Here is a 53145-nt window from a genome sequence, read left to right as displayed (position 1 = left end):
CAGCGCAGCGCCTCTCAGCGGTTGCTGCAGAGCCGGGGCCCATGCTGCCGCGGAGACAAAGGCCGATACCCGCGGCATCTCGTGCCGCACCTGGGGACGGCGTAGCCGGAGACACCGACGATGCGGTCCTGCTCGCCGAGCAGGTACAGCGTTTCGACCGTCTCTTCGGTCAGGCAGACGATGCGGCGGGGCAGGAATGGCGCATGGGACGAGCGTATGCGCAAATGCGCGCTCCGATGTCACGGCAGCCATTATCTCTGACGTCATTGCTTTGCCGCGCGAAGCCATTCACCCTGAGACAACAAGACATTGGGAGGACTTTTGATGACGCCGCTCGAGAAACTCAAAGCGATGAAGATGCCGTTCGCCGAGCTCAAGGGCGTCGAATTCGTCGAGGCCGATAGGGATCGCGTGGTGGCGCGGATGATGGTCCGGCCCGATCTCTGCACGCTTCATCACACCATCCACGGCGGTGCGGTGATGGCGCTGGCCGACTCCGTCGGCGCGGCGGCGACCGTGATCAATTTGCCCGAGGACGCCAAGGGCACGACCACGCTGGAGAGCAAGACCAACTTCATCGGCGGCGCCAAGGAAGGCACCAGCGTTATCGCCACCGCGATCCCCGTGCACCGGGGTCGGCGAACCCAGGTCTGGACCACTCGGGTGGAGACCGAAGACGGCAAACTGGTCGCAATCGTAACCCAGACCCAACTGGTCCTGTAGGGATTACGGGACCTTGATTTTGTTAACGAATTAGGCGTTCCGGTGCCTCTAAGTTGGGCAGGTTCCTGTCTTGAAAAGCGTGTTGCGACGCACAATATTGGAGGCCTAGGGATTCGAACGCCTCCTCGAGGGACACCAAGAGGAGTTTTGACGTGGTACTTGAAGACACCGCCCGCACGACCTCCGTTCCGGGCTATGTGCGGACCCTGAGCCAGCAGGAAGAATTGCCGCTTCTGCGCGATCACCTGCTCAGGCTCGATGCCGCAAGCCGGCACGACCGCTTCAACGGTTTTCTCGACGACAGCTTCATCGAGCGCTATGCCGCCCGCTGCGCCGAGGACGGAACCGTGATCGTCGCCTACATCGTCGATGGCGTGGTGCGTGGCGCGGCCGAGCTGCATCCGCCGGAAGGTGATTCGCTGCCCGAAGTGGCCTTCAGCGTGGAGGCATCACTACGCCGCCAGAACGTCGGCACCATCCTGTTCAGCCGCCTGATCGCTGAGGCGCGCTGGAAGGGATTCAAGCGCCTGCGCATCACCACCGGCGCCGAGAATCACGCGATGCGGGCGCTCGCCCGTAAGTTCGGCGCGCATCTGCAATTCCGCCATGGCGAATCGACCGGCACGATCGATCTCACCAAGACGACTGAAGACGAGCTCGCCGATCTTGCCGCCGCGCCGTTCAAGGCCGGGCGCGCACTTCTCAGCTTCAACTCGACCTGCTGGAAGATCATCTCCAGCATGTACGGCAATCGCGCCGCCTGAGTTCAAAAGCGGATTGGAATCAGAAAGCGGACCGGCAAAACCGGCCCGCTTTTTGTTTGGAGCTGTGAAGTGAGCGTCAGGTGCCCGTGCGCTTGTCGTTGCCGAAACGGCGGACGACGCGGCGTTCGACCACGACGGAGCGCTGCGCACCCTGTTCACCGGCGATCACGCGAGTGGCGGTGATGCGGCTGTTGGTGCGAGCCTGCTTCTTCACTTCGGCCTGAACGACGTCGAGCGGCATGCCCATCAGCGCGGCAGCGATCTCGGCCTGCTGCTCCTGGTCGTCGGTGATGCCGACGGCGGCGAAGATCGCCTCGTCCAGGGTGGGCGGATCGTGGCGCACGCGCCGCGTGCCATATTTGGTATTCCAGTCTGCGCTCATAACGGCCTCATTTTGATGCCGGGATACCTAGTGCCACCGATGTTGCATTGCAATATGGAATCGGTGTGACATCACAGCTATGCGCCCGTCGGGTGTCAGGGCGGTGACGCGGCACCGGCGTCGACCCCGACACGCTGCTGTGGCCAGCGTTTCAGCGCTGCGTGCCCGGCCTCGGTCAGCCCGTAGATTCCCCGGTCGGCACGTTCGAACCAGCCATACACATTGTTAAGCAAGATCTTGCCGGCATCGGGACAGCGCTCGCGCAATTCGCGCACGCGCCGCGGACCATCGGCGAGCGCTGACGCGCAGGCCAGCGCCTGCTGGCGATACGCCGTCATGATCGGCGCGCGCGTGCTGCCGCCGAGCACGGGATCGCCCTGGCGGCGCTGATGCTCGGCGACGAGGCGCGAGCGCACCTTCGGCTCGCGGCGCAGCGCCGCGGTCGGCGGCTTCACCAGCACCTCGACCTGACCGCGCTCGGTGACCCCGAGCATGCCGAAGCCGAGCCGGCGGCAGAGATTGCGATAACGCGAATCGCTCTCGCGTCCCTTGCCGCGGGCCGACATCTTTGCCGCGATCCAGACCTCGTCACCTGCAGGCGCGCGATCGACCGCCTGCAGGATCAGCTCGAGATTGAAGGCGAGCTTGAGCTCGCCGATCACGACGACCGGCGGGTCGCCGGCGCTGAGGCCGACGAGATCGCAGCCGCCGATCTCCCCCTTCACGGTGAAGCCGAGCTCTTCGAGGAAGCGTTTTACGGGAAGATAGAGCGCGGTTTCCACTGGACGTCCGATCGGAGAATCAGTTGTGGGCAGTCTAGCCCGGATCGGACTCGGACTCCGTGTGATTTGATCGGGAACACATGGTGCGATTATGCTGCGGACGGGGACAGGTGGGGCGGCTTGCGACATGACGATCAGGAACGGGCTCTATCACATCCGGATCAAGTTTCTCGATAGCGTCCAAGGCGGCAATCAGGGCGTCATGGTGCTGCGCGACGGCACCATGCGCGGCGGCGATTCATTCTTCTTCGCGTATGGCAGCTACACCTCGGCGAATGGCAAGTGGAAAGGCGAGCTGACCAACGAGGAGCATTCGCCCTCGTTCGACGAGCGTCCGGTCTGGGGACGCAAGGTCGTGACGATCGGTTTCAGCGGCACCTATACCGACGAGACCGCCTATGGCGAGGGCATCGCGCTCGCCGGCAAGCAGAGCATCCGCTTCAAGGGTGATCTGCGGCTCCTGGTGCCGGATTGATCAGACCCGACCGCCAACCGGGATCAGCGCACCCGTGACGCCGCTCGCGGCGTCGCTGGCGAGGAACAGGATCACCTCGGCGAGTTCCTGCGGCGTCACCCATTTCGAAAAGTCCGCTTTGGGCATGTCGGCGCGGTTCGCCTGGGTGTCGATGATCGAGGGCAGCACGGCGTTCACAGTGACCTTGCCTTTCCACTCGTTCGCCAGCGCCTCGGTCAGGCGATGCACGCCGGCCTTCGACGCGGCGTAGGGGCCCATGCCGGAGCCTGCCTGAAGCGCGCCCATCGCGCCGATGTTGACGATGCGGCCGGCTTTCGAGGCGGCAAGATGCGGCAGTGCGGCCTGTGAGGCGTTGAGCGCCGTCAGTACGTTGAGCGCGTGCATGCGCTGCCAGGTCTTGATGTCGCCATCGCCGACCGTCTCGAACGCGAAGCCGCCGGCGATGTTGATGAGCGCGTCGAGCCGGCCGAAATGCTTCGCAGCGGCCTCGATCGCCGCCTTCGCCTGTGCCGCATCCGACAGATCGACGCCGCCGATCTCGATGCGCTCAGGCGTTGCCGGAAATTGCGAGGGCGCATAGTCGATACCGGCAATGCGCGCACCGCGCGACTGCGCGATCTCGGCGACCACCTTGCCGAGCGCGCCGAGCGCACCGGTCACGACAATGACTTTTCCCTGCACGATACTCTCCGTTGTCTCACTTTGCGCCGACTATTGCTCCGCTCGAATTGGAGTTGCAATGGCGGCGGTTTCCAAACTGGGCTAAAGATGCAACTTTAGATCGTAGAGGAGGTTGTTCCATGCCTGACAATTTTCCTAGCCTCGAATTTCCCGCTTCGATCGTTGATCTCGAACTTCCGCTGGATAATTTCTGAACCGCGCTGGCCGGAACGGGGCCTGTACGCATCGTGGCGATGGGATCGTCCTCGACGGCCGGACTCGACAATGTCGTTGCCTATCCCGCACGGCTCGAACTGTATTTGAGAAGACATTTCAAGGACCACGATCAGCGTCCGAACATCCGGATAGACGTATTCAACCGGGGCAGGGGCGGCGAAGAAGCGAACCTGGAAGTAGTTCGGTTCAACGACGACATCTTTGCTGACAAGCCATCTCTGGTGCTTTGGCAAGTTGGAACCAACGCCGTTTTCCGCCAGAAGGAGTTCAACTTCGATGAGGTGATCGGCAAGCTCGCGGAGGGATTGAAACTCCTGCACGAGCATCCGACCATCGATGTCGTGCTGATCGATCCGCAATACACGACGGCCATGCTGTACGACGACAACGCCGAGCTGGCCGAAAAGATGGTTGCGGCGATCCGAACCGCTGCGCAGGAGGCCAAGGTCAATCTCTTCCAGCGCTGGGCGCTGATGCGGCACTGGCACGTCTGCAACAAGGCGTCGTTCGAGCAGCTCGTTGCCCCGGACGATGATCTGCGGCTGCACCAGAGCGACTGGAGTACAATGCACGTCGCCCGTGCCCTTCGTTCGGCGATCCTCAAGGCCACCGGAGCCACGCAGAAATGCGGGTGCTTGATTACGACTGCAGATACCGCGCCCGCAGCGCCTCCCGCTCCGGTGGGCCAATCCTGAGCCCATCGCGCAAATAGGTTTCGAGATCGCCATACTCCTTGCCGACGGCTTCGAAAGCCGCGGCAAGGTATGACGCCTCGACGCTGCCGATGGCATTGCGCACGTCCTCGGGCAGGTCGGTGGCAGCCAGCGCATCGCGCTTGTAGTGCTGATTGGTCAGCAAATAATCCTCGACAATGATGTCGTCTGGCACGCCCAGAGCATGCAGGATCAGCGCGCTGGCAAAGCCGGTGCGATCCTTGCCGGCGGTGCAATGGATCACGAGCGGCGCGCAGTCTTCCAGCAGATGGCCGAACAGCGTGCGGAAGCTGTGTGTGTTGTGGCGGACATAGTTGCGGTAGGAGTCGCGCATGATCTCGCTCGCCACCGGCGCGGTCAGTCTGCCCGCGACGAACTCGGCGCGGAGCGCGGCGACCACCGTGGGCTCGATCGGCAGCGAATGCACAGCGATCTCCTCCACCACACAGATGCCGGCCGCGCGCTCCTCGACACCGCGAAAGTCGAACGCGCTGCGCACGCCGAGCGCGCGGACGATCTCGACGTCGGCGGCCGTGAGCTGGCCGAGATGGTTGGAGCGGAAAATGTGCCGCCAGCGCGTGGTGCGGCCGTCGGTGGTCGGATAGCCGCCGAGATCGCGGAAATTGCTCGCGCCCTGCAAGGCGAGGTGACGGGCAGGGGAGTCCTTCAAGGAAGAGTCTTGCATCAGATCAGCTTGGGTTATGGTTCCACCGGGCGCACGGCTGGCGTCCTTGAAGTCTATCACGGGGGCGATCATGGATTGGCACAAGGCCATTGTTTTGGCGATCACCATGCTGGCGGGCGGAATTTCCGGCGCGCGGCAGGCCGAGGCGCAGACGTTCCGGACCTACCGCTGCGCTGATGGTACGCAATTCATCGTGGGGTTTTACGACTACGACAAGCGCGCCTTCCTCCAGATCGACGGCGAGCCCATCACGCTGGCGAAGCGGCTGACTCTGTCTGGCGCGCGCTATTCGGGGGCGGGAGTCACGCTGAGGATTGCCAAGACCGGAGTGACCACGGTCAAGCATTTGAAGCGACCAACCACAGCCTGCGTGGTCGTCGAACAGCCCGCGCTCTAGCCGGGAGTTCGGCAAGAATCAAAAAGGGCCGAAACACCGTTGTTTCGACCCTTTTCAAACTGCCGCCGGTCGCTCGAGAGTGCGCGGCGGTATTGACCGAGCCACAGGCATTAGCGGTCCCATTTCGGCTTGGCTTCGTCGACCGCGTCCTGGTGATACCAGCTGTCGCTGCAGATCGAGACGTTCGCGGGAAGCGAAGCCTGATCGGCGGGAAGGCGGGCTTCGCCATAGCGGCGTCCGGCGAGAGCTGCACGGCCCCCGACGGGAAATTGGTAGATCTTCGCAGATCCCTGACTCAGACCATTGTTCATCATTGCGATTTCTCCTTGGTCAAAGCGCCTTGGCCTCCATGGTGCGCCCGACTCGTTCGATTGTGGTTACTGCAATCCCCATATCGGCCGCGCCCCTCGAATTGAAAAGTGCTCAAGAGGAAATCAGTTGTCGCCTAATTTGTGGGCATGCAGCCCTCTGCACCCTCTAAGGCATCGTCTCGGTGACTAACGCCTGGGCCATTCCAAAGGTTGCTGAGCAGGGGTCGGTCGCTTTGCGAAAATTGCCGGACATTGATGCGCGTTTGATCGGCAAGCTCCGGCGACAGCCGGCATGCTTCAAAATCGGGCGTTTTCCGCGGGATTTTTGCAGTGCAGCTTCACGCGAAGGTGCGCGGCTATGACGCACGCCGCTGTGGACGATCCGCTACCAGCCGGCCGAGCCCGACGGTGGTGGATAACCTTCCGCGCTGCGGCTTTTTGGCACGCAACGTGCTTGTGGAGGGCCGGCCGATGATGGCCGGGTACAAACGTGCGGGGCTCTCAACCCCACCTTTCGCATCATCTACAGAGAGGCTCAATGACCAAGTATAAGCTCGAGTACATCTGGCTCGACGGATATACGCCGACTCCGAACTTGCGCGGCAAAACCCAGATCAAGGAATTTGCGTCGTTCCCGACGCTCGAGCAGCTTCCGCTCTGGGGCTTCGATGGCTCCTCCACCCAGCAGGCCGAAGGCCACAGCTCCGATTGCGTGCTGAAGCCGGTTGCCGTGTTCCCGGACGCCGCCCGCACCAACGGCGTGCTCGTGATGTGCGAAGTCATGATGCCGGACGGCAAGACCCCGCATCCGTCCAACAAGCGCGCCACCATCCTCGATGACGCCGGCGCCTGGTTCGGCTTCGAGCAGGAATACTTCTTCTACAAGAACGGCCGTCCGCTCGGCTTCCCCGAGTCCGGCTATCCGGCGCCGCAGGGCCCGTACTACACCGGCGTCGGCTATTCGAACGTCGGCGACGTCGCCCGCAAGATCGTCGAGGAGCATCTCGACCTCTGCTTGGCTGCCGGCATCAACCACGAAGGCATCAACGCGGAAGTCGCCAAAGGCCAGTGGGAATTCCAGATCTTCGGCAAGGGCTCCAAGACGGCTGCCGACCAGATGTGGATGGCCCGCTACCTGATGCTGCGCCTCACCGAGAAGTACGGCATCGACATCGAGTTCCACTGCAAGCCGCTCGGCGACACCGACTGGAACGGCTCGGGCATGCACGCCAACTTCTCGACCGCCTATATGCGCGAAGTCGGCGGCAAGGAGTATTTCGAGGCGCTGATGGCCGCGTTCGAGAAGAACCTGATGGACCACATCGCCGTCTACGGCCCGGACAACGACAAGCGTCTGACCGGTAAGCACGAGACCGCGCCCTGGAACAAGTTCAGCTACGGCGTGGCCGATCGCGGCGCTTCGATCCGCGTTCCGCATTCCTTCATCAACAACGGCTACAAGGGCTATCTGGAAGACCGCCGTCCGAACTCGCAAGGCGACCCCTACCAGATCGCTTCGCAGATCCTGAAGACGATCTCGTCCGTGCCGACCGACAAGAAGGCCGTGGCCTAAGATCCTCCCCGCCTGGGCTGGGGCTGGCCCGGGTTGGTCTTCAATCCGCCGGAGCAGACAAGCTCCGGCGGATTTTTCATTTTGATGACGTCCATCATTTGCGGGCTGCCGGCCGACTTGAAATCTGTCCACCGGCGCCGAAACCGGGATAGAGTGCCGGGGGGATGCGGGCCGGGGACACGGCTGGTGTTTGAAGGCTTCTACAAGGTGCGGTTTCAGCTCGGCGACGCGGTCGGCCGCAGCGTGATGTATGCCGGCAACGGCAAGATGCTCGGCGGCAATTCGGCTTTTGCCCATATCGGCACCTACGAGAAGACCGAAGGCGGCGTCGATGTCGTGATCAAGACCGTTCGCCACAACCCCGACCCGAACTACCGCGCCATGGCCGGCACCGATGACGCGACCTTGCTTGCGAGCGGCTGGGCCGATGGCGATCTCTATCGCTTCAAGGGCGAGATCAAGGAGCTGCCGGGCGTACCGTTCCAGTCGGTGATGACGCCGATCACCGAAGACGAGATGCGGATCGTCGGCAGTGTCGGAGAGGGCGGCATCGTCGACGGGCTCTATTCGGTCCATGTCCGCATGCTCGACGGCGTCGACGGCGGCCTCACCGGCGTGATGCTGCTCAAAGGAGGCCGCATCCTCGGCGGCGATGCAGCGTTCTACTATCTCGGCAGCTACACCGCCGCGAACGGTCGCTGGAAAGGCCAGATCCTCAATCAGGAGCACACGCCCGCGAAAGACGATCCGGTCTTTGGCGGCCACGAGGTCGGCATCGGCTTCTCAGGCCGCTATGACGGCGAAGAAGCGGTGCTGGAGGCGACCGCCTTTGCCGGCAAGCGCAGCCTGCGCCTCACCGCCGCGCTCAAGCTGATGCACCGCGCCTGATCGCACCCCTAGGAATTGCCCATGGAAAAAGTTCGTGTGCTCTCGACGCTCGGCCTGATGGGCGCGATGCGCAGCCTGTCCTCCGCCTTCGAGGCAGCTCACGGCATGCGTGTCGATGCCGATTTTGCGCCGACGCTGGCGCTGCTCGAGCGCCTGCGCGGCGGTGAGGCCGCCGATCTCGTCATCCTCACCCGCGAAGGGCTCGACGAGATGATCGGCGAGGGCCGCGTGATAGTCGACGGCATCGAGGTGATCGGTCCCATCCCGCATGAGCTGCAAACGCCGACCGTGTTTTGCGCCGGCCGCATGGCCAGCGCGAAGCATGCCGAGGCCGCCGATCGTCTGCTCCGCTATCTATCATCGCCTGAGGTCGTGCCAGTGCTGCGCCAATCCGGACTTGAGCCTTGAATTTGCCGGGACGGGGACGCAACGTGGCGTTCATGCGAACTTGTCTTTTTGCCATCCTCCTCGCGCTCGCCGCGCCGCTGGCGGCGCATGCGCAATCGGCTGACCTCGTCTTGTGCGACCGGGTGGCCGCCGATCCCAGCGATCCCGACAAGCCGGCCGACGTGAAGGGCGTGAGCGAGATCGCAGCTTCCGACATCGCGACCGCGATCAGGTTCTGCAAGCAGGCCGCGTCGTCCTCGCGGCGGGCGATGTTTGCGCTCGGCCGTGCCTATGCGGCCAACCGGCAGACGAACGAGGCGATCGCCGCCTGGCGCAAGGCGGCGGAGAAAGGATCGAGCGCGGCGATGGTCGAGCTCGGCGTCGCCTATGGCACCGGCGCCGGCGTCGCCAAGGACGAGGCGCAAGCGCGAAAGCTGTTCGAGAAGGCGGCGCAATCGGGCAATCCCCGCGGCGTCTCCAATCTCGCCGCGCTCGGCAGCTCCGGCGGCGGCACGCCGGCTGATCCCGTGCAGGCCCGCGCGCTGCTCGGCAAGGCGGCCGAGACCAACGCGGAGGCGCAGTACCAGCTCGGCCTGATGCTGGCGAGCGGCAACGGCGGTGAGAAGGACGATGCCGCGGCGCGCGCGCTGTTCGAGAAGGCGGCGGCGCAAAACCATCCCGGCGCGCTCGAGCGGATGGGCGCCTTTGCGGAAGGCGGCCGCGGCGGTCCGAAGGACAAGGACGCCGCGAAGGCCTATTACGAGCGCGCCGCCGCGCTCGGTGACGAGGACGCCAAGAAGGCGCTGGAGCGGCTGCGCTGTCCCTATGCGATCAAGAACAAGCAGGGCCAGCTCGTCACCACCCTGTGCTTCTGACTCACTTCATGTAGTGGGCGAGATTGTTGCGGGCGTCGCGATAGGTGGTCTCGAGCTAATCGGGATACTCCGCGGCGGCATGCGCCACCGCGCGCCAGCGGGTTCGATCAGCTTCGAGCACAAGGAACCGGCGGCGGTGCGGGCCGTTGACGTCACGACAAGCGGGAGGTGCAGCCATGATCCGCAAACTCGCATCCGGCGAATATCGCCTCTATTCACGCAAGGTGAATCCCAAGACCGGCAAGCGCCGCAACCTCGGCACGTTCAAGAGCCGCGCGGCGGCCGAGAAGCACGAGCGCGAGGTGCAATACTTCAAGCGTCACTGAGGCGCGATCAGCCGCGCCCACCAAAAATCGAAACAACCCCATGCACAGTAGCCAAGTGGTTGAAACCGCGTTATTCTGTTTTTCCGAAATGGAGCTTGACCCGTCGGGCAAAACAGGGGCATGGTGGCACCATGCCCAAACGGGTTCCGCGAGCGGGTCTGCGCGGAAAAGCCGGATGGCCTTGGTCGTGCGCCGGTGCTAGGTAGCCCGCGATTCTTTTTGCGATTTTGCGGGGCGATGACGTTGCTGGAGGGGCTCTACAAGGTTGAATACGGCATCGGCGGTGCCTTCGGCCGCAGCATCATGTGCATGCACAGGGGCAAGCTGCTCGGCGGCAATTCCGCTTTCGCCCATCTCGGTACCTACGAGGTCAGGGACGGCGTGATCGAAGCCGAGGTGATCACCGAGCGCCACAACGACGATCCCAATTACAAGCCGCTGATGGGCACCGATATTGCGGCCATCAAGGTGCGCGGCCGGACGGAAGGATCGACGATCCTGTTCGAGGGCACGGCCGAACCCATGCCGGGCAACGTGTTCTGGGCCAATCTCGCGCCGCTCGACGACGAGGCGCTGCCGCCGCGCGGCACCGTCGGTCCCGACGGCATCGTCAACGGGCTCTATGCCATCCACATTCGCGCGCTCGACGGCGTCGATGCGGGGCTCTCCGGCGTGATGCTGCTGATGGACGGCCGCATCCTCGGCGGCGATGCGTTCTTCTACTATCTCGGGTCCTATTCCTCGGCGGACGGTCGCTGGAAAGGCGAGATGCTGAACCAGGAGCACACGCCGGCGAAAGACGAAAATCCGGTGTTTGGCGGGCTCGAGGTCGGGATCGGCTTCTCCGGCACCTGCACCGCCGACAGCGGCGAGCTCGAAGGCATCGCACTCGCCGGCAAGCGCAGCCTGCGCCTGGCCGCATCGCTCAAGCTGATGCGGCGGGCGTAGACGCGGCTCACGAACGTCGGATGTCCGTTTCGTGAGCTGATGCAGGCCTACGGGCATATGCGCGGAGATTCCGCCGGGCATATCCGCCATGATTGTGTCAGCCGCGCTTAAAGCGCGATGAGATTGGGATGAATCGTCATCGCGCTTTAGGTTGTTGTTTACGCATGACCTTTCCGGAAAACTGCTTCGCACTTTTCCGGATCGTGCTTTAGGCAGCCTGCCGCATGCGTTCGAGGCTCTCGGTTATATGGTTTCGAGCATCGTCAGCCATCTTCAGAGACAGGTCCGCCATCCGGCGGCTGGTATCCAGCGCGCTGCTGATCGTGTCGCGCACCAGATCGGTCTGCACAGCCGCCAAATCGTGAGGAGTTCGGCAGCGCCAGAGTTCATTTACGCGGTCCATGGTCCGCTCAGTTTGCTGTCGAACGAAATCGAGGTACTCGCGCGATGCCCCGTTCATTCCTTTGGCGACTGCGGTCGTCGAGTACATGATTGCTTCGGCATTGCGGACCGAGCGTTCCGCTGCCTGCTGTGCTTCATTGCCCGTCAAGCCGAACGTGCGACCAAGCTCATCAGCCGAGCGGCCCATCATTGCCGTGGCCATGTCGACGCCGAAACGCCAAGTGTTTTGCAACATCTCAGCATTTTGTCGCAGCAGATGGCCGCTGGCTTGCGCCACCTCTTCTCCGGCCTCGACGGTAGCTAAGCCAATCCGTCTGGTCTGCTCGGTGGTCCTCTCGGCGGCGCGGCGGATTGTGTCCTCAGGGTTTTGGGTAGACTTTTCCTCCTGGCGTGGATTGGCCATTTCGTTGCTCCATCGTTGTTGTTGGTGAGGTCGGACCCTATGCCCTCCGTCACAGGTGCGATCCTAAGCGAGCAAACGTGAGCTTTTCTGAACCGTTCCCGGGCACGGAAATTTTTTAATCAATCCTCCGCCATTGCGCGCAGGAACGAGCACTTCAACTTCCAATTATTCCTTGGTTGGCTCTTCCGCTGCACGCTGCGTGGTCAATGTTCTTAGCTCTCGATCATCAAGGCCCAGTCATGACCACCGCTGAAACCGTATTGCTCATCGGTGCCTTGTCATTGGCACTTCTCGCCATCGGCAACATCGGCTTCTCAAAACTGGCCGAGCGGAGAAATCCGCCGATTGGCACGTTTCTCGAGTGCGACGGCGTAGTACTCCACTATATCGATCGGGGCGATCCCGCGGCCCCTTGCGTTGTGCTGCTTCATGGCAACGGATCCATGATCCAGGACTTCACGATCAGTGGGCTGGTCGATCTTCTGGCTCGCACCAACCGCGTGGTGTGCTTCGACCGCCCGGGCTTTGGCTATAGTCAGCGGCCGCGGCTTCGAATATGGAGCGCAGCGGCTCAAGCAGCTCTGTTGGTGAAGGCGCTCGACCAACTCGGGATCCGCGCTCCCGTGGTGCTGGGCCATTCCTGGGGCGCCTTCGTCGCTATCGCTCTCGGCGTGCGGAAGGATTATCGGGTCCGGGGTCTCGTGCTTGCGTCCGGGTACTACTTCCCGACCGGCCGATTGGACGTGTGGCTGATGTCAGGTCCAGCCATACCGGTCCTGGGCGACTTGGTCAGTTACACTGTCGCGCCTATCATCTCGTTGGCCATCTTGCCGGGAGCTCTCCGTAAGATCTTCGCGCCCCGGTCCGTCCCGCAGACATTCAAGAATGAATTTCCAGCGTCTCTCGTTCTCAGGCCCACACAATTGAGGGCGGCTGCGGAGGAAAGCGCACTCCTCATTCCGATGGCAGCCCAATTCCAAGCCCATTATTCGAGCATGGGCCACCAGGTGAAAATATTCCACGGAGTAGAGGACCAGGTCATCGAACACAAACAGGCGCGAGATTTACATCAAGCGCTGCCTCGGTCCGATCTTCATCTGGTTCCGAATGCCGGACATATGGTCACCCACGCAGACCCCGCTGCCATCGTGGAGGCTGTCAATTCAATAACCAGTTCTTAAGGCCGGGTGTCCGCATCGAGTTCCACCTCGCCTTGAAGTCGGGGGCAATCAGATCGGCAATAGAAACCGCCAGTCGATCAGAGGGTTGGGAAAAGTGATACTCGATGACGAGATGCTGCGTCGAATGCGGCGCGTGGCGCCGGACGGTTATGGGTCGAGAACGTCGATCTCGCGCTCGGCACCAAGCTTCCGCTTTGGCTATTCAATTGCGCAGACCTGCATTTGCTCGACGGACTACAGTTTATCACGAAACATGGGACCACCTAACCGTGCAGCGAGCGCTGGAATTTGGAAATGAAATGAGAGACAAATTTGCGCTAACACCGCCAAGCGATCCGTACACAGAATAAATTCGCCATCGCCAGTATAGTGCGCAATCAAACATCGTGGAAAATGATCCGATAAAGGCGGCGGGCAGAATCGCCGACATCACACTCTCCTGCGGGCAATCTCCCAGACCAAAGAAGCGGCCCCGACAGACGACACGGTACAAGCCGCGATGTCCCCAAAACGCGGACATCATGACGTGGCTCGTTGAGCAAACGAGAGCCGCCATGCAAAAGAGCGCCGGGACAGCACAAGCGTGTGTCGCGATATACCGACGCCTCAGCGCCAATGGCGTGCGGCCATCCCAGATAGATGGATCAACCTGAAACTTGCGGGAAATTGCGTCCACCGATTGGGAGCACGACCAATCGACGCAAACGCGCGTCAGTCCGTTCATGGCGGCAGATAGGCTCGCGCTATTGATCCGATGACTTCGCTGCTAGCTGCCGGTTGATAGGATCGGGCGAAAATGAAACGAGATGTCACGGGTATACCCGCTTCGGATCGACCATCCTGGCCGATGAGGATCAATCCGGCGCCGCCATTTGCGACATTCAGAATAATCGGCTCGCCGCTCCATGTCTTGATCGGGTCCATTCCCATGATGAGAAATTCGCCGATAGGCTGGTCGAAATATTGGATACGCAATTGCGGGCCGACTTCGGCCGCAGCAAGTTCAAGGCCGAGCTGCTTGGCGCGTGCGTAAACGTCAGCCAAAGTCACGGTATCGGACGTGAACCCAAGCTGTGCAGGCGATAGATCGACAAGCTCCACATTTGTCTTCCGAGAGCTAACGATGAACGTCGGCCGAGCAAGGATTTCGGCGGCCTGACCACCGACATTGCAGCCCTTCCTATAGAGCTCGTTGCGCAACGCAAGTGAGTCAGGAAAGGTACCTATTGTGATCGTCTTCCAAGTCGCAAGGTCGCGCCCGGACTTGATGGGCTGTTGGGACGCTGGGGCTGAGGGCGTCTTGAGCTTCAGCTGGTTCTGCAACACATCGCGGGCTGCGCATTGAGCGGACGCGGCGCTCGCAGATGGAATGACGGAGGCGGCCGAGAGTATGGAAGCCAAGACGTAGCGGCAAACTCGCCTTGAATGGTCATTGCCTGCCGCACGCGGGGCGCGGCTTCTGAAAATAGACATGGCGAATGGCTTTTCTAAAGGGTTGGTCAGAAAAAGCCCGCCTCCGAGTCAATGGGAAGAACGGAGGGAAATGACGTCCAATGAACATTTCCCCGGCCGACTTTGAAATACGTCCGGAGGCGGGGCCTATGGCTAAAATATTCCAATTTCCAAATGGCGGGCGGCAGTCCGTAAGCCTGATAATCAGCCCGTCCCATCAGCCCTAGCGGGAACGATGTCACTGAAAGATAGCACCCGGAGCAAATCGGCTCAACGCCAAAGTCGGCGGTGGGGCAAGCCGACGGTTGATGCAAAGGGCGTAGGACGGGCACTCGCAAAGACCCGCGTCCAGCCCGCCGCGGAAATAATTTGCCGGCATCCCCTGCGAATCTGGCGCAATCGTAATGGCCGGACGATTTGCACGGTTGCTCCTCCCGGGGGCGCGGCTAGCTCAAAAGCATCGACGATCTCGGCAACGTCGTCCTGAAGACGGACAAGGGCACGCCCGTGCCGTTGCGGGACGTCTCCAGGGGCGATCGGCCCCGACAAGCGGCGCGCCATCACCGAGTTGAACGGCGAGGGAGAAGTCGCCACCGGCATCGTGCTCCAACGCTTCGGCATGCATGCGCTCGACGGCACCGGCTCCGAGATCATGCAGCGCATCGCCGTTTCCATGATCGGCGGGATGGTCTCGTCGACCTTGCTCACCCTGATCGTGATCCCGACGGTCTTCGGGCTGGTGAAGGGATTCCGATTGCCGCGTGATCGTTCCCGGCGCGCTGCAATGATCGGGAAAAACTGGCATCAGCGGGAACGTTCGCGAAGATGATTGAGTTGAAAATCATGCGCGTCGAGGCACGGCTGATGCCTGACGGAAACTACTCTGCGGCGGATTCGCAGCACAGCCGCTCGAGGATCATCATGTACAAGACTGCGATATACGATGAACTGCAACAGATCGAGCGCGAAGTCGTCGAAGGGGAACGGCGGCTCGCCGAGCAAGAGGCGCTCGTTGTCGAGATGAAGCAGCAGAACGAGGAGACGGCCAAAGCAGAAGCCGAGCTTGAACGAATGCGGGCAGAGCAACGATGCCGCGATCAGGACCGGCAACGTCTGCTCTCGCTGCTGCAACCCTGAAACGACGCCCGCGACAAATCCCGTCGCCGTCCTGGCGGCAATGTCGCGCGATGATCGAGCAAGCTTCATTGCAGCGCTCGATGCCGATGTTTGCCGGTGACGAGGGCGGCACGCTTCAGGCCTGAAGCGGATGCCGGGCCGGCAGCCCGGACCGAGCCGCGCTTCGGCGCGTCGGGATCGATTGCAGGAGATTGACGTCCGGACGGAAATCCGGGTCTCGCCGGGCTTCCCCTGGGGGCCGGCATGGACTATCACGCTGCAACGCAAAAATCCCCCAAAAAGACCCCATGATCCGCCTCGACAACGTCAGCAAACAAGCCGGCCACCAGATCCTGTTCATCGAAGCCTCGGCGGCCCTCAACAAGGGCGAGAAGATCGGCCTCGTCGGGCCCAATGGCGCCGGCAAGACCACGCTGTTCCGGATGATCGCCGGCGAGGAACTGCCCGATGAGGGGCAGGTCTCGACCGATCGCGGCATCACCATCGGCTATTTCAACCAGGACGTCGGCGAGATGAGTGGCCGCAGCGCCGTGGCCGAGGTGATGAATGGCGCAGGTCCCGTCAGCGAGGTCGCGGCCGAGCTGCGCGAGCTCGAGGCTGACATGGCCGATCCTGACAAGGCCGATCAGATGGAGGAGATCATCGCGCGCTATGGCGAGGTGCAGCACCGCTTCGAGGAGCTCGACGGCTACGCGCTGGACGGCCGGGCGCGCGAGGCGCTGTCCGGCCTCGGCTTCAGCCAGGAGATGATGGACGGCGACGTCGGAAAACTCTCCGGCGGCTGGAAGATGCGCGTGGCGCTGGCGCGTATTCTCCTGATGCGCCCCGACGTCATGCTGCTCGACGAGCCGAGCAACCATCTCGACCTCGAAAGCCTGATCTGGCTGGAGAAATTCCTGCACGATTACGAAGGCACGCTGCTGATGACCTCGCACGACCGCGAGTTCATCAACCGCGTGATCTCCAAGGTGATCGAGATCGATTCCGGCTCGCTCACCACCTATACCGGCGACTACGAGTTCTACGAGCAGCAGCGGGCGCAGAACGAGAAGCAGCAGCAGGCGCAGTTCGAGCGCCAGCAGGCCATGCTCGCCAAGGAGATCAAGTTCATCGAGCGCTTCAAGGCGCGCGCATCGCATGCGGCGCAGGTGCAGAGCCGGGTGAAGAAGCTCGACAAGATCGAGCGGGTCGAGCCGCCGCGGCGCCGGCAGAGCGTCGTGTTCGACTTCCCGCCGGCGCCGCGCTCGGGCGAGGACGTCGTCGCCTTGAAGAACGTCCACAAGGGCTACGGTTCCAAGCGCATCTATGATGGGCTCGATTTCATGATCCGCCGCAGGGAGCGCTGGTGCGTGATGGGCGTCAACGGCGCCGGCAAGTCGACGCTGCTCAAGCTCGTTGCCGGGGCCAGCGAGCCTGACCAGGGCACGGTGACGCTCGGTGGCAGCGTCAAGATGGGCTATTTCGCCCAGCACGCGATGGATCTGCTCGATGGCGAGCGCACCGTGTTCCAGTCGCTGGAAGACCAGTTTCCGACCGCGGGGCAGGGGTCCTTGCGCGCGCTCGCCGGCTGCTTCGGCTTCTCCGGCGACGACGTCGAGAAGCGCTGCCGCGTGCTGTCGGGCGGCGAGAAGGCGCGGCTCGTGATGGCCAAGATGCTGTTCGACCCGCCCAACTTCCTGGTGCTGGACGAGCCGACCAACCATCTCGACCTCGCCACGAAGGAGATGCTGATCAGGGCGCTGTCTGATTTCGACGGCACCATGCTGTTCGTCTCGCACGATCGGCATTTTCTGGCGACGCTGTCGAACCGCGTGCTGGAACTGACGCCGGAAGGAATCCATCAATATGGCGGCGGCTACACCGAATATGTCGCACGCACCGGGCAGGAAGCGCCGGGGCTGCGGTCGTAGCTACGTCAGGTTTCGCCGAAACCACTCCAGGCGTTCTTGGTCCTCCTCAGGAAATCGGCGCCTGACGAGCACGAAGCCCACGAGCCGATCGGCTTGGTCTGACAAAAAGGTGCCGTACCATTCAGCAGTGGCGAACGCGGTGCCGTGAGGAGTTCTGTCGGAGGCAATTTCTCTAGAGCAGACAGCAGTGACGTGAAGCCGTATGTGACGATGCCGGCCTCTGTCGTGCTCAGCTGCCTTATCCCGAGCACTCGCGAGCACTCCTCCGCCGGTCCGAAGTAAGCTTCTTCTCCTGACGGGAGGATCTTGATCAGATCCGATCGCTTCAGGAACTTCGAGGGCAGCTATGGTGTCTTCGCTCGGCGGCAGCGAGGCGATCTGTTGCGTCAATGATTCAATGATCGAAGCCAAAATCTCTCCGTGCGGGCAGGGATCGACGCTGCTCCGGCAAGACCTCCTCCAACAGCGACGCTGATCCTGCCGATCCATTTTCCGGCGCCGACGATCGGATTGATCAAGCCGTTCGGCGCCGCGTTTGATTTCCGCCACAAGTGAGAATGAGCGGAGTGTCTAATACGTGTAGAACATCCGTTGGATTTCCTTGGTGTCGGTCGTCTTGGTCAGCGCCAGCATCAGCAGGATCCGCGCCTTCTGCGGATTGAGCGTATCAGAGACGACGAAGTCGTGTTCGTCATCCTTGGCTTCCCCGTTGCGCGCGACGATGCCGTTGCCGACGCGGCTGCTCCTGACGATCACGACACCCTTCTTGCGGGCCTCGTCGAGAGCCGGCTCGACCGCGGGCCGGGCAAGACTGCCGTCACCCACGCCGGCGTGCACGATCCCCTTGGCCCCGGCGGCGACGAAGGCGTCGATCGCCACCCGGTTCATGTTGGCGTAGCCGTAGACGATATCGACTTGCGGCAGGGCATCGAGGTTGGAAACGTCAAATTCGGAGTCCGCGGTATGCCGGCGCGTCGATTGACGATAGAAGTAGGGCTTGTTGCCCTGCATGTAGCCGAGAAAGCCGAGTTCCGGGGTGCGGAAGGTGTCTGCCGTCGAGGTGTTGTTCTTGGTGACGTCGCGCGCCGCATTGATCTGATCGTTGAGAGCCACGAGCACGCCCTTGCCGACGGCCTCGTCACTGCCTGCGAGGATCACCGCATTGAAGAGGTTGATCGGCCCATCGGCGCTGATCGCGGTCGACGGCCGCATCGCGCCGACGATGACGACGGGTTTCCTGCTCTTGACGACAAGGTTCAGGAAATAGCTGGTCTCCTCGATCGTATCGGTCCCGTGCGTGATCACGATCCCGTCCACGTCATCCTGCGCGAGGAGCGTGTTGACGCGCTTTGCAAGCTTGAGCCAGTAGTCATTGTTCATGTTCTCGCTGGCGATCTGAAAGACCTGCTCGCCCTTGACGTTGGCCACCGTTTTCAGTTCTGGGACGGCGTTCAGGAGGGTCTCGATCCCCACCGTGGCTGCGGTGTAGCCGACCACAGTGGTGCTGCTCGCGCCGCTGCCGGCGATCGTGCCGCCGGTGGCCAGAACCATGACGTTGGGCAGACCGGGGCCCCTCGCGTTCGCAGCTTCAAGACTGATGAGCAGCGCGAACAGCACGCTCACTGTCGCCATGATCTGATGACGCACTCGAAGTTGCCACATCTTGACGTCCTTTTGCTGGAAAGCCTCGTCGATGCGCCCCATTTCGCTCAGCACTGCATGATCCGTCAGCCGGAGCTTTCTGTCCAGGGTTGTGATATCGCCGGAGGAGTTGGTTCGGATGGGCGGTGCCCCGGGGGCGGCGACGGTTCTCCCTCTCGCCATCTCTATTCGGAAACAAGAACGCGAGTGCCCGGGCCTTCTCGCCGGAGAGGCTTCGGCCTCGGAGGCGGGACAAGCCCGGGCATCGATCGTGGCGCGAGCTATTGCTCGCTAAAGCAACAGCAATTCAAGAAAGCCGCCGCTGCGCAGGCCCTACGCGCTGACTTCGCACTTCTTCATGAAGCTGCTCTTGGCGGCGCCGGCGAGCGGCTTGCCGTCGGCGCTGACGGCCTTGGGCGCGCAGGCCTCCGCCTTGCACTTCTTCAGGAACGAGGTTTTGGCGGCGCCGGCCAGCGGCTTGCCGTCCTTGCCGACCGCCTTGCTCTCGCAGGTGTCGTCCGCGAAGGCCGAGCCCGCCGCAAAGGTGGCAACGATCGCTGCGAGGAAAATCCGCTTCATCATGGGTGTCTCCCTAAACCAGAAATGGCATGCGGATTGGAGCCGCGAATCGTGGCGCAATCAAGCAGGATTGCGCGCCGCATGCTCGATCGCAGCTCCTTCCATTCATCTGCGGTTCAGATTCCGCGCGCGAGCAGCGCCTTGAAATCGGCTCGGGCGCGCTGCGCCTCGGCACGCGCGACGTCCGAGGCGTCACCCATGCCGAAATAGCCGTGGATCAGGCCCGGGCCTTCGTGATGCCTCACCGGCACGCCGGCAGCTTCAAGCGCCCGCGCATAGGCGGCCCCTTCGTCGCGCAGCGGATCGAACCAGGCGGTAGTTACGATCGCGGGCGCGAGGCCTTTGAGCGAGGCGGCGCGCAGCGGGGAGACGCGCCAATCGGCGGCGTGAGCGGGATCGGCGAGGTAGTGGCCGCAGAACCATTGCATCGTGGCACGCGTGAGAAAGTAGCCTTCGGCGTTTTCCGCGCGTGATGGAAAGCGCGCGTTCTCCGTGGCGTCGGCATAGAGGCCGACGGCGTCGGTCACGGGATAGACCAGCAGTTGCGCGGCAAGCTTGATCCCGGCATCGCGGCAGGCGATCGCGGTGGTGGCCGCGAGATTGCCGCCGGCACTGTCGCCGGCAAGGCCGAAACGCTTGGCATCGCCGCCAAATTCCGCGACGCGGCCAAACACGTCGCCGACCGCTGCGAAGGCGTCCTCGAAGGCGCCGGGAAAGCGGGTTTCCGGCGGACGCCGATAATCGACGGAGACGACGACCGCGCCGGTCTCGATCGCGAGATTGCGGGCCTGGCGGTCATGCGTTTCCAGATCGCCGGCGACCCAGCCGCCGCCGTGGAAGAACACCACCGTCGGCGCGGGATTGTTGCCGACCCGGTAGACACGCGCATCGAGCGGTCCGGCGCCGCCCTTCACCTTGATATCCTGCACGCTGTCGACTGGCGGCGGCGGCACCGCGGCGCGGGAGGCAGCCAGTGCGCGCAAGGAATCGCGGGCGCCCTGTGGCGTCATCGTGGTGGGATCGCGCAGCGGCAGCTGCGGAATGATCTGGGCGACGACGGGATCGAGCGGTGCGGGCATGGTGATCCTCATAAGGGTTCTTGGTCTTGCTTGCGGGCCAGCATAGATTTGGCGCGCCGCATCGGCAACCGTCGACGCGTTACGATTGCAATGCGCGCAAATGTAGAGGCAGGGAGGTCCTAGGGTGGAATTCGAGACGCTGGTCCAGTCGCGCCGCAGCGTGCGCGGTTTCAAGCAGCAGCAGGTCGCCCGCTCTGCGATCGAGGCGATCATCGAGAGCGCCAAGCGCGCCCCGTCGTCGATGAACACCCAGCCCTGGCATGTCCACGTGCTCACAGGCGCACCGCTGGAAGAGGTGCGTCGCCGAAACATGGAGGAGATGGTTGGCGGCGCCAAGATCAAGCGCGACATCGTCAGCCATGGCGAATATCAGGGCGTGCACCGCACCCGGCAGGTCGACATCGCCAAGAACCTGTTCGGCGCGATGGGCATTGCGCGCGACGACAAGCCGATGCGGCAGGACTGGGTGCTGCGCGGCTTCCGCCAGTTCGACGCGCCGGTCTCGCTGGTCCTCACCTATGACCGCGTGCTCGATCCCGGCGCGGTCTGCCATTTCGATCTCGGCGCGCTCTGCTACGGCATCGTGCTCGCGGCCTGGGACCGCGGTCTCGGCTCCGTCATCAACGGGCAGGGCATCATGCGTTCCGACATCGTGCGCGAAGTCGCCAGGATACCGGAGGACGAGGTCATCATGACCTGCATTGCGATGGGCTATCCCGACGACAACTTTGCCGCGAATGCCGTGCGCTCGGATCGCGCGCGTAATGCGGAGTTCGTGCGCTATGTCGGTTTTGCCGATTAGCACGGCGGCTTATGCGGAGGAGAATATTCTCTCGCAGAAATTTTTGGTGCGGAGTCGTTACGGCCCCTTGCAATCTCGATCGGGCGCGGGAGGAACAATATGCGGGCTAAAAGGTTTGTTGCTGGCGCGAGGGAATCGATATGCGGCGGCTGGCTAGCCTGGTTCGGTGGTTCTTCGGTCCGCGATTGCGGCGTCCGATCGACGAGGATCCAAGTCTTCCCTTCACACCTGAAGAGTTCAGCAGGCTCATACGCAGCGGCAGACGCGAGGACATGAGGCTGCTTGCCGAAGGCCTGGCTTGTCGGTCGATGCCGCGGCGGGCCAAATTTCGGGCCACGCACTAAAGCGCGATGAAGCGTCGTCGCGCTTGAGTTTATTGCCTGCGCATGATCTTTCCGGAAAACCGCTGTGCCCTTTTCCGGATCATGCATCAGGCCCGTGTCCGAGAGGCGATTACCGCGCTTACCGCGTGAGCGCGACCTGCCTGAATGAGTTCACCAGCACCTTCTCCAGCTTTCCCTTCATTCCGCAGAGAATGTCGTAGGCCTCCGCACGTGGCATGGTCGGCTTGTAGTGGCGATGCTCGATCAGCGCCGCGAAGATGTCAGAGATGGTGAGAATGCGGACGATGTCGCTGATGCTCTCGGCGCAGAGCGCGTCCGGATAGCCGCTGCCGTCGAGATATTCGTGATGATGCCTGACGGCATCGAGGATCTCCGGCGTAATCTTGTCTTGGCTCTTCAGAAAATCGTAGCCGGCAACCGGATGCGTCTCGATCATCGCGCGCTCTCCCGGGTCGAGCCGGCCGGGCTTGTCGAGGATGGCGAGCGGAATCTGGGCCTTGCCGATGTCGTGGAACATCGCCGCCGTGTACAGGCGCTCGAGATCCGCGGGGCGCACGCCGAGGCTCAAGCCGAAGTCGATGGCGACGCCGGTGACCAGCAGGCAATGCTGGTAGGTTCCCTCGTGGTGGCGCCGTACCGTCGTGAGCCATTCGGACAGTCCGTGCTGGGTGATGCGATCGGCGATCTGGCGACCGGCTTGCTTGGTGCCGTCCACGTCGAGCGGCTGGCCAAGCGTGACGGCGGTGAACATCGAGGCGATGGCGGTCGCTGCGGTCTCGACCGCATTGTCGGGATCGGCCGGATCATTCGACGAGGCCGACGCCGGGTCGGCAGGATCGGACAGCGCCGCCAGCAGCCTGGTCCGGGTGACCATCGCCGGAAGCACGAGAGTGGCGCCGAGCGCGTAGGCCTGTGAAATGCCGACGTGAGAGGTATGCTCGAGCAGGAAGATGCGCTTCTTCGCCTTGGCGAGCTTGCCGGCGCGCTTCTTGATGGCGGCGATGTTGTCGACGTCGCGCAGCTCCGCGCGGATGACGACGGCGGACGGCACCTGCGACAGCTTGGCGTCGGCATCGAGCCGTTCGCCGGCAACGGTAAATCTCTCTTCCAGAATCGAGCGTATGCCCGACAGTTTGTCGGACGTGTCGGCCAGCACTTGCACGAGAGGGCGCGCGGCCTCCATCTCCCGGATACCGTCGGCTCGATTGACGAGGTTTTGTATGGTTCGCGCGTTCTGCACGGTCTGACCCGGACGTTACCGCACTTGCGTTCAATTCGTTGGATGAATGATCGGGTTACTTGCTCTGGGCCGCACTCTCGGCCTTGGCCTTCGGCTTCCCCTTGCCATCTGCGGTGATGAAGTGAACCCCTGCCGTGGTGCCGTCGATCCAGACCAGCTCGCAACGCCGGTAAGCCAATCCGGTCGACGACAGCAGCATGAAGAACTCCTTGGCCTGGAGCACGTCGAGCGTGCCTTCGACCTCGAGCTTCGCGCCGGTCTGCGACACGTCGAGCAGGACGCAGCTGCGGCGCCAGGTGCCGTCCGAGCCCATCAGGTTGACGGGCTGCCTGTGATCCATCCTTACGCGAGCCGCCTTTCGACCGTCGAACCTCATTGGCTATCCCCCATTGTCGCGCCGCGATGTCACCGACCGTTCGCTTTGGCGCTTGCCGCAATTTCTCCCCAGCGCACCGTCCATTGGCTGGTCGACAGAAGCAGCGTCTCGTAGATGTGCTGTGCGCGCTCGCGCTCGGCGAAGGAGAGCCGCGTGCCTCTGCGGTTGCTCAGGATCGCGAGCGTGGTCGCCCAGTTCAGCCGCGACGCCCGGCAGGCCATCACCAGGCCTTCGCAATCTCCGTCGGCCATGACCTGCTCGACGACCTCGATCGGAGCGCCCGACAGCACCGACAGCGCCGTGAACAGGCTGGCGGTCTCGCCGCGGATCGCGAAGCGATTCACCGTGGAATCGTTGAGCTTGCCGACGCGGTTGAGCGCGACGATCTCCGGCCGTGCGCCGGCATAGTCGGCCGGGCAGGGGCGCGCTGGCGCAGCTGTTTGGGCGGGCGGCACGGCGGACGCGTTGGGCTTTGCCGGCGTCTTCTGGCCGAGTGGGGCAGAGAGCAGCTTCCGCACGACAAGGTCGGGCGTACCGGGCCGCAGCACCAGCGCCTTCGCAATCTCGCCGTCCTCGTCAGCCTTGGCGATCAGTGCGGCGTAGGCGGCGTCGGAGAATTTGGTTCCGGGGTTCCCGATCAGCGCAAGGCAGATCGCGCCGCCACGCTGGATCAGCGCTTCCGTCACGACCGGCTCGATGCAATCCCGGGCGGCGATCGCGCGTTGCTGCCGCTCGCCGCAAGAGGCCGCGACCGCCGCAAGGTCGGCCGCGCCGAGTGCCTGTGATTTGAGCAGGACTGGACACGCCACGTCCGGATCATCGTGCGCCGCGAGGCGCCCCAACGTCTGCGGCGGCGCCACCTTCAGCTCGGCAAGCGTGGTGCTGAGCTCAGCCAATGCGCGTGCCTCGACCCGCTCCGCCAATCGGAGCAGAACGCCGTCGACCACGTTGGCGAGCACTTCCTGAGACCGGTCGCAGCGGCCAGTGAGCAATTGCACAATGCCGGCGAGAATGCGGGCGCAGCGGTCAAGCGGACACGTTGCGACCGCCTGTTCCAGTTCAACCAGAATGTCAGCAGGCGAATTTGCCATCATGGCAGCGGCCTGTGCTCAAAATATATTTTGACTATTCAACTCCCCTATTGCGCCGCACAGCGGTTAATTTGAAATTTAAGCATTGAACGGTGGGGTATTGAAGCACCGTCGATACAACCGGAATCGCTATCGAAATTCGGCGAGGCGAGTTGCGACGACTTGTCCTTCGACACGGGACACTCGCCAATTGATGTGTAACGGGTAGGATGATTCTTTCGATCTAACGGGGGCACCGAAGGGGAAACAGATCGGCGCTATTGCGGACGCGCGTCGTTCAGGACGCGATTTTTCATTGTCATGAGCAGCATTGATGATGCGCCATTGCTGGCGCCAAAGATATTTCGGTTCTACGACGTCGACGAGTTTCGCAGTTCGATACGCGGGCTGAACATCGAGTTCACGCCTTTGGTGCGAAGGATTGCGACCGAGCAGATTATCCTGCATCTGCCCGGCTGCGACGTGAACGTCACGCGCGCGTTTCCGCGCGTCGTGGATGCGCAGCTTGTTGACGATTGCACGGCGATCGGTTTCGCGATGGATGATCTCGACGTGCCCATTCGTTTCAACGGCGCGCAGCGGGATCGCGCGGTCATCGTCGTCGGCAGCAGCGGTGCGGCCTACAACACGGTCGAGGAGGTTCAGCGTCAGGTCGGCTCCGTCGTGTTCAGGCCGGAAGTGAGGGATCGTGGCTGGCCGGAAGCGAAGTCGAGCTTCAAGCTGTTCGAGACGAGCGAGCAGGCGCTGCATCGGTTGCGGCGAACCGTCACGGAGGTGGTCGCGGCCGCCTCCGAACCCGTCGATGCCGCCGCGGTGCCGATGAAGGCGGCTGCGATGCGGGAGTCCTTGCTCGCTGCCGTCGATGCGGCCATCGCCGACGTCGTTCCGGCACGATGGACGGTGTGGCCGAATGACGCGCGCAACTTCAGGATCTTCGAGGATATTCGCGCGCTGCTCTCCGGCGATCTCTCTCAACCCATCTACAGCGAGGACATCGCGCGCAAGCTCGGCGTGCCGGTCCGCACCATGCATGACGTCGTCCGCCGCTATCGCGGCATGAGCCTGCACCGCTACTTGCGCCTGCGCCGGCTGTGGCTGGTGCGCCAGCGGCTGCTGGGCGGCGGAGCCGACAGCGTCAAGGCCGTCGCGCTCGCCTTCGGCTTCTGGCATCTCAGCGACTTCTCCAGGAGCTATCGCAACCAGTTCGGCGAGACCCCCTCACAGACGCTGGAGCTCAGACGAAAACGATAGCGCCTCAAATCGGTTGGGAACGGCCCGCCGCTTCGTGCTAACGTGCCGGCCATGAGCAATCGCATCCTCGTCCTCTACGGTTCCTACCGTTCCGACCGCATGGGCATCCGCCTTGCGAATTTCGTGATCGATCGCCTCCGCAGCCGCGGAGAGGAGGTCGAGTTCATCGACGCCAAGGCCATCGGCCTGCCGATGCTCGACCGCATGTACAAGGAATACCCCAGGGGCTCCGCGCCCGAGGCGCTGGAGAAGCTGGCCGGGCAGATCCGCGGCGCCGATGGTTTCGTCTTCGTCACCGGCGAATACAATTGGGGCATCCAGCCCGGCCTGAAGAACCTCACCGACCATTTCCTGGAGGAGTGGTTCTGGCGGCCGGCCGCGATCGTGAGCTATTCCGCCGGCCGATTGTCCGGCGCGCGTGCCTCCACCGCCTGGCACGGCACGCTGTCGGAGATGGGCATGGTGGTGATCTCGAGCACCATCGGTGTCGGCCCGATCGCACAGACGCTGTCGGCCGAGAGCGAGCCGATCGGCGAGGGCGGCAAGGCGCTGGAGCGTTCATTCCCGCGCTTTGCCGATGATCTCGCCTGGTGGATCGAGGCCGCCAAGGCGCAGCGGGCGCGCAAGGCGCCGCCTTACTAAGCCGCCCGGACCTCGCTGAGGAAGCGGTCGAACTGGCCGGCGAGGTCGCGCGACTGGCTCGAGAGCTGCTCGGCCGCGCCCAGCACTTCCCTGGCAGCCGCGCCCGTGTCGTCGGCGGCGCGCTGCACGCCTGAAATGTTGGTGTTGACCTCCTGGGTGCCGCGCGCGGCCTCCTGGACGCTGCGGGCGATCTCCTTGGTCGCAGAGCCCTGTTCCTCGATCGCGGCGGCAATCGCGGTGCCGATCTGGTCGATCTCGGCGATGACGTCGGCGACGTTGCGGATCGCGGCGACGGTCTCGTCGCTCGCGGTCTGGATCGCGGTGATCTGCTCGGAGATCTCGGTCGTCGCCTTGGCGGTCTGGCCGGCCAGCGATTTCACCTCGGACGCCACCACGGCAAAGCCGCGGCCGGCATCGCCGGCGCGGGCGGCCTCGATCGTGGCATTGAGAGCAAGAAGATTGGTCTGCTCGGCGATGCTCTGGATCAGCGTGACGACGTCGCCGATCTTCTGCGCGCCCTCGGCGAGCGCCCGCGCAGTGTCGCCGGTGCGGCGGGCATTGTCGACGGCGCGGGCCGCGATCTCGGTGCTCTGCGCGACCTGACGGCCGATCTCGGTGATCGAGGAGGTCAGCTCTTCGGTGGCGCTGGCGACCGTCTGCACGTTGGTCGAGGTCTGTTGCGACGCGGCGGCAACGACGGCGGCCTGGCTGTTGGTCTGGGCCGCCGTCGCGGTCATCGATTGTGCGGTGGTTTCCATGGTGGAGGAGGCGTGGGACAGACCGCCGACCAGCTCGGTGACCTTGGCCTCGAAGGCGCGGGTGAGTTCGTCGAGCGCCTGGGCGCGGCGCATCTTGCCGTCGTTCTCGGCCTGCTTCTCGGCGGCGAGGCGGTCGGCGCGGATCATGTTGTCCTTGAAGACCTGGACGGCCGCAGCCATCGCACCGATCTCGTCGGAGCGCGCGGCACCGGGGATCTCTTCGGCAACCTCGCCGTCGGCCAGCCGCGACATCCGCGTCGTGAGACTGACGATCGGGGCGCAGACGCGGCGGCGGACTGTCACGATGAGGCCGATGCTCGCGATCAGCACGGCGAGGAGGCCCACGAGAGCGATGGTGAAGCTGGTGCGCGCGGCGGAGGAGGCACCCGCGAGGATTTGCTCGGCATTGTCGTAGAAGGCGTCGCGGACCTCGATGATGGTGCCAAGGCCGCGCTGCGTCGAGGCGTAATAGGTGTCCATGTCGTGCTCGTACTTGCCGGTGACGGCACCGTCCTTCACCAGCTTGAGCTCGCGGCCGAACTCCTCGACATAGATCGCGTTGAACTTCTCGAGCGCCGCGGCGACGTTCGCCGGAGTGGCCGGATTGCCGCGCAATTCCAGCAGCGACATCAAGATCTGATCGTTGCGACCTTGCGAGCGGCTGATGTCCGCCTTCTCGGCATCGGTCGCCGGCTTCTTGCCGCCGACGAGATTCTTGTGCAGGCTGGAATTGAAGCCGCCGACGTCGCGCAGCGTCATCGCGATATTGGCGTAGCTGGCCTGGCGGTAGGCGTCGCCATTGAGGATCGCCATGCGCCGGACCTGCTCGTTGAGCAGCGCGGTCACGCCGCCGTTGAGCACGGCATTGTCGGCGACGATCTTCTTGGCCGCGTCCTTGCGCGCCTCGGCCGGCCCGGCCAGCGCCTTGTCGATGGCCTCACGCAAAGCCGTGAACTTCGCATTGATACCGTCGATATTGCTGCCGATGGTGGCGCCGTCGTCGAACGGGCCGGGCAGCTCCTTGCGCAGCGCGTTCATCTTGTCGCGCGCGCCATCGGTCGACTTGCGCAACTTGTCCTGCTCGGCAAGCAGTGCGGGATCGATGGTGGCGGGACCGTAGAGGATGTTGGTGGAATAGCCCCGTTCGGGGTTGAGATAGCGCGGGATGTCGCTGACGGCGCGGACGATCGCAAGCCGGCCTTGCGCCTCGGTGATACGCTCCATCGTCTGGTATTTCGTCACGGCGACGTAGACGGCGAGCCCGCCGCCGACGGTCGACAACGAGACGATGGCGGTGGTCAGGAGCGTTCCGATTTTCATGGGCAGTCCGGCAATTGGCACGGGAGAAAGATATTCTCCGAAAAATAGGCGGGCCGTGTTAATTGCCGGTTTACGCTGCCGGCCGAGCAGGCAGCGGTGCCTACGCTTTTCGATCGAGGGCCGCGAGGATCGCCAGCGTCGCGCCCTCGCGCTCGCCTGCGAAGTACCGGGCGAGCGCCTCGCCGAAAATGGGCTGATCGGACACCGCGCCGAACAGCGTCATCGAGGAGCGGAATTTGGCGTCATCCGGCGCGCCGAGGATGGCGTTGATGGTGCGCCCCTCGACGGCGAGCACGAGACGCGTGCAGTCGATCAGGCGCGGGCCGAGAGTGGGGTGGGCGAGATAGGCCTCGGCCTCCGCGCGCGAGCCGATGGCGTAGCGCTGCGACATGGCGCTGAAGCCGAGACCGGCGATTTGCGGGAAGACGAACCACATCCAGTGGCTCTGCTTTCGCCCGCGGGCCAGCTCCTCCCGGACGGCGCGAAAAACCGGATCCTGGGCCCGGACGAAGCGCTCTAGATCGAAAGGATCGGTCATGGGATACCTTGAGACGCCTCGACGGGCCCTTGCCGGCCGCGATTATGCCTAACTTTTGGCTCCCAATGTGGTAGCTGGTATAGAGAATCTCCGGGTGGGGGTGGGTCCCCCGGGGGTCGATTTGGGGATCTAATGGTTTCCGACCGCGTACGCGCCGAGAGGCTGTTGTCGTCGCGCCGCCGTATTGGGCGGACCGAGACGATACTGCTGTCCCTGGCCGCCGTCGCGGTGGCGCTCGGCGCCGCCGCCTGGGTTGCGGATATCGGCGACTCGACCCCGCTGGTCACCGCCGCCTTGCCGCCCGCCAATACCCCTTCGTTTGACGATCGCTTCGCATCGCTCTCGGGCAATCCGCCCGCCCGTGATTTGGGCCTGCGGTCGATCGAGCGCTCCGCCCTCAATGCGGTGCAGCTCAAGCTGCAAGATGCCAAGGCGATGCTCGCCCAGAAGCTCCAGGGCGACGAGTGGCGCTCGACACTGACTGATGACGACCGGCATGCCGTCGAGGAGCCGAAGCCCGCGCAGCGCGCCGACGCCGTCCCGATGCCGCGCTCGCGTCCGGTCCAGGCCGATTTCGCCTCCCAGGTCGCCTCCAGCCAAGCCTATGCCGAGACCAATCCCAAGGTCGATAACCGCAACTTCTTCGAGAAATTCACCGACAAGATCAAGCTCGCCTCGCTGACCCCCGGCGACGGCCTGTTCGCCAAGGCGCCTGATCTCGCCGCCCTCGGCTACGATTCGCGCACCGCGGTCTACGACATCAAGGCCAAGGCGGTTTATCTGCCGAGCGGCGTCGCGCTGGAGGCGCATTCGGGCATGGGCGCGCTGATGGACGACCCCGACCATGTCGACCAGCGCATGGTCGGCGCGACCCCGCCGGCGACCTACGATCTGAAGCCGCGCGAAAAGCTGTTCCACGGCGTCCGGGCGCTGCGCATGACGCCGACTGACGGCACCAGCGCACTCGGCCGCGTCGGCCTGCTCACCCACAACTACATGCTCGGGCCGCGCGGCGATTCCAACGGCTGCGTCTCGATCAAGGACTATGACCGCTTCCTCAAGTCGTGGGACAATGGCGAGTTCAACCGCCTCGTCGTGGTGCCGAGCCTGGGCAGATCGGCAACGGCTTCGCAGCGCGCCAGCACCGATTCCTGATATTCGCCAGGTGCGGCGGGGCTGCCGTTCTCCCTTCGTTAAGCCGTCATCGTCCAGAAGCAGCCCATGAGTGATCCATCAAAATCCGAAACTCCGCTGCGCACGACGTTCAAGATTCGCCTGAACGGCGACACGCTGGCGATCGCGACCGTCGGCCAGGCCTATCAGTTCCTCACCAATTACAAGTCCGTCGAGTGGATGGAATTCCGAGCGCTGCACGAGGACGCCGTCGTGGCGCTCGAAGGTGCCGCCGACAATGCCATGCTCGCGGTGCAGGCGACCAACGCCGTGCGGGCGCTATTCGTGAGCGCGAAGCTGCTCTGAGCGGAGCGTCTCTTTCATCATTTGCGGGTGTGGAGGTGAGGGCATTCGTCGCTCTCGTATCCCGGACAAGCCGCAACGCCTGAAGCGTTGCGGCGCAGAGGCGGGACCCAGATGGCAATACGGTATGGTGCCGATAGAGGACCATGTTGCGACAGCAGCGTGCGCTGTTGGTCTTCCTCGACGACGCCTGAGGCGTTCTCGGCAAGTCCTTGGCTCGATGCGCTGATTTGGCGGCCGATGGCCGGGCGCTATGCGTTCTCGCAGCTTGAAGTCTGCCTCAGGAACAGGCAAACGGTCGGCCAAGACCAAGGCCCTGGGCTGACTAAAGGCCATACATTTCAAAGCTTGATTTAGGGAGAAAGCTCATCATGAAACGCCGTACATTCCTCAAGGGCGGCGCGGTTGCGGGCGCGACGACGCTGGTGGCCGCACCTGCGATCGCGCAGAACTCGCCCGAGATCAAATGGCGCCTGACCTCGAGCTTCCCGAAGTCGCTCGACACCATCTACGGCACGGCCCAGACCTTCGCGAAATACGTGGCTGACGCCACCGACAACAAATTCCAGATCCAGACTTTTGCGGCCGGCGAACTCGTCCCGGGCTTGCAGGCGCTCGACGCCGTCAGCGTCGCCTCGGTCGAGATGGCGCAGACGCCGCTCTATTTCTATATCGGCAAGGAGCCGGCGCTGGCCTACGCCACCGGCGCGCCGTTCGGCATGAATCATCGCCATCAGGAGTCCTGGTGGTTTTTCGGCGGCGGCGCCGACCTCACGAACGAGGCGCTGAAGCCATTCAAGGCGCACGCCATCCTCTGCGGCAATTCGGGCACCCAGATGGGCGGCTGGTTCCGCAAGGAGATCAAGACCGTCGACGATCTCAAGGGCCTCAAATTCCGCATCGCCGGCATGGGCGGCCATGTGCTGGCGCGGCTCGGCATCGTGCCGCAGCAGCTCGCCGGCGGCGATGTCTATGCGGCGCTGGAGAAGGGCTCGATCGATGCCGCCGAATTCGTCGGCCCCTATGACGACGAGAAGCTCGGCTTCCAGAAGGTCGCCAAGTACTATTACTTCCCCGGCTGGTGGGAAGGCGGCGCCATGCTGCACATGATCGTCAACGACGAGAAATGGGCGAGCCTGCCGAAGCACTATCAGGCGATCGTCAACCAGGCTGCGTCCGCCGCCGGCGCCTGGATGCTCGAGAAATACGACAGCGTGAATCCGGCGGCCTTGAAGCGGCTGATCGCCAATGGCGCGGAGTTGAAGGCATTCCCCCAGCCGGTGCTGGAGGCCTGCTACAACGCGACCCAGGAGCATTTGAACGAGCTCGCCGCCAAGAGCGACCTGTTCAAGCGCACCAAGGAGAGCCACGATGCGTATATGAGGGAGCTGTTGTTCTATACGCAGATCGCGGAGAACTTTTACGACAACTATCTGCTCAGCAAGATGCGCAACAAGGGCTGAGTGCGAGGAGGGCGCGGTGTTTACGCCGCGCCCAGCCCCAGCTTCGCGTAAATGCGCCTTGCATAGGCGCCGAACGCGTCCGTCGTTTTCAGCGGCAGGTCGCGCGGGAAGGGCAGGTCGATTGCGAAGTAATCCGCCATCTTCGCCGGGCCCGCGGTCAGCACCGCGCAATGCGACGACAAAAACACCGCTTCCTGGATCGAGTGCGTGACGAAGATGATGGTCTTGCCGCTCTCGCGCCAGATCCGCAGCATCTCCAGATTCATCTGCTCGCGCGTCAGCGCATCCAGCGCGCCGAACGGCTCGTCCATCAGGATCAGCTTAGGATCGTGCACGAAGGCGCGCGCAATCGCCGTGCGCTGTTGCATGCCGCCGGAGAGCTGCTGCGGATATTTCTGCTCATAGCCGGCGAGGCCGACGAGGTTGAGCAGGTCGCGCGCCCGCTCGCGCGCGGCCTTCATCGGCAGTCCGACGATCTCGGCCGGCAAGAGCACGTTATCGAGGATGGTGCGCCATTTCAGGAGCAGCGCCTGCTGGAACACCATGCCGATGTCGCGCGTGGGATCGAACGGGGTTTTGGCGTTGCCGATGTTCACGCGGCCGCCGTCGGCGTTGTGCAAGCCGGCCAGAATCTTCATCACCGTGGTCTTGCCGCAGCCGGAGGGGCCGACCAGCGAGACCAGCTCACCTTCCTGCACGTCCATGGTGACGTCGGACACCGCCAGGAATTCGGCGCCGCCGGTCCGGTAGACCTTTCGGACACCTTGCAGGCTGATGAAGGCCTCGGAGCTCATGCCAGCCATTTGCTCAAATTGGCCGCCACGAACGCGTCGTCGCTGAGGTCGGCGTGCTCGCGCGTGACGCGGTCGATCTCCTCCTTCTGGCCGGGGCTGAGGCCCTCGTCCGGATCGAGGCACCACAGGCCCTGCATCAGGCCCTGGCGGCGCAGGATCTCATGGCATCCGGCGATGCAGCCGTGGAAATTGTTGGCGACGTCGAAGAAGGCGCTGTTGCAGTCGGTGACGCGGGCATCGAGCGCGAGCAGGTCGGCCGGCACGCTGTCCTTGTACCGCGCCGCCTTGCAGCGCTCGAACTGCTTGATCGCGCTCGCGGTCCAGACCGACCAGTGGCCGAGCAGGCCGCCTTTGAAATAGGTGCGCGTGGTGATGCCCTTGTCACGCAGATCGAACGGCAGCATCAAATCGAGCAGGATGTGGTCGTCATTGCCGGTGTAGAGCGCGACGCGGTCGAGCGCGCCGGCGGAGGCAACGCCGCGCAGCACGTCGAGCGTGCGATAGCGGTTGAACGGCGCGATCTTGATGGCGATGACATTGTCGATCGAAGCAAAGCGCTGCCAGAACCGGCTCGACAGGATGACGCCGCCGACCGCCGGCTGGAGATAGAAGCCGACCAGCGGGATCTCAGCGGCGACCGCGGCGCAATGCGCGAGGATCTCGTCCTCGGAGGCGCTCTTCATCGCGGCGAGGCTGAGCAGGCCGGCGTGATAGCCGATGTCGCGCGCGGTACGGGCTTCACTGACGGCCTGCGTGGTCGGGCCCGCAAGGCCGGCGACCATCGCCAGCGGCCGCTTGGTCCAGTTCGCGGCTGTCTCGGCGGCAAGCTCCAGCACCGGCCGGTACAGGCCGACATCGCGGATCGCGAATTGCGTGGTGTGCACGCCGACGGCAAGGCCTCCGGAGCCGGCGTCGATGTAGTAACGCGTCAGCGCGCGCTGATGCTGTTTGTCGAGCTGACGCCCGGCGGTGAGCGCGAGCGGGTGCGCCGGCAGCACGGTGCCTTCGGCTATCAGCTTGCGAACGTCCGCGTTGATCTGGCTGTGGTGCATGATGTCCTATCCGAATTCGGGGCCGGCGACGGCGAATGGCATTTCGTCGCCCGCTGATGTGGCAGGGCCGAACCGCATGCGCTGGAACGGCCGTTCGATGGTCCAGCCCGATGCGGTCAATCCTTCCAGGAACGCGGCTTGCGGTGCGACGGCGTCGATCAGGAGGGGGCGAGGCTCCGAGTGCGCGATCGCATGGACAAGGGCCAGCGCGTCCTCGGCATCGTCAGCGAATAATGGGCCGATATGGCGCGCGGTCCGGCCGTCGCGCACCAGCGCGATGGCGCCGTTCGCTGCGACGATGCGCGAGCCGGAGCGTTGGGCGAAGGCGGTGAGGAGCGCGGTCCGGTCGAACCCGGTGGCGCGCCGATCGCGTGCGCAAAGCGCGTTGAGCGTTGCGGCTGACGGCGCCGGGGCGGCGGCCTGCGCCGGCTTCACCAGCTTGAGCCGGCGCAATTGCAGCGTTGGCGTGAAACCGAGCGGTCCATAGACGGCGGCGCCGTCGGGCGTGGCGTCGAGCCAGCTGGTCAGGGCGTTTTTGCGCGCCGTCTCCAGGCAGGCATCGACGAGGCGGGTGGCAAAGCCGCGGCGGCGGTGGGGGGCCGATACCAGCACCATGCTGATCCAGGCGTTGTTGCCTGAGTATGGGAGCAGGGCGGCGGTCGCGACCAGCCGCATGCCGTCGCGAATGCCGAACACCATGCCGTCGCGCAGGAAGATGCGCCAGTCCTCTTCGGTCTGGTTCCAATGCGCCTCCGCCGACAGCGCGAGCCCGGCGATCGCGTCGGCGACGCCGAGCTTGAGGATGGGCGGAGCGTCAGTAGCGTCCATCGCGCACCTCATATTTGGTCGGCTTGCCGAGGCTCGGCATGGCGCGCGACACCCAGTCAGCGGTCCATGCGATCAGCTGCTCCGTGTCGACGACGGGCAGCCCGAACAGCTCGACAGCCCTGGACGTATCAGTGAGCCACGCCGTCGGCTCTTCCTTGCCCGTCAGCACCGGCGCGCGGCCGAAGCGGGCGCCGAATTTTTGCGCGAGATCGCGCACGGCCAAGATCTCGTGGCCGCTGACATTGATCGGCGAGGTCGGAGCCGTGCAATGCGCAAGGCACCGCAGCGCCTGCGCGGACGCATCGCCCTGCCAGATGAAATTGACATGGCCGAGGCTGACGTCGATTGGAATGCCGTTCAGGACTTTCGTGGCGATGTCGTGCAGCACGCCGTAGCGCATGTCGATCGCATAGTTGAGGCGGAACAGCCGGCCGGGCGTTCCGAATTTGCGCGAAAAATACTCGAACATGCGCTCGCGGCCGACGCAGGACTGCGCGTATTCGCCTGGCGGGTTCGGCGCCATCTCCTCGCTCGAGCCTTTGCCGTCGACGGGGACGAAGGGATAGATGCAGCCGGTCGAGAACGCCACGATCCGCGACGACGGGAAGGCTTGCGCGACCAGCGCCGGCACATGCGCATTCATCGCCCAAGTCAGCGACAGATCGCCCTCGGCGCCGAATTTGCGGCCGGCCATGAAGATGATGTTCGGCGGCTTGGGAAGGGCCTGAATGGCTTTCTCGTCCATCAGATCGCAGTTGATGGTCTCGATGCCGCGCGCGTGCAGCCACTCCTTGACGCCGGCTTCGCTGAAGCGGGCGACGCCGATGACGCGGCGATCTGGCGCGGCGGCTTTCGCGAGCCCCGCCTGCGTCGGGCCCATCTTGCCGCCGACACCGAGGATCATGATGTCGCCCTCGACCTTATTGAGGTCGTCGATCAGCGCTTGCGTCGGCCGGCACAGGAGATCGTCGAGTGCCGCGATATCAGGGATGGTCTTCGGCAGATTCTCGCGGGTGAGCAGCATGGTTCTATCCTTCAAGTCTGCCGTTTCAGGTTTGTCTTGCATCGCCGATCACGAACATGCGTTCGAGGGTGAGGACCACGCCATAGAGAGCGACGCCGAGCAGAGTGAGCAGCACGACGGCCATTACCATCGCGGGCGTGTCGAGCGATGACTGCACCTGGATCATGAGATAGCCGAGCCCGCGCTCGGAGGCGATGAACTCCCCGACGATGGCGCCGGCGACGGCGAGGATGGCGCCGACCTTCATGCCGGAGAACACGTAAGGCAGCGATCCCGGCAGCTGGATCTTGCGGAACAGCGTCCAGCGCGAGCCGCGCAGCGAATTGACGAGGTCGAGCAGGTCAGGCTCGACCTCGCGCAGGCCGCGCGCGGTGGTGAGCAGGATCGGGAAGAAGCAGATGCTGAAGGCGATCAGGATATTCGGCACGATGCCGTAGGAGAACCAGACGATGAAGAGCGGACCGAGCGCGACCTTCGGGATCATGTTCAAGGTCACGAACAGCGGCAGCAGCACGAGGCTGACGAGCGGCGCCCAGCTGAAGATCACCGCGAGCGCTACGCCGACGAAGGCGCCGAGCGCGAAGCCGCCGAGGATCTCGATGGCCGTCACCAGCGTGTTGGCGCCCCAGGCATAGCTTGCGGTTCCCAGCGTTTGAATCGTCGCCAGCGGGGAGGGCAGGATAAATTTCGGCACGTGGAAGGCGTCGACCGCGACCTGCCATAGGACGAGCACGGCGAGGTGCACGATCAGGACAACCGCAAAGCTGCGCGAGGTGCGGGCTGCGTCTCCTGCCACCATTTGCTCCCTGTTGCCAGCAGCGACGGATGCCGCTGGTCGTCAGCTTAACCGTCCTAGGGGTAAGTTTCAACCAGTTGGTTGATTACGCCCGGAGCGAATGCAGCACGAGGTCGGCGACGTGGCGGCGGCGGGCGCGCCGCGCGGCCCGGCTCGACAGGTCCTTGCCGAAGATCGCGGACAGCGTCGGCGTGTTGGAGAGATAGAAATAGCTGAGGCCGGCGATGGAGATATAGAGCTGGATCGGGTCGATCCCTTTTCGGAACACGCCGGCGCGGACGCCCTCGTGCAGGATGTGGGATACGCTGCGGACCAGCGGCGAGTGCATCGCCTCCAGCCGCGTCGAGCCGCGGACGTGACGGGCGCCGCCGCGGTTCTCGTCGTTCAGCAGCACGATGAAATCAGGGTTGGTGGCGAGGTAATCGAACGAGGCCTCGATCAGCTTCCGGATCGCCTTTTCCGGCGGCAGGCCTTCGAGATTGAGCTGCCGCTCCTGCTCCCGGATGTCGGCGTAGACCCATTCGAGCACGGCGAGATAGAGCGCGTCCTTGTCGCCGAAATAATGGTAGACTAGCTGCTTGTTGACGCCGGCGCGCTCGGCGATCTCGTCGACGCGGGCGCCGGCAAAGCCGTGCTTGGCGAACTCCAGCCGCGCCGCCGTGAGCAGCTTGTTGCGGGTAGCGACGGGGTCGCGCCGCTGCGGCACGGTGTCGCCTGAACGTTTTGCGGGCATTTCCAACCAAACAGTTGACAACTTGAGGGCGGCCTTGTTGCATTGGTATCCTCACATGGGGAGAGCGACAAGCCGGGTCGCAGACAATGAGGAGAGATGCGATGAAGCGTTTGCAGGCGGCTGTTGTGGCGCTGGTGCTCAGCCTGGCGGCGGTCCCGGCCAGCGCGGGCGAGGCGGTCAATCTGATCCTGAACTGGACGCCAACCGCCGACCATTCGCCGTTCTATTACGCCAAGGCGCAGGGCTGGTACGAGAAGGCCGGCATCGACCTCACCATCGAGGTCGGCAAGGGCTCCGGCGTCTCCGCTGCCAAGGTCGGCTCCGGCGGCTCGCCCTTCGGCATCGCCGATCTCGCCACCATGCTGGTCGCCAAGAGCAAGGGCGCCGACGATGTCGCGCTGATGAGCATCTACGCCAATACCGGGCAGACCTTCTACTGGCTGAAGAGCTACGGCGTGAACGGCGTGAAGGACTTCCCGAACCACAAGATCGGCAATCCGCCCGGCGATGCCTCGCGGGTGATGTGGCCGGCGTTCGCCAAGGCCGCAGGGATCGCGCCTGACTCCGTCAGCTTCGTCAATATCGGCCCGACTGCCAAGATCGCGGGCCTCAAGAGCCACACCGTCGACATCATCAGCGACTTCTACAACGAGCACGATCTGAAGGTGATCGAGTTCGGTCAGGACCTCGGTTACATCAACTGGAAGGATATCGGGCTCAATCCGTACGGCAATTCGCTGATCGTCAACGGCGCCTATCTTCAGAAAAACCCCAAGCTCGTCGAAGAGTTCGTGCGCATCTCGCAGAAGGCCTTCGCGGCCTGCGTCGCCGACGTCACGCCGTGCCTGAAGGCGCTGCTCGATCAGGTCTCCGGCCTCGACAAGGAGAACCAGGAGCGCCAATGGGAGCGCATCAAGTTCCTGATGACCGACGAGTTCACGACCACCAAGGGCCTCGGCTGGATCGATGGCGACCGCATGAAGAAGGACTATGAGCTGGTCCAGACCTACCTGGGCATGGAGAAGCCGTTCGACGTGAGCACGGCGTTTTCAACGAAGATGCTGGATCCTGATATCAAGATGGATGCGAGCAAGGTGAAGAAGTAGCCGGCGCCGCTAGCGGCGCCTGATGGTGTGATCCACAGGATGACGGCATAGCATCCCGCCCGGTGCCTCCCCTGGAGTTAACCGGCCGTTAACCAAATCGGCCGCATCGTTAACCATTCAATAACGGGGAACGAGTCGGCCGTCATGGAGGCTGCAGCAAAAGTCCAACGCCAGATGGTGCGCCTGCGCGGGCGCTCCTATGTGGCCTTCGTGTTCGTGCCGACGGTTCCGATCCAGGACTGGCTCCAGGAGATCGACGCCACCATTGCCCGCTCGCCTGGCTTCTTTGCGGGCCGGCCGGTGGTGGTCGACCTGTCCTCGGTCGACCTCAGCCAGTCCGGCATCAGCCATCTGCTCACCAGCCTCCAGGACCGCGGCATCCGCGTGCTCGGGATCGAGGGCGTGGACGAATCGCGGCTGACGGCGGCCATGCCGCCGCTGCTCTCGGGCGGGCGCAGCTGCGTGGTCGAGCCGAGCGCGCCGAAGAAGGCTGAAGCTAAGGCCGAGGCCAAGCCGACCTCGCTGCTGCTCGAGGCGCCGGTGCGCTCCGGCCAGACCGTGATCTTTCCCGAAGGCGACGTCACCATTCTCGGCTCGGTCGGCTCGGGCGCCGAGATCGTCGCCGGCGGCTCCATCCACGTCTACGGCGCGCTGCGCGGCCGCGCCATGGCCGGCGTCAACGGGCACACGAGCGCGCGGATTTATTGTCAGAAGATCGAGGCCGAACTGCTTGCAATTGACGGGTTTTACCAGACTGCGGACGACATCGACGCCGCCTTGCGCGGCAAGCCGGCGCAGGCCTGGCTGCAGGGGAATACCATGCGAATTACAGCACTGAACTGACCAGAAGGAGATTTTTGAGATGGCCAAGGTACTGGTCGTGACATCAGGCAAGGGCGGCGTCGGCAAGACCACGACGACCGCAGCACTAGGCGCTGCATTGGCGCAGCGCGGCGACAAGGTCGTCGTCGTCGATTTCGACGTGGGCTTGCGAAACCTCGACCTCGTGATGGGCGCCGAACGCCGCGTGGTGTTCGACCTCATCAACGTGGTCCAGGGTGTCGCGAAACTCCCGCAGGCGCTGATCAAGGACAAGCGGCTTGAGAACCTCTGGCTGCTACCCGCCTCGCAAACGCGCGACAAGGACGCGCTGACGGAGGAGGGCGTCGGCAAGGTTATCGCCGACCTGCGCAGCCGCTTCGACTGGGTGATCTGCGACAGTCCGGCCGGTATCGAGCGGGGCGCTTCCATGGCGATGCGCTTTGCCGACGAGGCCGTGATCGTGACCAATCCGGAAGTCTCCTCGGTGCGCGATTCCGACCGCATCATCGGCATGCTCGATTCCAAGACCGTACGGGCCGAGAAGGGCGAGCGCGTCGAGAAGCACATTCTCATCACGCGCTACGATCCCTCGCGTGCCGCGCGCGGCGAGATGCTGACCATCGACGACATCCTGGAAATCCTCGCAACGCCCTTGCTCGGCATCATCCCTGAGAGCCAGGACGTGTTGAAGGCCTCCAACGTCGGCACGCCGGTGACGCTCTCGAACGCGGATGGAGCGCCGGCGCGGGCCTATATGGACGCGGCCAAGCGCCTCTGCGGTGAGAGCGTGGCGATGCATGTTCCCGCCGAGCGCAGGGGTCTGATGGATCGTCTGCTGCGACGGAGGGCTGCATGAGCATGGGTCTGCTTCGACTTCTCCGCGGCAACAAAGCCTCCGCACCCGTCGCCCGCGAACGGTTGCAGATCCTGCTTGCACATGAACGCGGGTTGCGCGGCCAGCCCGATCTGCTCGGCGTGCTGCGTGAGGAAATCCTCGCCGTCGTCTCCAGACATGTCACGCTGGATCCGACCAAGGTCATCGTCCGGCTCGAGCGCGGCGACGAGGTGTCGACCCTGGAGGTCGATATCGAGGTGCCCAACGATATCGAGCGCAAGAGGGTCGCGGTCGGGTAGGGGACCTGACCGAAAGCTGCCAATCTTGGTGTAGGTTTCTTGGTATAGGTTTCTTGGCGTGGGTTTCTTGGGGTAGGTTTCTTGGGGTGGGTGAAAAGGCGGTCCGCCGGGCATTGGTGGGCCGCCTTTGTTCTTGCGCGGGTGTGGACCCGTGCGGAACGCGGGCCGGGCCTGATCGTTGTCATAAGCGTGCGGGACAGCCGAGTGATGTCCCGTGGCTTCTGCAAGCGGGAGAAGCGCCCATGATGTCCGAGGTCCAGGTCCACACCGTCGCGCGGCAGATGCTGGAACGACATGGTTTCGCTGCGATTGCGAAAGCCGCCGAACAGGCCCAGGCCTGCGAGAGCCGCGGCGAGGCCGAAGAGGCCAAGGAATGGCGTCACATCGAGGGCGCCATGAAGATCATGCGCGGGCCCACCCAAGGCTGATCAGCTCCGCACGTTCCGTCCTTGACCATATCGAGGACGCGGCTTGCCAGTTCCGGGCGTCCGGGTGGCTCAGCGCTCGCGCTGATCGGCGCGTTGCGCGCCGGACTTGTGCTGCGTCTGCGGCTGGGCGCGTTCGCCGGTCTCCTTGCAGGGCAGCTGCTCCCAGGATCCATCCGGCGCCTGCTGATAGGCGCTGCACGATGACGACGAGGCCGATTTGTCCTCGCCTTTCTGGACGTCGGAATTCTTCGCCAGCGCCGGGGCAGTCAGCACGGAGCCGGCCACGAGAGCTCCGGCGAAAACGAGATAGGCAATCCGCATGAGGGTTCTCCTGTTCGAAGCAGGCCGCATGCTCCTGACGATTGTGACGAATATTTGCCAGCGCGGCAGTTCCGCCGCGCGATGCTTAACGCCGCTTCATTGCTCGGCGGGTTCGATGGGAATCGCGTTGCGCCGGGCGCAGGCGCGCAGCCAGCCGATCACGCCCGGCTGCACCGAGAACTCGTAATTGTCCTCAATGGTCTTGGCTTTCAGGCAGGGAGCGCCAAATTGGCGGCGACGATCACCGCAACGGCCGCGATCCGGCGCGTCCAAGGCATATGGGTTGGCATGGCCCCTCCCGCCTTGTCCTCAGCTCGAAGCATTGGACTCGGAGGGCGCGCCGAGGCTCACCGGCAAAGCCGGGCGGAGCCGCGCTAGCCGCCCTTGCTGCGGATCAGGCCGGCGAGATTGGTCTTCTGCGCCTCGCACCAGCCGGGCATGCCGAGGCGGCGCTGATCCATGTCGGTGGCCTGCGTCGCCACCGCGACCTCGGCCATCAGATCGTCGTCCTGCTTCTCGCCCATCTTGCCGCCGGTGTGCATCCAGGCGATCGCCTTGCGCACCTTCTCGGTGGTGCCGTCGGGCAGGTGCATCTGCTGCGCCTTCTGCAGCAGGTCCTGATAGACGAGATCGGTGCCCGGGCATTCGACCTTGGCGGCGAAGGCCTGCAAGACCATCGTCACATAGGTCGAACGGACTGGCGCATCGCCCGCCTGGGCCGGCGCAGCGATCAACAACAGACCTGCGATCAGAAAACCGGTGCGCATTCTTGGGCTACCTCCTCGATTTTTGGAAAGGCTAGCGTCCGGCGCGCCGCTCCGCAATGGTGCCGGGATGTAATTGTGGCGCCTCGATGCGGTGCGCTATCGTAGCCGGTACCCCCGGCCACGGAGAGCGACATGAGCCTGTTCAGCACGCCGTTCGATCCCGCCCACGACACCGCGCTCGTCACCGGCGCCGGCAACGGCATCGGCCGGGCGATCGCGCTGGGCCTGGTTGGCGAGGGCATCCGGACCATGTTCGCGGATGTGAGCGCGGAGCGGGTGAGCGCCGCGATCGGCGCAAGCAAAACGCCTGAGCTGGCGGTGCCCTGGGTCGGCGATCTCGCGCAGCTCGAGGCTTGCGACGAGCTGCTGGCCTCGGCACATGCCGTGCTGGGCGACGTCACGCATTTCGTCCACAGCGCCTCGCCGCCGCGGCGCGAGGCCGATCACGCGCTCGCGGTCGACCGCAGGACGTGGCAGGAGATGCACGCCGTCAATCTCGATGCCGGCTTTCATCTGGCGCGCGGGATCGCAACACGGCTGATCGATTTGAGGCGGCCCGGCTCGTTCCTGTTCCTCACCTCGCTGCATGCGGGCACGCCGCGCAACCTGCCGCATTATTCGACGGCGAAGGCGGGGATGGCGATGCTGGTGAAGGAGCTCGCAAAGACCTTTGGCCGTCACAATATCCGCGTCAACGCGCTGGTGCCCGGTGCGATCGCGGCCGGCGGGTTCGTCGCCGACGCCTCGCTGGCGAAGCACATTCCGCTCGGACGCCTCGGCGAAGCAAACGACCTCGCGCCGATGGCGCTCACGGTGCTCTCGAACAAGCTGTCAGCTTACGTCACCGGCGCAGCGTTCGTCGTCGACGGCGGACTATCGCTGACGAACTGGTTCGAAGCGCCGGAGCTGGGAGATTAGCGCTGCCAGGCCGGCACGGGATCGAGCGGGGTGCGATAGACCTCATTGTGATCGCGATCGGTAACGCGCACCGCGCAACCCTTCTGCTGCAGCTCCGGCTTCACCTGCGACAGCTCGCATGCGAGCTGAACGGCGCGATCCGAAGCGACCTCGATGTCTTCGAGGATGATTCCACCCTGGTTCTTGAACTCTTCACCAACCACGAGATCGAAGGAGTAGTATGGCATCCGAACTCTCCGGTGTGACGACCCAAATTCCCAAACGAAGACTTCGAAGCAAGTCTTCAAAACATGCTGGATCGTACCACTGAGTCGTTATTTATTGGATGAACAAGCCGCATAATCTCTGTGCCTAAGGCGCAGAAATGATGAGCAATGAACAGCGGCGTTAAGATTTTATTAAACATGTCCACGCGATCATGAGGGATGGAATTGCAGCAGAACCGGGCTCCGGGAACCGGCAGCTGCAAGAGAGGGCCGGCGGCATAGATCCCGACGGCCTTTTCTCTTGAGGCTTTCGTCGCGCAAATTTGCTTCACGAAAGCTTCCTTGGCCATGACGAGTCAGCATCACTTCCCGTAATCACCCGGACTCAACGCATCAGCTCGACTCGGACAGCGTGCAGCGATGCTGGCGCGCGTCTAAAGCGCGATGAGATTGGGTTGAATCCTCATCGCGCTTTAGGTTGTTGTTTGCCCATGATCTTTATCTTTTCGGGAAACCGCTTCGCGCTTTCCGGATCATGCTTTAGTGCACCGGCATCGGCGGACGCACGACAGGTCCGTCGTCATCCGCAACTGCCTGCGTCGTCGTCACAGGTGGGGCCGGCGGCGGGGCTGCGGCCGCCTGTGACGGCGGTGGCGGTGGCGGTGCGGGCGAGTAGGCCGGCATGTAGGTGTGCGACACGGCCGGCTTCGGTTTGCGAACCGGCGGCGGTGCAGGTCGTGGCGGAATGGCAGACAGGCGTGCGCGCGGGTCGACCGGCTTGACCTCGGCCACGGGCTTCGGCGCGGGCGGCTTGGTCATCTCGCGGGCCAGCTGCTCCTGGCCGGACTTCAGCTCGGCGACGGTCGTCTTGAGCTGCTCGATCTGCTGCGCCATCGCGGCGATGTCGCGCGTCATCGACTCCATCGATTGTGTGGCATCGGGCTGCGCTGCTGCGGTGGCGGCGGCAGGCTGAGGTGGAGGCGGCGAGGCCGGTTGATCGGCGATCTGATCGGTCGCCGCCGGCGGAGCCTCAGCTGTCGCGGGCGGGGCGGCCTGCGCAGCGGCGACCGGCGCCGTCTGCGAAGTCGCAGGCAGCAGCGAGGCCAATGCGGGTGTCCATTGCGCGAGTGCCGGTGTCCATTGCGCAAGTATCTGCCTCGCGGTGTCGCCGTGCTGCTCCCAGGCGATCGCAGCCGCCGCGCTGCCGCCGGCAAACAGACACGCGACGAATGCGCCGCGCAGCCATCTGCCGCCCGCGGATCGCTTCTGCCGGCCATGACCATCGCCAGCCTCGACGCGTACCGCGGTGTCGACCGACGGAGCGGCAGCTGGCGCGCCGTAGACGATGCTGATTTTGGGCTCCGGTGCGAACTTCGGCTCCGGACGGAGCGTGATATCGGGCGCCAGCGTCGGAGAAACGCTGATGGGCCGCGAAGCCCGCACCATATCCGGAGAGATCTGAACCGCGTCGTGCGGATCGTTGTCCTTGATCGTGTCCTTCACGATCTCATCGACGATTTGCTTGCTGTTCAGCGTCGCGAGCATCGCAGCTCCTTTGAAGCGCTCTTGGTCCGCATTGGCGCGAGCCGATTCGTTGAGGTGAGCCCATTCCCAAGTCCCATGACGCACGAGTCCAGTCGGGTTTGACCAAAGCAAGGCGGGGTGGTGGAGATGATGCGGCGCTCTTCCGCCGTTTGTGGTGATGGAACCCGCCCGATCGAACACGCGCAATTCCGGCCTGCCTTGTTTTCAGCACGATTTGGGCAGCATCTAGTACGTACGGCTGGGGGCGCTATCGGGGGGCCGGTGGTGCCAAAATCTCTGATCACTCTGTTCGTCGTTGCCTTGCTGCCGCTTGGCGGCTGCATGCAGGCAACGCTCTCGCCGTCGACGGATGCGAGCATGACGCCGCGCGACCGGCAGTTGCTCGCACATACGCCCTACGCGCAGGCCAGCGTGCCTGAGCAATATCTCCGTCACATCGTCGATTATCCGCGCAAGGAGCAGCCGGGCACGATCCTGGTCGATACCGACGCGCGCTATCTCTATTACGTGCTGCCCGGGGGCAAGGCGATCCGCTACGGCGTCGCGGTCGGAGAGGAGGCGATGGCCTTCTCCGGCGTCGCGCGTGTCGGGCGTCTCGCGGAATGGCCGGACTGGGTCCCGACCGCAGAGATCCAGGCGCGGCTCGGGCCGTATCCGGCGCGCGTTCCCGGCGGTCCCGCCAATCCGCTGGGCGCCCGCGGCATCTATCTTTATGTCGGCAACAAGGACACGCTCTACCGCATCCACGGCACCAACCAGCCCGAATATATCGGGCAGGCGATCTCGTCCGGCTGCATCCGGATGCGCAACGAGGACGTCATCGACCTCTACGACCGCGTGAAGCTCAACTCGACCGTGGTGGTGCTGCCGCCCGGGCAGAATGCGCGAGTCGAGGCCGGGTCCGGCTGGCGCGGGTGAGGCGCGGGACTGGGTCCGAAGCGTAGCGGCCACAGCGCTCACTCAGGCGTGAAGGCGCGCGCGATCGGTGCGTCGTCAAGAGTGAAATACCTCACAGCCGTTTTGCTGCGGTTGCGCTATGCCTCCATGGCTCGTTGCCATTGGAGGCATCATGCAGAAATTCTTTCATTCATTGAATGAGACTGATCGCCGTGTCGTCCGCAGGTGGCGGATCGTGACACTCGGCTTTTACGGATCGCTCGTGGCCGGCATGGGGCTCTTTGTGGCGATGCATTGGAATGCGGAGGTGAATTACGCCTCGGTCGATTCCAGTGTGCACGCGAAAACCGTCAGAACGTCGGGGCGTTAAGCCATCTGCCGGCGCCCTTTATTCGTCGGGTCGTGCGATGCGCCATTGCAACGTCGTGGCGTTGCCGTTGGCATCGCCAGGCGCCTTGTCGGCGGGTGACGTATAGAGCGGGCGATAGCGGTAGGCCCACATCTTGCTGCCGTCGTTGCGGCTGATCACGGTGAAGTCGCCGACCGCTTTGGCATCGGCGGTTGCTGCCAGCGGCACCCAACTTTCGGTGCACTTGCCGTTGCAATTCGAGGTCTTTCCTGTGGTGTCCCGCTCGTAATAGTAGAGCGTCATGCCCTTGAGATCGACGAGCTTGGGACCCTGCTTGGTCAGGACCACCTTCGCTGGTGCGCTGGTCGCCTCGGGCTTCGGCGGAGGAGGGGCATCGCCGCCATGGCCGTTCGCGAGCGCAGGAGCGGTCGAGAGCGCGACCGCCGCGGCAAAAATCACCAATCTGCGCATTCCAAGCTCCCGAGCGGCAAAGTTAATCGCGCGTTAAGCGCCGAATGTTGCCGACGGTAGCAGCCGAAGGTTAGTTCCAGGTTTCGCAGGCCTGCGACGATTGCAGACAGCAATACCGGCTTGTGCCTTTTTTGTTTGACGCGTTTTCTTGACGCGACCCGGCACCCACTTCGCGCGAAAACACTTTAGACCTCGCGCAGCGGGGCGCGGCTGAGCTCATTGCCGGCGGCAATGGCCTTGCGCAGCAGTCGCACCAACTCGTCGCCTTCTTTGGCGGTAAGGCCGCGCAGCATGGTGCGCTGGGCCGACTCCACCGCCGGCGTGATCCTGCGCAGCGTGCGCCGGCCCTCGTCGGTGATCTCGAGCTCGCGGGCACGGCGGTCGCGAGGGCTCGCGCGGCGCTCGGCGAGGCCTTTCTGGACGAGGCGGTCGATCACGCCGGTGATGGTGGTGCGGTCATAGGCGATCAGGCCGGCAAGCGTCACCTGATCGAGCCCTGGATTGGCCTTGATGGTCGCGAGCGCGGCGTATTGCACCGGCGTGAGGTCGAAGCCGGCATCGCCGACTTCGGCCAGAAATACCGCCACCGCGATCTGCTGGAATCGGCGCGCCAGATGTCCGGGCATGTCGTTGTGGTCTTTCACCGAATTCTCCTTTCGCACGCAGAGCGATGGCGCGTTGACAAGTATACTGATAGTCAGCATACTGAGCAATACCCAAACAGAACATTGCCGGGAGAGGTGCTCATGCAATTCCATCTCAATGGATTTCAGCCGGGCGATCCCGAGATCGCCGATCCCGCCGAACGCGTGCAGGCTTCGGGCGCTGCCGGCGCGGTGCCCGCCGAGGTCGATGTCCTCATCGTCGGCTGCGGCCCTGCGGGCCTGACGCTCGCCGCCCAGCTCGCGCAATTCCCTGACGTCAAGACCTGCATCGTCGAGCAGAAGCCGGGCCGGCTGCTGGTCGGGCAGGCCGACGGCATTGCCTGCCGCACCATGGAGATGTTCCACGCATATGGCTTCAGCGAGCGCGTGCTGAAGGAGGCGTATTGGGTCAACGAGACCACGTTCTGGAAGCCCGATGAGCGGACGCCGGAAAAGATCGTGCGCAGCGGCCGGGTACAGGACGTCGAGGACGGCCTGTCGGAATTCCCCCACGTCATCCTGAACCAGGCGCGCATCCATGACGGCTTTCTCGACGTCATGCGCAAATCGCCGGCCAAGCTCGAGCCGCATTACAGCCGCCGCCTGCTCGATCTTGGGGTCGATCCGGCCGCGGGTCCCGCCGATCATGCCGTGACCGTGCGTCTCGAACGCGTCGATGCCGGAAGCGAGGGTAAGGTCGAGATCATCAAGGCGCGCTACGTCGTCGGCTGCGACGGCGCGCGCAGCACGGTGCGCAAGTCGATCGGCCGCGAGCTGCATGGCGATTCCGCCAACCACGCCTGGGGCGTGATGGACGTGCTGGCGGTGACCGATTTTCCGGACATCCGCTTCAAGGCGCTGATCCAGTCGGCGAAGGACGGTAGCCTGCTGATCATTCCGCGCGAGGGCGGCTACATGGCGCGCCTCTATGTCGAGCTCGCCAAGCTCGAAATCGGCGAGCGCGTCGCCAACCGCAACATCACCGCCGAGGACGTGATCGCGAAAGCGCAGCGGATCCTCAAACCCCATACGCTCGAAGTGAAGGAGATCGCCTGGTGGTCGGTCTATGAGATCGGCCAGCGCCTGACCGACAAGTTCGACGACGTGCCGGAGGCCGAGATCGCGACGCGCCTGCCGCGCATCTTCATCGCCGGCGATGCCTGCCATACCCACAGCCCAAAAGCGGGTCAGGGCATGAACGTCTCGATGCAGGACGCCTTCAATCTCGGCTGGAAGCTTGCCGCGGTGCTGCGCAAGCAGTGCGCACCACACCTGCTGCATTCCTATTCGGCCGAGCGCCAGGCGGTGGCGAAGGAGCTGATCGATTTCGACCGTGAGTGGGCAGGAATTTTGGCGTCCGCTGCCAAGGCCGGCGGCGCCGATGCCGCCAAGACGCAGGACTATTTTGTCAGGCACGGCCGCTACACCGCGGGCACGGCAACGCATTATGGACCATCGATCCTCACCGCAGCGACCTCACATCAGCACCTCGCTAGAGGCCTCGTCATCGGCAAGCGTTTTCACTCTGCGCCGGTGATCCGGCTCGGCGATGCCAAGCCGGTGCATCTCGGCCATGCCGCGCAGGCGGACGGCCGGTTCCGGATCTACGCGTTTTCTCCTGCGGAAGATCCCGCGGCCGCGGGTTCGGCCATTCGCGCGCTGTGCAATTTCCTCACCAGCGCGAAAGAATCGCCGGTGCGGCGCTATACGCCCGCTGGCGCCGACATCGACAGCGTGATCGATCTGCGTGCAGTCTTCCAGCAGGATCATCGCGATCTGGCGATTGAGGCGATGCCGCCACTGCTGCTCCCGCGCAAGGGCCGCTATGGTCTCATCGACTATGAGAAGATGTTCTGTGCCGACTCCAAGAGCGGCCACGATGTGTTCGCCATGCGCGGCATCGACCGGAAGGCCGGCTGCATGGTCGTGGTGCGGCCGGACCAGTATGTCGCGACCGTGCTGCCGATCGATGATTTTGCTGCGCTTGCGTCGTACTTCGACGGCTTCATGCTGCAAGCGAGCTGAGGGCATACAGCGCTCCCAGCGCGCTGCGCCGATGAACGACGAATGAATATTGAACCGCGTACGGCGTGCATCTCAATCTTTCGACGGATGCGACGGCTGCACGCGGAACGCTCGGTTCAATGGTGCGTTCGGCCCTGAGAGGAGGAACATGCCATGAGACTCAAAAGCTTTTTGGTTGCAGCATTGCTGCTCGCCCCGACGGCCGCGCTGGCCGCGCCGGGCATCGTCACCGTCTCGACCGGGCTGCGCGCCGGTCCGGGTTCGGGCTTTCCCCTGGTCGATCGCATCCCTGAGGGCGCCCGCGTCAACATCCATGGCTGCCTGCGCGGCAATGCCTGGTGCGACGTGAGCTTCTCGGATGATCGCGGCTGGGTGTCGTCGCAATATCTCGAATATCTCTACCGTAACCACTACGTCTATCTCCCTGACTACGCCGACGAGATCGACGTCCCCGTCGTCCCCTTCGTGCTGACCTCGTATTGGTCGAACTACTACGAGGGCCGGCCGTGGTATCGGCGCCACGCCTACTGGAATAATTACTGGACCTCGCACCAGCGTCTCGCGACACGGATGACGATCGATCCGCGTGCGGCCCGCATCGGCCGTGCGGCGACGCGCGACGCGGCGGTCGCATTGGGACGCGAGGGTGTGCACGGCAGGGCTAACGTCAGGAGTGACACCGTCGTCTCCGGACGCGACGCCGCGACCGCACGCCACGACGCTGCGATCGGCAGACGCGACATCGCGGTGACGGCGGACCGGACCCGCACGGTGCGAAGCGAGCGCTTCGCGCATGAGCAGATCAACACGCCGAGCCGCAATACGCGCGATGCGCAGGCGCGTATGATGCATGAGCAAGCGGCGGGCCGCGCTGCCGTGCATGTGCAGCCGATGTCACGTGCGCATGAAGCGCCGCGCGTGTCAGCGGCGCCGTCGGCCCGGCCGGCGATGCCGCATGTGGCACAGCCGAACGTGAGCCATGGTGCGCCGATGAACGCTCACGCGCAGATGCCGGCGCCGCGCGCGACGGCGCCTACGATGTCGCATGCCGGCGGCGGCGGTGCCGCGCACACCAATGCTCCTGCTCCGCATGGCGGTGGTGCGCCGGCCGGCGGCCCCGGCGGCGGTCATCAGAAGCATTAATTTAGTGTTGCGACGAAAGCCCGGTTTCCGTGCCGGGCTTTCCGTTTGGACCACCGCGAGTTCCCTGCGCGTACAATTTAAGAATGTTCTTCGCGGGCAGATTTCATCGATCGTAAGATGTCTACCCAAAGATGTCGGCATCCACTCGGGGCAGCGGGGCACGGGAGGATGACGATGAGACAGAGCCAGGCGGAAACGCGCCGCCAAAATGTCGCGAAGCGTTCGATGACCAAGGAGGCCAAGCAGCTGGCCAGCTTGATCGCCGGACTGCGCAAATCTCTCGACGGGATCCACAAAGAGCGGGCGAACTCAAAGCTCACCGGCGCCGAGATGGGTATGCTCGACGAACGCCGCAACAATCTGCTGCTCACCATCGCAGCCTTGGACGATCGCCTCTCGGCGGTGCAAGGGCTGATCGATCTCGGCCGCCCTCACGTGATCCGCGTGCACTGAGCGGATGCAGGCGCTTAGCGGTTCCGTCGCGGCGGCGATGGGCCCGGGCCCGGTGGCGATTTTGCACAGCATAGGGATTGGCAAAGCACTGGGCGGACTGCCCGGATGCAGTCGCCGCGCATTTTGCCATCGCCATGAAACTGCAAGCGATGGAACTGCCGTCGAGAGTATAGACCTCGATGCAGACTGGCTGGCGCGGATCGTAGGTTTGCGCCTCCACCGGCACAGAGCCGGGCAGGGCGTGCCAAGCAGGCTTACGACAAGCAAGCGCACGACAAGCAGAATCGCGTTCTTGACGCGTGACATGATCCCTTCTTCGTTCAGGCAGGATCGAGGCACAATGCTGTCGTGGATGGCATCAAATTGCCATGCTCCCGGCGAATTGCCGCCAAAGCCCGCTGCCACGAGGGAGACGGGTGGCAGGGCAACGCAAGGGGATGCGCATTGGCCTATAAAATGGTCGCAGAACGCGACAACGAGAAGTGCAGTTTTGCCCGCGAAAGCCGGTTGCTGATCGTGGCGAAGGCGAAGGTATGGGCGAGCGAGGGATGGCAGGTTGTCATCACCGACCAGGACGGCAAGTCGTACACTCCGCCCGAATTCGATCAGTTGTTGGTGGCGTGACTGCCGACGGGGCTAGGGGGCGACTGGATTTGACGACGCTATTTCGACCAGGGCGCGAGGTTATCGCGCCTTTGATGACTCTCGCAGCCGCTACCGCGCTGACGGCAACGATCGCGTCCGCACAAAATCTCGACGCCGGCAAACCACCTGCAAAACTGTTCGCGGACGGCTGCGCGACCTGTCACCGCAGCCCGCGGGGATTGGCCAAGGGGCGCTTCAGCGTGACTCTCGCCTGGTTCCTGAAGGACCATTACGCAACCGGCCCGGACTCCGCCAAGGCGCTCGCTGCCTATTTGCAGTCCGTCGATGAACCGCCGCCAAGCGCCGCGGGCAAGCCTCGCGCAAAAGCCTCCCGGGCCGCGTCGCGTCCACCCAAGCCGGTGCAGAGCCCTTAGCCGCGCCGATAGGTCTGCGCGATCAGGCGATCGTGCACAGCGCGCAGCTCGGCGTTCATCCGCGTTTGTCCCGTCGTGACATAGGACAGCCAGGCGCCGTCGGCGGCGAGGCGGACGACATGGAGCCCGGGCGTTGCGTCAGTCGCGCGATGACGTTTCAGGCGCGCCTTCATCCAGTCGTTCCAGAGCCGGCGCAATGACGGATCGGTGACGGCCACCATACTCAGCGCCGCCCAGGGCGTTGCGAATCCGAACGCCTGGCCGGTGAATACCGCATTGACATAGGCGCGCGTAAAGCTGCCGCGCGGCTTGGGATCGGCGTCGATAGCGGCGTCGATCTCGGCATCGACACGGGCGAGAAGATCGGCGAACAGGCCCTCGATCAGCGCCTGCTTGCTGCCGAAATGATGAAACAGCCCGCCCTTGGTGACGCCGGCCGCTGCCGCGACCGCCTGCACCGTGACCCCCGACACGCCATGATCCATGGCGATCGCCGCGGCGCAGTCGAGCAGGGCGCGCCGCACTTGCTCGGGCTGCTTGGCGCGGGTGTAGGCGCTGTCCGCCATCAATGCACCGTGGTCTCCGAGAACAGGTTGATGACCACGACCCCCGATACGATCAGCGCGATGCCGACGAAGGCCGCGGCGTCGAGCATCTGCCGGAACAGCACGAAGGAGAGGGTCGCGGTCAGGATGATGCCGACGCCGCCCCAGATCGCATAGGCGATGCTCAGCGGAATGACCCGGATCGCCACCGACAGCGCGTAGAACGAGGCGACGTAGAACAGCACCATGGCCAGCGTCGGCCACGGCCGCGTGAACTGTGCGGATTGCTGGAGGAACGCGGACGCCGTGACCTCGAACACGATGGCGAGGGCAAGCGCTGCGTAGGCATTGACGGCTGAGGTCATGGTCAATCAGGTGTTTTTCGCTCGAAAGATACCGCGCGGTAGGTATGTTTAGCACGCGCAACGTGACTTTTGGCTGGACGAGCTATCACGAGTGAGTGACGCGCCTGCGACAGGGGGAATACGGCGCAAAGCCGCCGCACGACGATCGTGCGGCTGCCTTGAATGATCGTAGCGGCTCCGGCTCGCGTTAGTTGATTCGCACGGAGAGCTCGACGTCGTCGGCAAAGCCCGTGGACATGTAGCCGCTGCCGGGCCTGCGCACGCGCGCGAGGTAGTCGGGGCTGAAGTCGGCATTGTCGGCGACAACGATCGCGCCCGGCCTGAGATGGCTTTCGACCAGATCCAGGATATCCGGGTAGAGCGCTTTGGCGCCGTCGAGCAGCACGAGATCAATCGTCTCGGGCAGATCCGTGCGAAGCGTCTTCAGCGCATCGCCCTCGCGGATTTCGACGAGATCGATCAGGCCGCCGGCCGACAGGTTCTCCCGCGCCCGCGCGGCCTTGGATGGCTCGAACTCGCTGGTGATGAGGCGGCCGCCGCCATTGTCGC

General features: G+C 64.0%; 66 protein-coding genes and 3 pseudogenes (1 of these 69 only partly in view). 36 read left to right on the top strand and 33 right to left on the bottom strand.

Annotation, left to right across the window (positions count from 1 at the left end; translation table 11 throughout):
• Positions 1-324 precede the first annotated feature (324 nt).
• Positions 325-723 (top strand): PaaI family thioesterase, encoded by a 399-nt coding sequence (locus ACVWY3_RS12765; RefSeq protein WP_456838756.1) that lies wholly within the window; start codon positions 325-327, stop codon positions 721-723.
• Positions 724-875: 152 nt separating this feature from the next.
• Positions 876-1487, top strand: coding sequence for an N-acetyltransferase family protein (locus tag ACVWY3_RS12760; RefSeq protein WP_456838755.1), 612 nt, complete (start codon positions 876-878; stop codon positions 1485-1487).
• Positions 1488-1563: 76 nt separating this feature from the next.
• On the opposite strand, the gene ACVWY3_RS12755 is transcribed toward ACVWY3_RS12760, so the two are convergent.
• Complete coding sequence (locus tag ACVWY3_RS12755) at positions 1564-1869, bottom strand: hypothetical protein (protein WP_015686575.1); 306 nt, start codon at positions 1867-1869, stop codon at positions 1564-1566.
• Between the two features lie 95 nt (positions 1870-1964).
• The gene (locus ACVWY3_RS12750; protein ID WP_456838754.1) at positions 1965-2651 is read right to left on the bottom strand and encodes a DUF2161 domain-containing phosphodiesterase; all 687 of its coding nucleotides are present in this window, start codon (positions 2649-2651) and stop codon (positions 1965-1967) included.
• Positions 2652-2778: 127 nt separating this feature from the next.
• Between ACVWY3_RS12750 and ACVWY3_RS12745 the strand changes: the two genes are divergently transcribed.
• Entirely contained in the window at positions 2779-3126 is a 348-nt protein-coding gene (locus ACVWY3_RS12745) for a hypothetical protein (protein WP_456838753.1), read from the top strand.
• Here the strand turns inward: ACVWY3_RS12745 and ACVWY3_RS12740 are convergent, their stop codons facing one another.
• On the bottom strand, positions 3127-3807 hold the full coding sequence (locus ACVWY3_RS12740; RefSeq protein ID WP_456838752.1) for an SDR family oxidoreductase: 681 nt from the start codon (positions 3805-3807) through the stop codon (positions 3127-3129).
• A 200-nt stretch (positions 3808-4007) separates the two neighbouring features.
• Here ACVWY3_RS12740 and ACVWY3_RS12735 point away from each other — a divergent pair, with 200 nt between their 5' ends.
• Positions 4008-4718 carry an SGNH/GDSL hydrolase family protein gene (locus ACVWY3_RS12735; RefSeq protein ID WP_456843351.1) on the top strand — a complete coding sequence of 237 codons (711 nt, stop codon included), beginning with the start codon at positions 4008-4010 and terminating at the stop codon, positions 4716-4718.
• On the opposite strand, the gene ACVWY3_RS12730 is transcribed toward ACVWY3_RS12735, so the two are convergent.
• Complete coding sequence (locus ACVWY3_RS12730) at positions 4663-5406, bottom strand: tyrosine-protein phosphatase (RefSeq protein ID WP_456843350.1); 744 nt, start codon at positions 5404-5406, stop codon at positions 4663-4665. The two genes, ACVWY3_RS12735 and ACVWY3_RS12730, sit on opposite strands and share 56 nt — an antisense overlap.
• An 85-nt stretch (positions 5407-5491) precedes the next feature.
• Between ACVWY3_RS12730 and ACVWY3_RS12725 the strand changes: the two genes are divergently transcribed.
• Complete coding sequence (locus tag ACVWY3_RS12725) at positions 5492-5818, top strand: MliC family protein (protein ID WP_456838751.1); 327 nt, start codon at positions 5492-5494, stop codon at positions 5816-5818.
• A 110-nt stretch (positions 5819-5928) separates the two neighbouring features.
• Here ACVWY3_RS12725 and ACVWY3_RS12720 read toward each other — a convergent pair whose 3' ends face one another.
• Positions 5929-6132, bottom strand: a complete 204-nt coding sequence (locus ACVWY3_RS12720; RefSeq protein ID WP_456838750.1) for a DUF2735 domain-containing protein — start codon at positions 6130-6132, stop codon at positions 5929-5931.
• 535 nt (positions 6133-6667) lie between these two features.
• Here ACVWY3_RS12720 and ACVWY3_RS12715 point away from each other — a divergent pair.
• From ACVWY3_RS12715 to ACVWY3_RS12690, 6 genes are all read left to right on the top strand, one after another.
• The gene (locus ACVWY3_RS12715) at positions 6668-7702 is read left to right on the top strand and encodes a glutamine synthetase (protein WP_456838749.1); all 1035 of its coding nucleotides are present in this window, start codon (positions 6668-6670) and stop codon (positions 7700-7702) included.
• A gap of 186 nt (positions 7703-7888) precedes the next feature.
• Positions 7889-8590, top strand: a complete 702-nt coding sequence (locus ACVWY3_RS12710) for a GrlR family regulatory protein (protein WP_456838748.1) — start codon at positions 7889-7891, stop codon at positions 8588-8590.
• Positions 8591-8611: 21 nt separating this feature from the next.
• A complete protein-coding gene (locus ACVWY3_RS12705; RefSeq protein ID WP_456838747.1) occupies positions 8612-8998 on the top strand; it encodes a substrate-binding domain-containing protein in 387 nt (128 codons plus the stop codon).
• Positions 8999-9030: 32 nt separating this feature from the next.
• Positions 9031-9852 (top strand): tetratricopeptide repeat protein, encoded by an 822-nt coding sequence (locus ACVWY3_RS12700; protein WP_456838746.1) that lies wholly within the window; start codon positions 9031-9033, stop codon positions 9850-9852.
• A gap of 176 nt (positions 9853-10028) precedes the next feature.
• Positions 10029-10178, top strand: a complete 150-nt coding sequence (locus tag ACVWY3_RS12695) for a hypothetical protein (RefSeq protein ID WP_007609497.1) — start codon at positions 10029-10031, stop codon at positions 10176-10178.
• A 243-nt stretch (positions 10179-10421) separates the two neighbouring features.
• Positions 10422-11126: a GrlR family regulatory protein gene (locus ACVWY3_RS12690; RefSeq protein WP_456843349.1), complete on the top strand. Its 705-nt coding sequence runs from the start codon at positions 10422-10424 to the stop codon at positions 11124-11126.
• Between the two features lie 208 nt (positions 11127-11334).
• On the opposite strand, the gene ACVWY3_RS12685 is transcribed toward ACVWY3_RS12690, so the two are convergent.
• Positions 11335-11931, bottom strand: coding sequence for a phasin family protein (locus ACVWY3_RS12685; protein ID WP_456838745.1), 597 nt, complete (start codon positions 11929-11931; stop codon positions 11335-11337).
• 239 nt (positions 11932-12170) lie between these two features.
• Here ACVWY3_RS12685 and ACVWY3_RS12680 point away from each other — a divergent pair, with 239 nt between their 5' ends.
• Positions 12171-13112: an alpha/beta fold hydrolase gene (locus ACVWY3_RS12680; RefSeq protein ID WP_456838744.1), complete on the top strand. Its 942-nt coding sequence runs from the start codon at positions 12171-12173 to the stop codon at positions 13110-13112.
• Between the two features lie 720 nt (positions 13113-13832).
• On the opposite strand, the gene ACVWY3_RS12675 is transcribed toward ACVWY3_RS12680, so the two are convergent.
• Complete coding sequence (locus tag ACVWY3_RS12675) at positions 13833-14585, bottom strand: hypothetical protein (protein ID WP_456838743.1); 753 nt, start codon at positions 14583-14585, stop codon at positions 13833-13835.
• Positions 14586-15014: 429 nt separating this feature from the next.
• Here ACVWY3_RS12675 and ACVWY3_RS12670 point away from each other — a divergent pair.
• The 5 genes and pseudogenes from ACVWY3_RS12670 to ACVWY3_RS12650 all read left to right on the top strand — a co-directional run.
• Positions 15015-15198: pseudogene (locus tag ACVWY3_RS12670) on the top strand (hypothetical protein); the annotation flags it as partial.
• Positions 15199-15393, top strand: a pseudogene (locus ACVWY3_RS12665) (efflux RND transporter permease subunit); the annotation flags it as partial. It lies immediately after the preceding pseudogene.
• Entirely contained in the window at positions 15390-15701 is a 312-nt protein-coding gene (locus tag ACVWY3_RS12660) for a hypothetical protein (protein WP_456838742.1), read from the top strand. The pseudogene ACVWY3_RS12665 and the gene ACVWY3_RS12660, both read left to right, overlap by 4 nt.
• A 287-nt stretch (positions 15702-15988) precedes the next feature.
• A complete protein-coding gene (locus ACVWY3_RS12655; RefSeq protein ID WP_456838741.1) occupies positions 15989-17611 on the top strand; it encodes an ABC-F family ATP-binding cassette domain-containing protein in 1623 nt (540 codons plus the stop codon).
• A 462-nt stretch (positions 17612-18073) separates the two neighbouring features.
• A pseudogene (locus tag ACVWY3_RS12650) lies at positions 18074-18166 on the top strand (MBL fold metallo-hydrolase); the annotation flags it as partial.
• Positions 18167-18181: 15 nt separating this feature from the next.
• On the opposite strand, the gene ACVWY3_RS12645 reads toward ACVWY3_RS12650, so the two are convergent.
• The 3 genes from ACVWY3_RS12645 to ACVWY3_RS12635 form a co-directional block, all read right to left on the bottom strand.
• Positions 18182-19327: a type II asparaginase gene (locus tag ACVWY3_RS12645; RefSeq protein WP_456838740.1), complete on the bottom strand. Its 1146-nt coding sequence runs from the start codon at positions 19325-19327 to the stop codon at positions 18182-18184.
• A gap of 258 nt (positions 19328-19585) precedes the next feature.
• Entirely contained in the window at positions 19586-19834 is a 249-nt protein-coding gene (locus ACVWY3_RS12640) for a hypothetical protein (protein ID WP_235546726.1), read from the bottom strand.
• 113 nt (positions 19835-19947) lie between these two features.
• Positions 19948-20910, bottom strand: coding sequence for an alpha/beta hydrolase (locus tag ACVWY3_RS12635; protein ID WP_456838739.1), 963 nt, complete (start codon positions 20908-20910; stop codon positions 19948-19950).
• Positions 20911-21034: 124 nt separating this feature from the next.
• Here ACVWY3_RS12635 and ACVWY3_RS12630 point away from each other — a divergent pair, with 124 nt between their 5' ends.
• Entirely contained in the window at positions 21035-21712 is a 678-nt protein-coding gene (locus tag ACVWY3_RS12630; RefSeq protein WP_456838738.1) for a nitroreductase, read from the top strand.
• A gap of 462 nt (positions 21713-22174) precedes the next feature.
• Here ACVWY3_RS12630 and ACVWY3_RS12625 read toward each other — a convergent pair whose 3' ends face one another.
• The 3 genes from ACVWY3_RS12625 to ACVWY3_RS12615 are packed head-to-tail and all read right to left on the bottom strand — an operon-like array spanning position 22175 to position 24766.
• On the bottom strand, positions 22175-23296 hold the full coding sequence (locus ACVWY3_RS12625) for an HD-GYP domain-containing protein (protein ID WP_456838737.1): 1122 nt from the start codon (positions 23294-23296) through the stop codon (positions 22175-22177).
• Positions 23297-23351: 55 nt separating this feature from the next.
• Positions 23352-23672, bottom strand: a complete 321-nt coding sequence (locus ACVWY3_RS12620; protein ID WP_456838736.1) for a PilZ domain-containing protein — start codon at positions 23670-23672, stop codon at positions 23352-23354.
• 29 nt (positions 23673-23701) lie between these two features.
• Positions 23702-24766 carry a DUF2336 domain-containing protein gene (locus tag ACVWY3_RS12615; protein ID WP_456838735.1) on the bottom strand — a complete coding sequence of 355 codons (1065 nt, stop codon included), beginning with the start codon at positions 24764-24766 and terminating at the stop codon, positions 23702-23704.
• 297 nt (positions 24767-25063) lie between these two features.
• Here ACVWY3_RS12615 and ACVWY3_RS12610 point away from each other — a divergent pair, with 297 nt between their 5' ends.
• Positions 25064-26014, top strand: a complete 951-nt coding sequence (locus tag ACVWY3_RS12610; protein WP_456838734.1) for a helix-turn-helix domain-containing protein — start codon at positions 25064-25066, stop codon at positions 26012-26014.
• A gap of 51 nt (positions 26015-26065) precedes the next feature.
• Positions 26066-26656, top strand: coding sequence for an NADPH-dependent FMN reductase (locus ACVWY3_RS12605; RefSeq protein WP_456838733.1), 591 nt, complete (start codon positions 26066-26068; stop codon positions 26654-26656).
• Here the strand turns inward: ACVWY3_RS12605 and ACVWY3_RS12600 are convergent.
• Together ACVWY3_RS12600 and ACVWY3_RS12595 are read right to left on the bottom strand one after the other, a co-directional pair.
• The gene (locus ACVWY3_RS12600) at positions 26653-28734 is read right to left on the bottom strand and encodes a methyl-accepting chemotaxis protein (RefSeq protein WP_456838732.1); all 2082 of its coding nucleotides are present in this window, start codon (positions 28732-28734) and stop codon (positions 26653-26655) included. The genes ACVWY3_RS12605 and ACVWY3_RS12600 overlap by 4 nt on opposite strands.
• A 100-nt stretch (positions 28735-28834) precedes the next feature.
• Positions 28835-29272 (bottom strand): DUF1810 domain-containing protein, encoded by a 438-nt coding sequence (locus ACVWY3_RS12595; protein WP_456838731.1) that lies wholly within the window; start codon positions 29270-29272, stop codon positions 28835-28837.
• A 204-nt stretch (positions 29273-29476) separates the two neighbouring features.
• On the opposite strand from ACVWY3_RS12595, the gene ACVWY3_RS12590 reads away from it, so the two are divergent.
• The 3 genes from ACVWY3_RS12590 (at position 29477) to ACVWY3_RS12580 (ending at position 32211) form a co-directional block, all read left to right on the top strand.
• On the top strand, positions 29477-30427 hold the full coding sequence (locus ACVWY3_RS12590; protein WP_456843348.1) for a DUF2778 domain-containing protein: 951 nt from the start codon (positions 29477-29479) through the stop codon (positions 30425-30427).
• 66 nt (positions 30428-30493) lie between these two features.
• Complete coding sequence (locus tag ACVWY3_RS12585) at positions 30494-30751, top strand: hypothetical protein (protein ID WP_456838730.1); 258 nt, start codon at positions 30494-30496, stop codon at positions 30749-30751.
• 368 nt (positions 30752-31119) lie between these two features.
• Positions 31120-32211, top strand: a complete 1092-nt coding sequence (locus tag ACVWY3_RS12580) for a TRAP transporter substrate-binding protein (protein ID WP_456838729.1) — start codon at positions 31120-31122, stop codon at positions 32209-32211.
• A 20-nt stretch (positions 32212-32231) separates the two neighbouring features.
• Here the strand turns inward: ACVWY3_RS12580 and ACVWY3_RS12575 are convergent, their stop codons facing one another.
• From ACVWY3_RS12575 to ACVWY3_RS12550, 6 genes are all read right to left on the bottom strand, one after another.
• Positions 32232-33014 (bottom strand): ABC transporter ATP-binding protein, encoded by a 783-nt coding sequence (locus ACVWY3_RS12575; RefSeq protein ID WP_456838728.1) that lies wholly within the window; start codon positions 33012-33014, stop codon positions 32232-32234.
• Positions 33002-34057: a dihydrodipicolinate synthase family protein gene (locus ACVWY3_RS12570; protein WP_456838727.1), complete on the bottom strand. Its 1056-nt coding sequence runs from the start codon at positions 34055-34057 to the stop codon at positions 33002-33004. Before ACVWY3_RS12570 ends, ACVWY3_RS12575 begins: the two co-directional genes overlap by 13 nt.
• A gap of 6 nt (positions 34058-34063) precedes the next feature.
• Complete coding sequence (locus ACVWY3_RS12565) at positions 34064-34885, bottom strand: GNAT family N-acetyltransferase (protein ID WP_456838726.1); 822 nt, start codon at positions 34883-34885, stop codon at positions 34064-34066.
• Positions 34872-35909 (bottom strand): NAD-dependent epimerase/dehydratase family protein, encoded by a 1038-nt coding sequence (locus ACVWY3_RS12560; protein ID WP_456838725.1) that lies wholly within the window; start codon positions 35907-35909, stop codon positions 34872-34874. Before ACVWY3_RS12560 ends, ACVWY3_RS12565 begins: the two co-directional genes overlap by 14 nt.
• Positions 35910-35934: 25 nt before the next feature.
• Positions 35935-36705, bottom strand: coding sequence for an ABC transporter permease (locus tag ACVWY3_RS12555; RefSeq protein WP_456843347.1), 771 nt, complete (start codon positions 36703-36705; stop codon positions 35935-35937).
• 85 nt (positions 36706-36790) lie between these two features.
• Positions 36791-37438, bottom strand: a complete 648-nt coding sequence (locus tag ACVWY3_RS12550) for a TetR/AcrR family transcriptional regulator (protein WP_456838724.1) — start codon at positions 37436-37438, stop codon at positions 36791-36793.
• A gap of 101 nt (positions 37439-37539) precedes the next feature.
• On the opposite strand from ACVWY3_RS12550, the gene ACVWY3_RS12545 reads away from it, so the two are divergent.
• The 5 genes from ACVWY3_RS12545 to ACVWY3_RS12525 all read left to right on the top strand — a co-directional run bounded on the left by ACVWY3_RS12545 (position 37540) and on the right by ACVWY3_RS12525 (position 40928).
• Positions 37540-38544, top strand: a complete 1005-nt coding sequence (locus ACVWY3_RS12545) for an ABC transporter substrate-binding protein (protein ID WP_456838723.1) — start codon at positions 37540-37542, stop codon at positions 38542-38544.
• Positions 38545-38688: 144 nt separating this feature from the next.
• Positions 38689-39387, top strand: a complete 699-nt coding sequence (gene minC, locus ACVWY3_RS12540) for a septum site-determining protein MinC (RefSeq protein ID WP_456838722.1) — start codon at positions 38689-38691, stop codon at positions 39385-39387.
• Between the two features lie 19 nt (positions 39388-39406).
• Positions 39407-40222 (top strand): septum site-determining protein MinD, encoded by an 816-nt coding sequence (gene minD, locus ACVWY3_RS12535; protein ID WP_456838721.1) that lies wholly within the window; start codon positions 39407-39409, stop codon positions 40220-40222.
• A complete protein-coding gene (gene minE, locus ACVWY3_RS12530; RefSeq protein WP_456838720.1) occupies positions 40219-40500 on the top strand; it encodes a cell division topological specificity factor MinE in 282 nt (93 codons plus the stop codon). Before minD ends, minE begins: the two co-directional genes overlap by 4 nt.
• A gap of 242 nt (positions 40501-40742) precedes the next feature.
• Positions 40743-40928: a hypothetical protein gene (locus ACVWY3_RS12525; RefSeq protein ID WP_456838719.1), complete on the top strand. Its 186-nt coding sequence runs from the start codon at positions 40743-40745 to the stop codon at positions 40926-40928.
• 69 nt (positions 40929-40997) lie between these two features.
• On the opposite strand, the gene ACVWY3_RS12520 is transcribed toward ACVWY3_RS12525, so the two are convergent.
• From ACVWY3_RS12520 to ACVWY3_RS12510, 3 genes are all read right to left on the bottom strand, one after another.
• A complete protein-coding gene (locus tag ACVWY3_RS12520; protein WP_456838718.1) occupies positions 40998-41249 on the bottom strand; it encodes a hypothetical protein in 252 nt (83 codons plus the stop codon).
• Between the two features lie 96 nt (positions 41250-41345).
• Entirely contained in the window at positions 41346-41522 is a 177-nt protein-coding gene (locus tag ACVWY3_RS12515) for a hypothetical protein (RefSeq protein WP_456838717.1), read from the bottom strand.
• A gap of 101 nt (positions 41523-41623) precedes the next feature.
• On the bottom strand, positions 41624-42016 hold the full coding sequence (locus tag ACVWY3_RS12510; protein ID WP_456838716.1) for a hypothetical protein: 393 nt from the start codon (positions 42014-42016) through the stop codon (positions 41624-41626).
• A 132-nt stretch (positions 42017-42148) separates the two neighbouring features.
• Here ACVWY3_RS12510 and ACVWY3_RS12505 point away from each other — a divergent pair, with 132 nt between their 5' ends.
• A complete protein-coding gene (locus ACVWY3_RS12505; protein WP_456838715.1) occupies positions 42149-42934 on the top strand; it encodes an SDR family NAD(P)-dependent oxidoreductase in 786 nt (261 codons plus the stop codon).
• Here the strand turns inward: ACVWY3_RS12505 and ACVWY3_RS12500 are convergent.
• The 3 genes from ACVWY3_RS12500 to ACVWY3_RS12490 form a co-directional block, all read right to left on the bottom strand.
• A complete protein-coding gene (locus ACVWY3_RS12500) occupies positions 42931-43161 on the bottom strand; it encodes a DUF6894 family protein (protein ID WP_235546697.1) in 231 nt (76 codons plus the stop codon). The two genes, ACVWY3_RS12505 and ACVWY3_RS12500, sit on opposite strands and share 4 nt — an antisense overlap.
• Before the next feature lie 56 nt (positions 43162-43217).
• The gene (locus tag ACVWY3_RS12495) at positions 43218-43490 is read right to left on the bottom strand and encodes a hypothetical protein (RefSeq protein WP_456838714.1); all 273 of its coding nucleotides are present in this window, start codon (positions 43488-43490) and stop codon (positions 43218-43220) included.
• 190 nt (positions 43491-43680) lie between these two features.
• Positions 43681-44685 (bottom strand): hypothetical protein, encoded by a 1005-nt coding sequence (locus ACVWY3_RS12490; RefSeq protein WP_456838713.1) that lies wholly within the window; start codon positions 44683-44685, stop codon positions 43681-43683.
• 321 nt (positions 44686-45006) lie between these two features.
• Between ACVWY3_RS12490 and ACVWY3_RS12485 the strand changes: the two genes are divergently transcribed.
• Both ACVWY3_RS12485 and ACVWY3_RS12480 read left to right on the top strand, forming a co-directional pair.
• Complete coding sequence (locus ACVWY3_RS12485) at positions 45007-45603, top strand: L,D-transpeptidase (protein ID WP_456843346.1); 597 nt, start codon at positions 45007-45009, stop codon at positions 45601-45603.
• A gap of 151 nt (positions 45604-45754) precedes the next feature.
• A complete protein-coding gene (locus ACVWY3_RS12480; RefSeq protein WP_456838712.1) occupies positions 45755-45952 on the top strand; it encodes a hypothetical protein in 198 nt (65 codons plus the stop codon).
• Positions 45953-45970: 18 nt separating this feature from the next.
• Here ACVWY3_RS12480 and ACVWY3_RS12475 read toward each other — a convergent pair whose 3' ends face one another.
• A complete protein-coding gene (locus tag ACVWY3_RS12475) occupies positions 45971-46402 on the bottom strand; it encodes a COG4315 family predicted lipoprotein (RefSeq protein ID WP_456838711.1) in 432 nt (143 codons plus the stop codon).
• Between the two features lie 185 nt (positions 46403-46587).
• Entirely contained in the window at positions 46588-47046 is a 459-nt protein-coding gene (locus tag ACVWY3_RS12470; protein WP_456838710.1) for a MarR family winged helix-turn-helix transcriptional regulator, read from the bottom strand.
• A 102-nt stretch (positions 47047-47148) separates the two neighbouring features.
• Here ACVWY3_RS12470 and ACVWY3_RS12465 point away from each other — a divergent pair, with 102 nt between their 5' ends.
• The 3 genes from ACVWY3_RS12465 (at position 47149) to ACVWY3_RS12455 (ending at position 50667) form a co-directional block, all read left to right on the top strand.
• On the top strand, positions 47149-49071 hold the full coding sequence (locus ACVWY3_RS12465) for an FAD-binding monooxygenase (RefSeq protein ID WP_456838709.1): 1923 nt from the start codon (positions 47149-47151) through the stop codon (positions 49069-49071).
• A 153-nt stretch (positions 49072-49224) separates the two neighbouring features.
• The gene (locus ACVWY3_RS12460; RefSeq protein ID WP_456838708.1) at positions 49225-50214 is read left to right on the top strand and encodes an SH3 domain-containing protein; all 990 of its coding nucleotides are present in this window, start codon (positions 49225-49227) and stop codon (positions 50212-50214) included.
• A gap of 174 nt (positions 50215-50388) precedes the next feature.
• Positions 50389-50667 carry a hypothetical protein gene (locus tag ACVWY3_RS12455; protein WP_456838707.1) on the top strand — a complete coding sequence of 93 codons (279 nt, stop codon included), beginning with the start codon at positions 50389-50391 and terminating at the stop codon, positions 50665-50667.
• Here the strand turns inward: ACVWY3_RS12455 and ACVWY3_RS12450 are convergent.
• Positions 50582-50887 (bottom strand): DUF3551 domain-containing protein, encoded by a 306-nt coding sequence (locus ACVWY3_RS12450; RefSeq protein ID WP_456838706.1) that lies wholly within the window; start codon positions 50885-50887, stop codon positions 50582-50584. The genes ACVWY3_RS12455 and ACVWY3_RS12450 overlap by 86 nt on opposite strands.
• Before the next feature lie 224 nt (positions 50888-51111).
• On the opposite strand from ACVWY3_RS12450, the gene ACVWY3_RS12445 reads away from it, so the two are divergent.
• Positions 51112-51291 carry a hypothetical protein gene (locus tag ACVWY3_RS12445; protein ID WP_456843577.1) on the top strand — a complete coding sequence of 60 codons (180 nt, stop codon included), beginning with the start codon at positions 51112-51114 and terminating at the stop codon, positions 51289-51291.
• A gap of 74 nt (positions 51292-51365) precedes the next feature.
• Complete coding sequence (locus ACVWY3_RS12440; RefSeq protein WP_456838705.1) at positions 51366-51686, top strand: hypothetical protein; 321 nt, start codon at positions 51366-51368, stop codon at positions 51684-51686.
• Here the strand turns inward: ACVWY3_RS12440 and ACVWY3_RS12435 are convergent.
• The 3 genes from ACVWY3_RS12435 to ACVWY3_RS12425 all read right to left on the bottom strand — a co-directional run.
• A complete protein-coding gene (locus ACVWY3_RS12435) occupies positions 51683-52252 on the bottom strand; it encodes a TetR/AcrR family transcriptional regulator (RefSeq protein WP_456838704.1) in 570 nt (189 codons plus the stop codon). The genes ACVWY3_RS12440 and ACVWY3_RS12435 overlap by 4 nt on opposite strands.
• Positions 52252-52596, bottom strand: coding sequence for a DMT family transporter (locus ACVWY3_RS12430; protein WP_456838703.1), 345 nt, complete (start codon positions 52594-52596; stop codon positions 52252-52254). Before ACVWY3_RS12430 ends, ACVWY3_RS12435 begins: the two co-directional genes overlap by 1 nt.
• A gap of 187 nt (positions 52597-52783) precedes the next feature.
• Positions 52784-53145, bottom strand: partial view of an O-methyltransferase gene (locus tag ACVWY3_RS12425; RefSeq protein WP_456838702.1) — the 3' portion only. It continues 304 nt past the right edge of the window; the window shows 362 of its 666 coding nt (coding positions 305-666); its start codon lies off the right edge, out of view — the gene reads right to left on this strand; the stop codon is at positions 52784-52786.

It is taken from the genome of Bradyrhizobium sp. USDA 4486, assembly GCF_054057995.1.
This window is presented reverse-complemented; position numbering and strand designations above follow the sequence as displayed.

Bases quoted from the DNA above. Each gene is read 5' to 3' on its own strand.
- ACVWY3_RS12765 (WP_456838756.1), top strand. From the start codon at position 325: ATGACGCCGCTCGAGAAACTCAAAGCGATGAAGATGCCGTTCGCCGAG.
- ACVWY3_RS12755 (WP_015686575.1), bottom strand. From the start codon at position 1,869: ATGAGCGCAGACTGGAATACCAAATATGGCACGCGGCGCGTGCGCCAC.
- ACVWY3_RS12745 (WP_456838753.1), top strand. From the start codon at position 2,779: ATGACGATCAGGAACGGGCTCTATCACATCCGGATCAAGTTTCTCGAT.
- ACVWY3_RS12725 (WP_456838751.1), top strand. From the start codon at position 5,492: ATGGATTGGCACAAGGCCATTGTTTTGGCGATCACCATGCTGGCGGGC.
- ACVWY3_RS12720 (WP_456838750.1), bottom strand. From the start codon at position 6,132: ATGATGAACAATGGTCTGAGTCAGGGATCTGCGAAGATCTACCAATTT.
- ACVWY3_RS12715 (WP_456838749.1), top strand. From the start codon at position 6,668: ATGACCAAGTATAAGCTCGAGTACATCTGGCTCGACGGATATACGCCG.
- ACVWY3_RS12705 (WP_456838747.1), top strand. From the start codon at position 8,612: ATGGAAAAAGTTCGTGTGCTCTCGACGCTCGGCCTGATGGGCGCGATG.
- ACVWY3_RS12700 (WP_456838746.1), top strand. From the start codon at position 9,031: ATGCGAACTTGTCTTTTTGCCATCCTCCTCGCGCTCGCCGCGCCGCTG.
- ACVWY3_RS12695 (WP_007609497.1), top strand. From the start codon at position 10,029: ATGATCCGCAAACTCGCATCCGGCGAATATCGCCTCTATTCACGCAAG.
- ACVWY3_RS12685 (WP_456838745.1), bottom strand. From the start codon at position 11,931: ATGGCCAATCCACGCCAGGAGGAAAAGTCTACCCAAAACCCTGAGGAC.
- ACVWY3_RS12680 (WP_456838744.1), top strand. From the start codon at position 12,171: ATGACCACCGCTGAAACCGTATTGCTCATCGGTGCCTTGTCATTGGCA.
- ACVWY3_RS12675 (WP_456838743.1), bottom strand. From the start codon at position 14,585: ATGTCTATTTTCAGAAGCCGCGCCCCGCGTGCGGCAGGCAATGACCAT.
- ACVWY3_RS12660 (WP_456838742.1), top strand. From the start codon at position 15,390: ATGATTGAGTTGAAAATCATGCGCGTCGAGGCACGGCTGATGCCTGAC.
- ACVWY3_RS12655 (WP_456838741.1), top strand. From the start codon at position 15,989: ATGATCCGCCTCGACAACGTCAGCAAACAAGCCGGCCACCAGATCCTG.
- ACVWY3_RS12640 (WP_235546726.1), bottom strand. From the start codon at position 19,834: ATGATGAAGCGGATTTTCCTCGCAGCGATCGTTGCCACCTTTGCGGCG.
- ACVWY3_RS12635 (WP_456838739.1), bottom strand. From the start codon at position 20,910: ATGCCCGCACCGCTCGATCCCGTCGTCGCCCAGATCATTCCGCAGCTG.
- ACVWY3_RS12620 (WP_456838736.1), bottom strand. From the start codon at position 23,672: ATGAGGTTCGACGGTCGAAAGGCGGCTCGCGTAAGGATGGATCACAGG.
- ACVWY3_RS12615 (WP_456838735.1), bottom strand. From the start codon at position 24,766: ATGATGGCAAATTCGCCTGCTGACATTCTGGTTGAACTGGAACAGGCG.
- ACVWY3_RS12610 (WP_456838734.1), top strand. From the start codon at position 25,064: ATGAGCAGCATTGATGATGCGCCATTGCTGGCGCCAAAGATATTTCGG.
- ACVWY3_RS12605 (WP_456838733.1), top strand. From the start codon at position 26,066: ATGAGCAATCGCATCCTCGTCCTCTACGGTTCCTACCGTTCCGACCGC.
- ACVWY3_RS12600 (WP_456838732.1), bottom strand. From the start codon at position 28,734: ATGAAAATCGGAACGCTCCTGACCACCGCCATCGTCTCGTTGTCGACC.
- ACVWY3_RS12595 (WP_456838731.1), bottom strand. From the start codon at position 29,272: ATGACCGATCCTTTCGATCTAGAGCGCTTCGTCCGGGCCCAGGATCCG.
- ACVWY3_RS12585 (WP_456838730.1), top strand. From the start codon at position 30,494: ATGAGTGATCCATCAAAATCCGAAACTCCGCTGCGCACGACGTTCAAG.
- ACVWY3_RS12580 (WP_456838729.1), top strand. From the start codon at position 31,120: ATGAAACGCCGTACATTCCTCAAGGGCGGCGCGGTTGCGGGCGCGACG.
- ACVWY3_RS12575 (WP_456838728.1), bottom strand. From the start codon at position 33,014: ATGGCTGGCATGAGCTCCGAGGCCTTCATCAGCCTGCAAGGTGTCCGA.
- ACVWY3_RS12570 (WP_456838727.1), bottom strand. From the start codon at position 34,057: ATGCACCACAGCCAGATCAACGCGGACGTTCGCAAGCTGATAGCCGAA.
- ACVWY3_RS12565 (WP_456838726.1), bottom strand. From the start codon at position 34,885: ATGGACGCTACTGACGCTCCGCCCATCCTCAAGCTCGGCGTCGCCGAC.
- ACVWY3_RS12560 (WP_456838725.1), bottom strand. From the start codon at position 35,909: ATGCTGCTCACCCGCGAGAATCTGCCGAAGACCATCCCTGATATCGCG.
- ACVWY3_RS12550 (WP_456838724.1), bottom strand. From the start codon at position 37,438: ATGCCCGCAAAACGTTCAGGCGACACCGTGCCGCAGCGGCGCGACCCC.
- ACVWY3_RS12545 (WP_456838723.1), top strand. From the start codon at position 37,540: ATGAAGCGTTTGCAGGCGGCTGTTGTGGCGCTGGTGCTCAGCCTGGCG.
- minC (WP_456838722.1), top strand. From the start codon at position 38,689: ATGGAGGCTGCAGCAAAAGTCCAACGCCAGATGGTGCGCCTGCGCGGG.
- minD (WP_456838721.1), top strand. From the start codon at position 39,407: ATGGCCAAGGTACTGGTCGTGACATCAGGCAAGGGCGGCGTCGGCAAG.
- minE (WP_456838720.1), top strand. From the start codon at position 40,219: ATGAGCATGGGTCTGCTTCGACTTCTCCGCGGCAACAAAGCCTCCGCA.
- ACVWY3_RS12525 (WP_456838719.1), top strand. From the start codon at position 40,743: ATGATGTCCGAGGTCCAGGTCCACACCGTCGCGCGGCAGATGCTGGAA.
- ACVWY3_RS12520 (WP_456838718.1), bottom strand. From the start codon at position 41,249: ATGCGGATTGCCTATCTCGTTTTCGCCGGAGCTCTCGTGGCCGGCTCC.
- ACVWY3_RS12510 (WP_456838716.1), bottom strand. From the start codon at position 42,016: ATGCGCACCGGTTTTCTGATCGCAGGTCTGTTGTTGATCGCTGCGCCG.
- ACVWY3_RS12505 (WP_456838715.1), top strand. From the start codon at position 42,149: ATGAGCCTGTTCAGCACGCCGTTCGATCCCGCCCACGACACCGCGCTC.
- ACVWY3_RS12500 (WP_235546697.1), bottom strand. From the start codon at position 43,161: ATGCCATACTACTCCTTCGATCTCGTGGTTGGTGAAGAGTTCAAGAAC.
- ACVWY3_RS12495 (WP_456838714.1), bottom strand. From the start codon at position 43,490: ATGGCCAAGGAAGCTTTCGTGAAGCAAATTTGCGCGACGAAAGCCTCA.
- ACVWY3_RS12490 (WP_456838713.1), bottom strand. From the start codon at position 44,685: ATGCTCGCGACGCTGAACAGCAAGCAAATCGTCGATGAGATCGTGAAG.
- ACVWY3_RS12485 (WP_456843346.1), top strand. From the start codon at position 45,007: ATGCAGGCAACGCTCTCGCCGTCGACGGATGCGAGCATGACGCCGCGC.
- ACVWY3_RS12480 (WP_456838712.1), top strand. From the start codon at position 45,755: ATGCAGAAATTCTTTCATTCATTGAATGAGACTGATCGCCGTGTCGTC.
- ACVWY3_RS12475 (WP_456838711.1), bottom strand. From the start codon at position 46,402: ATGCGCAGATTGGTGATTTTTGCCGCGGCGGTCGCGCTCTCGACCGCT.
- ACVWY3_RS12465 (WP_456838709.1), top strand. From the start codon at position 47,149: ATGCAATTCCATCTCAATGGATTTCAGCCGGGCGATCCCGAGATCGCC.
- ACVWY3_RS12460 (WP_456838708.1), top strand. From the start codon at position 49,225: ATGAGACTCAAAAGCTTTTTGGTTGCAGCATTGCTGCTCGCCCCGACG.
- ACVWY3_RS12455 (WP_456838707.1), top strand. From the start codon at position 50,389: ATGAGACAGAGCCAGGCGGAAACGCGCCGCCAAAATGTCGCGAAGCGT.
- ACVWY3_RS12440 (WP_456838705.1), top strand. From the start codon at position 51,366: ATGACTCTCGCAGCCGCTACCGCGCTGACGGCAACGATCGCGTCCGCA.
- ACVWY3_RS12435 (WP_456838704.1), bottom strand. From the start codon at position 52,252: ATGGCGGACAGCGCCTACACCCGCGCCAAGCAGCCCGAGCAAGTGCGG.
- ACVWY3_RS12430 (WP_456838703.1), bottom strand. From the start codon at position 52,596: ATGACCTCAGCCGTCAATGCCTACGCAGCGCTTGCCCTCGCCATCGTG.